The organism is Luteimonas sp. A534, from assembly GCF_054072805.1.
On sequence record NZ_JBSVRR010000004.1, the window covers coordinates 281,143 to 328,000 of the forward strand.

At 67.9% G+C, this 46,858-nt stretch carries 55 protein-coding genes (1 of these 55 cut by a window edge); 8 read left to right on the plus strand and 47 right to left on the minus strand.

Annotated elements, in window-relative coordinates; genetic code table 11:
• The 9 genes from ACW5F0_RS11530 to ACW5F0_RS11570 all read right to left on the minus strand — a co-directional run.
• Positions 1-1,083, minus strand: the 5' portion of a protein-coding gene (locus tag ACW5F0_RS11530; RefSeq protein ID WP_456999780.1) for a M23/M56 family metallopeptidase. The gene continues 462 nt to the left of window position 1, outside the view; 1,083 of the gene's 1,545 nt are visible here — the first part of the coding sequence; it begins with the start codon at positions 1,081-1,083; the stop codon falls past the left edge of the window.
• Positions 1,080-1,457 (minus strand): BlaI/MecI/CopY family transcriptional regulator, encoded by a 378-nt coding sequence (locus ACW5F0_RS11535; protein WP_456999781.1) that lies wholly within the window; start codon positions 1,455-1,457, stop codon positions 1,080-1,082. Before ACW5F0_RS11535 ends, ACW5F0_RS11530 begins: the two co-directional genes overlap by 4 nt.
• A 242-nt stretch (positions 1,458-1,699) precedes the next feature.
• A complete protein-coding gene (locus tag ACW5F0_RS11540) occupies positions 1,700-2,506 on the minus strand; it encodes a ferritin-like domain-containing protein (protein ID WP_456965787.1) in 807 nt (268 codons plus the stop codon).
• A gap of 2 nt (positions 2,507-2,508) precedes the next feature.
• On the minus strand, positions 2,509-3,981 hold the full coding sequence (gene purF / locus ACW5F0_RS11545; RefSeq protein WP_456965786.1) for an amidophosphoribosyltransferase: 1,473 nt from the start codon (positions 3,979-3,981) through the stop codon (positions 2,509-2,511).
• A 33-nt stretch (positions 3,982-4,014) separates the two neighbouring features.
• Complete coding sequence (locus ACW5F0_RS11550) at positions 4,015-5,112, minus strand: SPOR domain-containing protein (protein ID WP_456965785.1); 1,098 nt, start codon at positions 5,110-5,112, stop codon at positions 4,015-4,017.
• 29 nt (positions 5,113-5,141) lie between these two features.
• Entirely contained in the window at positions 5,142-6,455 is a 1,314-nt protein-coding gene (gene folC, locus ACW5F0_RS11555) for a bifunctional tetrahydrofolate synthase/dihydrofolate synthase (protein WP_456999782.1), read from the minus strand.
• Positions 6,456-6,459: 4 nt separating this feature from the next.
• On the minus strand, positions 6,460-7,104 hold the full coding sequence (locus ACW5F0_RS11560; protein WP_456965783.1) for a histidine phosphatase family protein: 645 nt from the start codon (positions 7,102-7,104) through the stop codon (positions 6,460-6,462).
• On the minus strand, positions 7,101-9,272 hold the full coding sequence (locus tag ACW5F0_RS11565) for a S46 family peptidase (protein WP_456999783.1): 2,172 nt from the start codon (positions 9,270-9,272) through the stop codon (positions 7,101-7,103). Before ACW5F0_RS11565 ends, ACW5F0_RS11560 begins: the two co-directional genes overlap by 4 nt.
• 37 nt (positions 9,273-9,309) lie before the next feature.
• The gene (locus ACW5F0_RS11570; protein ID WP_456999784.1) at positions 9,310-11,505 is read right to left on the minus strand and encodes a S46 family peptidase; all 2,196 of its coding nucleotides are present in this window, start codon (positions 11,503-11,505) and stop codon (positions 9,310-9,312) included.
• A gap of 148 nt (positions 11,506-11,653) precedes the next feature.
• Between ACW5F0_RS11570 and tdh the strand changes: the two genes are divergently transcribed.
• The 3 genes from tdh to kbl all read left to right on the plus strand — a co-directional run bounded on the left by tdh (position 11,654) and on the right by kbl (position 14,991).
• The gene (gene tdh, locus ACW5F0_RS11575; protein WP_456966012.1) at positions 11,654-12,688 is read left to right on the plus strand and encodes an L-threonine 3-dehydrogenase; all 1,035 of its coding nucleotides are present in this window, start codon (positions 11,654-11,656) and stop codon (positions 12,686-12,688) included.
• A gap of 68 nt (positions 12,689-12,756) precedes the next feature.
• Positions 12,757-13,749 carry a hypothetical protein gene (locus ACW5F0_RS11580; RefSeq protein WP_456999785.1) on the plus strand — a complete coding sequence of 331 codons (993 nt, stop codon included), beginning with the start codon at positions 12,757-12,759 and terminating at the stop codon, positions 13,747-13,749.
• 48 nt (positions 13,750-13,797) lie between these two features.
• Complete coding sequence (gene kbl / locus ACW5F0_RS11585; RefSeq protein ID WP_456965779.1) at positions 13,798-14,991, plus strand: glycine C-acetyltransferase; 1,194 nt, start codon at positions 13,798-13,800, stop codon at positions 14,989-14,991.
• 17 nt (positions 14,992-15,008) lie between these two features.
• Here kbl and ACW5F0_RS11590 read toward each other — a convergent pair whose 3' ends face one another.
• The 4 genes from ACW5F0_RS11590 to ACW5F0_RS11605 all read right to left on the minus strand — a co-directional run bounded on the left by ACW5F0_RS11590 (position 15,009) and on the right by ACW5F0_RS11605 (position 18,778).
• Positions 15,009-15,764, minus strand: coding sequence for a pseudouridine synthase (locus ACW5F0_RS11590; protein WP_456966011.1), 756 nt, complete (start codon positions 15,762-15,764; stop codon positions 15,009-15,011).
• Positions 15,761-16,294: a hypothetical protein gene (locus tag ACW5F0_RS11595; RefSeq protein ID WP_456966010.1), complete on the minus strand. Its 534-nt coding sequence runs from the start codon at positions 16,292-16,294 to the stop codon at positions 15,761-15,763. The genes ACW5F0_RS11590 and ACW5F0_RS11595 overlap by 4 nt, the downstream gene beginning before the upstream one ends.
• Positions 16,295-16,397: 103 nt before the next feature.
• Positions 16,398-17,495, minus strand: a complete 1,098-nt coding sequence (locus ACW5F0_RS11600; RefSeq protein WP_456999786.1) for an OmpA family protein — start codon at positions 17,493-17,495, stop codon at positions 16,398-16,400.
• Positions 17,496-17,683: 188 nt separating this feature from the next.
• Positions 17,684-18,778: an OmpA family protein gene (locus tag ACW5F0_RS11605; protein ID WP_456999787.1), complete on the minus strand. Its 1,095-nt coding sequence runs from the start codon at positions 18,776-18,778 to the stop codon at positions 17,684-17,686.
• Between the two features lie 226 nt (positions 18,779-19,004).
• Here ACW5F0_RS11605 and ACW5F0_RS11610 point away from each other — a divergent pair, with 226 nt between their 5' ends.
• The 3 genes from ACW5F0_RS11610 (at position 19,005) to ACW5F0_RS11620 (ending at position 22,502) form a co-directional block, all read left to right on the plus strand.
• On the plus strand, positions 19,005-21,035 hold the full coding sequence (locus ACW5F0_RS11610; RefSeq protein WP_456999788.1) for an oxidoreductase: 2,031 nt from the start codon (positions 19,005-19,007) through the stop codon (positions 21,033-21,035).
• A gap of 318 nt (positions 21,036-21,353) precedes the next feature.
• Positions 21,354-21,809 (plus strand): cell wall hydrolase, encoded by a 456-nt coding sequence (locus tag ACW5F0_RS11615; RefSeq protein ID WP_456965777.1) that lies wholly within the window; start codon positions 21,354-21,356, stop codon positions 21,807-21,809.
• A gap of 81 nt (positions 21,810-21,890) precedes the next feature.
• Positions 21,891-22,502 (plus strand): glutathione S-transferase family protein, encoded by a 612-nt coding sequence (locus ACW5F0_RS11620; protein ID WP_456965776.1) that lies wholly within the window; start codon positions 21,891-21,893, stop codon positions 22,500-22,502.
• Positions 22,503-22,689: 187 nt separating this feature from the next.
• On the opposite strand, the gene prpC is transcribed toward ACW5F0_RS11620, so the two are convergent.
• From prpC to ACW5F0_RS11645, 5 genes are all read right to left on the minus strand, one after another.
• Positions 22,690-23,844, minus strand: coding sequence for a bifunctional 2-methylcitrate synthase/citrate synthase (gene prpC / locus ACW5F0_RS11625; protein WP_456965775.1), 1,155 nt, complete (start codon positions 23,842-23,844; stop codon positions 22,690-22,692).
• Positions 23,845-23,888: 44 nt separating this feature from the next.
• Complete coding sequence (prpB, locus tag ACW5F0_RS11630; RefSeq protein WP_456965774.1) at positions 23,889-24,770, minus strand: methylisocitrate lyase; 882 nt, start codon at positions 24,768-24,770, stop codon at positions 23,889-23,891.
• A gap of 99 nt (positions 24,771-24,869) precedes the next feature.
• A complete protein-coding gene (locus ACW5F0_RS11635) occupies positions 24,870-25,856 on the minus strand; it encodes a malate dehydrogenase (protein ID WP_456965773.1) in 987 nt (328 codons plus the stop codon).
• A gap of 101 nt (positions 25,857-25,957) precedes the next feature.
• Positions 25,958-27,157, minus strand: coding sequence for an aminotransferase class I/II-fold pyridoxal phosphate-dependent enzyme (locus ACW5F0_RS11640; protein ID WP_456965772.1), 1,200 nt, complete (start codon positions 27,155-27,157; stop codon positions 25,958-25,960).
• A gap of 105 nt (positions 27,158-27,262) precedes the next feature.
• Positions 27,263-27,757: a peptidylprolyl isomerase gene (locus ACW5F0_RS11645; protein ID WP_456965771.1), complete on the minus strand. Its 495-nt coding sequence runs from the start codon at positions 27,755-27,757 to the stop codon at positions 27,263-27,265.
• Positions 27,758-27,948: 191 nt separating this feature from the next.
• Between ACW5F0_RS11645 and typA the strand changes: the two genes are divergently transcribed.
• Both typA and ACW5F0_RS11655 read left to right on the plus strand, forming a co-directional pair.
• Positions 27,949-29,778: a translational GTPase TypA gene (gene typA, locus ACW5F0_RS11650; RefSeq protein WP_456965770.1), complete on the plus strand. Its 1,830-nt coding sequence runs from the start codon at positions 27,949-27,951 to the stop codon at positions 29,776-29,778.
• Positions 29,775-30,359: a 2'-5' RNA ligase family protein gene (locus ACW5F0_RS11655; protein ID WP_456999789.1), complete on the plus strand. Its 585-nt coding sequence runs from the start codon at positions 29,775-29,777 to the stop codon at positions 30,357-30,359. The genes typA and ACW5F0_RS11655 overlap by 4 nt, the downstream gene beginning before the upstream one ends.
• 43 nt (positions 30,360-30,402) lie before the next feature.
• Here ACW5F0_RS11655 and ACW5F0_RS11660 read toward each other — a convergent pair whose 3' ends face one another.
• From ACW5F0_RS11660 to rpsJ, 29 genes are all read right to left on the minus strand, one after another.
• The gene (locus tag ACW5F0_RS11660) at positions 30,403-31,797 is read right to left on the minus strand and encodes a class II 3-deoxy-7-phosphoheptulonate synthase (RefSeq protein WP_456965768.1); all 1,395 of its coding nucleotides are present in this window, start codon (positions 31,795-31,797) and stop codon (positions 30,403-30,405) included.
• A gap of 67 nt (positions 31,798-31,864) precedes the next feature.
• Positions 31,865-32,383 carry a disulfide bond formation protein B gene (locus ACW5F0_RS11665; protein ID WP_456965767.1) on the minus strand — a complete coding sequence of 173 codons (519 nt, stop codon included), beginning with the start codon at positions 32,381-32,383 and terminating at the stop codon, positions 31,865-31,867.
• A gap of 85 nt (positions 32,384-32,468) precedes the next feature.
• Positions 32,469-32,843 carry a 50S ribosomal protein L17 gene (gene rplQ / locus ACW5F0_RS11670; protein ID WP_456965766.1) on the minus strand — a complete coding sequence of 125 codons (375 nt, stop codon included), beginning with the start codon at positions 32,841-32,843 and terminating at the stop codon, positions 32,469-32,471.
• 25 nt (positions 32,844-32,868) lie between these two features.
• Positions 32,869-33,867 carry a DNA-directed RNA polymerase subunit alpha gene (locus ACW5F0_RS11675; protein ID WP_456965765.1) on the minus strand — a complete coding sequence of 333 codons (999 nt, stop codon included), beginning with the start codon at positions 33,865-33,867 and terminating at the stop codon, positions 32,869-32,871.
• A 49-nt stretch (positions 33,868-33,916) separates the two neighbouring features.
• On the minus strand, positions 33,917-34,552 hold the full coding sequence (gene rpsD, locus ACW5F0_RS11680) for a 30S ribosomal protein S4 (protein ID WP_132985249.1): 636 nt from the start codon (positions 34,550-34,552) through the stop codon (positions 33,917-33,919).
• 14 nt (positions 34,553-34,566) lie between these two features.
• Positions 34,567-34,956: a 30S ribosomal protein S11 gene (gene rpsK / locus ACW5F0_RS11685; protein ID WP_132985250.1), complete on the minus strand. Its 390-nt coding sequence runs from the start codon at positions 34,954-34,956 to the stop codon at positions 34,567-34,569.
• Positions 34,957-34,968: 12 nt separating this feature from the next.
• A complete protein-coding gene (gene rpsM, locus ACW5F0_RS11690; RefSeq protein ID WP_456965763.1) occupies positions 34,969-35,325 on the minus strand; it encodes a 30S ribosomal protein S13 in 357 nt (118 codons plus the stop codon).
• 344 nt (positions 35,326-35,669) lie between these two features.
• Positions 35,670-37,007 (minus strand): preprotein translocase subunit SecY, encoded by a 1,338-nt coding sequence (secY, locus tag ACW5F0_RS11695; protein WP_456965762.1) that lies wholly within the window; start codon positions 37,005-37,007, stop codon positions 35,670-35,672.
• Positions 37,008-37,014: 7 nt separating this feature from the next.
• Positions 37,015-37,449 carry a 50S ribosomal protein L15 gene (gene rplO / locus ACW5F0_RS11700; RefSeq protein WP_456999790.1) on the minus strand — a complete coding sequence of 145 codons (435 nt, stop codon included), beginning with the start codon at positions 37,447-37,449 and terminating at the stop codon, positions 37,015-37,017.
• Between the two features lie 4 nt (positions 37,450-37,453).
• Positions 37,454-37,651 carry a 50S ribosomal protein L30 gene (rpmD, locus tag ACW5F0_RS11705; protein WP_144892887.1) on the minus strand — a complete coding sequence of 66 codons (198 nt, stop codon included), beginning with the start codon at positions 37,649-37,651 and terminating at the stop codon, positions 37,454-37,456.
• Positions 37,644-38,183: a 30S ribosomal protein S5 gene (rpsE, locus tag ACW5F0_RS11710; RefSeq protein WP_456965760.1), complete on the minus strand. Its 540-nt coding sequence runs from the start codon at positions 38,181-38,183 to the stop codon at positions 37,644-37,646. The genes rpmD and rpsE overlap by 8 nt, the downstream gene beginning before the upstream one ends.
• Before the next feature lie 176 nt (positions 38,184-38,359).
• On the minus strand, positions 38,360-38,713 hold the full coding sequence (gene rplR, locus ACW5F0_RS11715) for a 50S ribosomal protein L18 (protein WP_456965759.1): 354 nt from the start codon (positions 38,711-38,713) through the stop codon (positions 38,360-38,362).
• 29 nt (positions 38,714-38,742) lie between these two features.
• Positions 38,743-39,270, minus strand: a complete 528-nt coding sequence (rplF, locus tag ACW5F0_RS11720; RefSeq protein WP_456965758.1) for a 50S ribosomal protein L6 — start codon at positions 39,268-39,270, stop codon at positions 38,743-38,745.
• Between the two features lie 13 nt (positions 39,271-39,283).
• A complete protein-coding gene (rpsH, locus tag ACW5F0_RS11725; RefSeq protein WP_456965757.1) occupies positions 39,284-39,679 on the minus strand; it encodes a 30S ribosomal protein S8 in 396 nt (131 codons plus the stop codon).
• Positions 39,680-39,763: 84 nt separating this feature from the next.
• Positions 39,764-40,069 (minus strand): 30S ribosomal protein S14, encoded by a 306-nt coding sequence (rpsN, locus tag ACW5F0_RS11730; RefSeq protein WP_456965756.1) that lies wholly within the window; start codon positions 40,067-40,069, stop codon positions 39,764-39,766.
• 21 nt (positions 40,070-40,090) lie between these two features.
• Positions 40,091-40,630: a 50S ribosomal protein L5 gene (gene rplE / locus ACW5F0_RS11735; RefSeq protein ID WP_456965755.1), complete on the minus strand. Its 540-nt coding sequence runs from the start codon at positions 40,628-40,630 to the stop codon at positions 40,091-40,093.
• 10 nt (positions 40,631-40,640) lie between these two features.
• Positions 40,641-40,955: a 50S ribosomal protein L24 gene (rplX, locus tag ACW5F0_RS11740; protein ID WP_132985261.1), complete on the minus strand. Its 315-nt coding sequence runs from the start codon at positions 40,953-40,955 to the stop codon at positions 40,641-40,643.
• Between the two features lie 22 nt (positions 40,956-40,977).
• Entirely contained in the window at positions 40,978-41,346 is a 369-nt protein-coding gene (rplN, locus tag ACW5F0_RS11745) for a 50S ribosomal protein L14 (protein ID WP_456965754.1), read from the minus strand.
• Between the two features lie 12 nt (positions 41,347-41,358).
• Positions 41,359-41,625 carry a 30S ribosomal protein S17 gene (rpsQ, locus tag ACW5F0_RS11750; RefSeq protein WP_132985263.1) on the minus strand — a complete coding sequence of 89 codons (267 nt, stop codon included), beginning with the start codon at positions 41,623-41,625 and terminating at the stop codon, positions 41,359-41,361.
• Between the two features lie 13 nt (positions 41,626-41,638).
• The gene (gene rpmC / locus ACW5F0_RS11755; RefSeq protein ID WP_132985264.1) at positions 41,639-41,824 is read right to left on the minus strand and encodes a 50S ribosomal protein L29; all 186 of its coding nucleotides are present in this window, start codon (positions 41,822-41,824) and stop codon (positions 41,639-41,641) included.
• Positions 41,824-42,237, minus strand: coding sequence for a 50S ribosomal protein L16 (gene rplP / locus ACW5F0_RS11760; RefSeq protein WP_456965753.1), 414 nt, complete (start codon positions 42,235-42,237; stop codon positions 41,824-41,826). Before rplP ends, rpmC begins: the two co-directional genes overlap by 1 nt.
• Before the next feature lie 3 nt (positions 42,238-42,240).
• Positions 42,241-42,981, minus strand: a complete 741-nt coding sequence (gene rpsC / locus ACW5F0_RS11765) for a 30S ribosomal protein S3 (RefSeq protein WP_456965752.1) — start codon at positions 42,979-42,981, stop codon at positions 42,241-42,243.
• Between the two features lie 4 nt (positions 42,982-42,985).
• Complete coding sequence (gene rplV / locus ACW5F0_RS11770; protein ID WP_199363299.1) at positions 42,986-43,321, minus strand: 50S ribosomal protein L22; 336 nt, start codon at positions 43,319-43,321, stop codon at positions 42,986-42,988.
• A gap of 10 nt (positions 43,322-43,331) precedes the next feature.
• A complete protein-coding gene (gene rpsS, locus ACW5F0_RS11775; RefSeq protein ID WP_132985268.1) occupies positions 43,332-43,598 on the minus strand; it encodes a 30S ribosomal protein S19 in 267 nt (88 codons plus the stop codon).
• A gap of 6 nt (positions 43,599-43,604) precedes the next feature.
• Positions 43,605-44,432 (minus strand): 50S ribosomal protein L2, encoded by an 828-nt coding sequence (gene rplB / locus ACW5F0_RS11780; protein WP_456965751.1) that lies wholly within the window; start codon positions 44,430-44,432, stop codon positions 43,605-43,607.
• Positions 44,433-44,442: 10 nt separating this feature from the next.
• Positions 44,443-44,742: a 50S ribosomal protein L23 gene (gene rplW, locus ACW5F0_RS11785; protein ID WP_456965750.1), complete on the minus strand. Its 300-nt coding sequence runs from the start codon at positions 44,740-44,742 to the stop codon at positions 44,443-44,445.
• Positions 44,739-45,344 carry a 50S ribosomal protein L4 gene (gene rplD, locus ACW5F0_RS11790; protein ID WP_456966009.1) on the minus strand — a complete coding sequence of 202 codons (606 nt, stop codon included), beginning with the start codon at positions 45,342-45,344 and terminating at the stop codon, positions 44,739-44,741. Before rplD ends, rplW begins: the two co-directional genes overlap by 4 nt.
• A gap of 12 nt (positions 45,345-45,356) precedes the next feature.
• A complete protein-coding gene (gene rplC, locus ACW5F0_RS11795) occupies positions 45,357-46,010 on the minus strand; it encodes a 50S ribosomal protein L3 (protein ID WP_456965749.1) in 654 nt (217 codons plus the stop codon).
• 10 nt (positions 46,011-46,020) lie between these two features.
• A complete protein-coding gene (gene rpsJ / locus ACW5F0_RS11800; RefSeq protein ID WP_024891232.1) occupies positions 46,021-46,332 on the minus strand; it encodes a 30S ribosomal protein S10 in 312 nt (103 codons plus the stop codon).
• Between the last annotated feature and the right edge of the window lie 526 nt (positions 46,333-46,858).

Below are 46,858 nucleotides of genomic sequence, written 5' to 3' on the forward strand. Positions count from 1 at the left end.
CGACGCAACGGGCACCGATGGGCTGGTCGCGACGGCCAGCGGGTCGCTGACCGTCGACGCCGCACCGATCTGCACGGCGGCCAGCGCGCTGCCGGCCGCCAGCGCGAGCGCCGCCAGCACGATACGCAGCGGCAGGGCCAGGGACCGCCGCGGATCTCCCTGCACCATCTGCCGGATTCTCAGCTTGTGGCTTCCGGGATCGTGCCGCGAAAACGCCAGGAGCGGCGACGGCGTCGCTGTCCGGGCCGACAGGCGCAGGGCTTCCAGATACGCCCCCGCATAGGCGCGGCGGGCCGCCTGGTCCTCTCCCGTCGCGGCCGCATCGCAACACAGCTCCGCGGCGACCTGCACGCGCCCGGCGATCAGGCGCAGGAACGGGTTGAACCAGAGCACCACGCCCACCAGACGCATCAAGGCTGCGCGCTGCGGATCGTACTGGGCCAAGTGGCTGGCCTCATGGCGAAGCACCATCGCCAGCTGGCTGTCGCTCAGGCGTTCCAGCAGGGACGTCGGGATGACGATCGCCCGCTGCGGCCAACACACCACAAACGGGCTGACCGGGCTGGTGGTCGTCCTCAGCGCGATGCCCAAGCGATCTAGCCGCTGCCGCTCGGCGGTGCCCAGCGGCCCGGGCAAGGCGGCTGCATTCACCGGGCGCGAAGCCCGCACCAGGTGTCGGACGGCCAGCGCGCCCCTGCACGAGCGCACCGCCGCCACGCCGGCGCCGGTGACGTACAGCAGCAGGAGCAGCGGTTCCAACCGCGCCCAGATGCCTGAAGGCGCTCGCACCTCGTGCAATCGAGCCTCGAGTCCGCCAGACAACACGCCGGGATCGATTACCGACGGCAGTGGAACCGCGGACGACAGCGGCCAGACCACATCGGCCGGCATGAAGCCGTGGAACGCGATCGCCACTCCGGTCGGCAGCACCGCCAGGGCCCAGACGATGAACCAGTAGCCGCGCGCTGCGTGCGAGATGCGCAGGCCGCGATGCACGGCCAACCCGATCGTCCACGCCAGCATGCCCGCGAACAGGCAAGCGCCGGCATGAAGCCACCAGATATCCTGGATGGACGGGCTCATGGCTGCGCATCCCGATCCGGAGCGCGGAGAAGCGCCTCCAGCTCGTCGATCTCGGCTTCACTGAGCAGGCGACTGTCGGCAAATGCCTGGGCGGGCAATGGACCCTCGATCTCCAGCACGCGCCGGGCGAAGTCCATGCTCAACGCCGCCAGCGTCGAGACCTTGCCGATGGCCGCGCGGTAGACGTTCAATCCATGCGAATCGAGCTCCTCCACCAGGCCCTTTTCCACCATGCGCTCCAGCGTCTTGCGCGTGGAAGAGTAGGACCAGCCGAGGACGGGAGACACGTGGTTGTGCAGCTCACGTGCACTGCAGGCCTCGTTCCGCCACAGGCACTTCAGCAGTTCAAGCTCGGTGTTCGAGGGGTGGCTCATCGGCGACGGCCCGCTTCATGATTGTTGTCGCAACCATACGACACATGTCACACGTCGACAAGCAGGCCTTACGGGCCATGTGCTCCCAAGTCGCCACCGCCCGCCTGACACACGGGCGCATGGGGTACGCAGCCGGCATAAAGGGACCCGAAGGGGCACAGCCGGCGGAGTACCCCATGCGTCCGACGCCGCCCAGGCCTCCGCCATGCCGTGCCACGCATGTATCGACGCCACCCGAAACCTCAACCAGCGAGCTGCACCAGCGCCGCCAACTCGTCCTCGCTGAAACCCGCCGCACTGCGCGCATCGACGTTGAACGGCCCGTGCAGCACCGCGCGCGCGTACTCGGCCAGCAGCTCGCGGAAGCGCGGCTCCGGATCGATGCCCCCGCGCTCGCAGCACCAGCGGAACCACCGGCTGCCGGCAGCCACGTGCGCGATCTCCTCGCTCAGGATCACCTCCAGGATGTCGGCGGTCGCGTGGTCACCCAGCGCACGCAGCTTCACGATCATCCCCGGCGTCACGTCCAGCCCTCGCGCCTCCAGCACCCGCGGCACCAGCGCCATGCGTGCCAGGGCGTCATGCGCGGTCTTCTCGGCCATCTCCCACAGGCCGTTGTGGGCGTCGAAGTCGCCGTAATCGAAACCCATCGCCTGCAAACGCGCGCGCAGCATGGTGAAGTGACGGGCCTCGTCATCGGCCACCATCACCCAGTCGGCGTAGTACTGCGCCGGCATGCCGCGGAAGCGGTAGACCGCGTCCCAGCCCAGGTCGATGGCGTTGAACTCGATGTGCGCGATGGCGTGGATGAATGCCGCACGCCCCTCGTCGGTTCCGAAGCCGCGGCGCGGCAGCTCGCGCGGATGCACCAGGCGCGGGCGCGGCGGACGGCCGGGCATGCGGATCGGTTCGGGCGGCAAAGCGTCGCCGTCGACCTGCAGCGCCCCGCTCCGGAACGCCGCCGCAGCCGCGTGCGTCGCAGCCACCTTGTCCTCCGGGGATGCAGCCGCAAGACAGTCGCGCGCCGCGTCAAACAGCGAACCGCCCACGCTTACGCGCCCACGCGGCGCTTCTTCTTCGCCTCGTCGGAGCGCAGCTGTCGCAGTCGCTCGAAATAGCCCGGCTCGATGCCGGTGACGTACTCGCCGCTGAAGCACGAGCTGTCGAACTTCTTGCCCGGGAACTTGTGCCCCGCCACCGCCGCCTCGAGGTCGGTCAGGTCCTGGTAGACCAGCCAGTCGCAGCCCAGCAGCGTCTCGATCTCCTTCTCGCTGCGACCGTTCGCGATCAGTTCCTCGACCGAGGGCATGTCGATGCCGTAGACGTTGGGATGGCGCACCGGGGGCGCGGCCGAAGCCAGGTACACCTTGCGCGCACCGGCGTCACGCGCCATCTGCACGATCTGCTTCGAGGTCGTGCCGCGGACGATCGAATCGTCCACCAGCAGCACCACCCGGTTGCGGAATTCCAGCGGGATCGCATTGAGCTTGCGCCTCACCGACTTCGCCCGTTCGCCCTGCCCCGGCATGATGAAGGTGCGGCCGACGTAGCGGTTCTTGACGAAGCCCTCGCGGTACTTCACCCCGAGCACGTGGGCGAGCTCCATCGCCGAGTCGCGCGAGGTGTCCGGGATCGGGATCACCACGTCGATGTCGTGGTCCGGGCGCTCGCGCAGGATCTTCTCGCCCAGCGTCACGCCCATGCGCATGCGCGCCTTGTGCACCGAGATGTTCTCGATCATCGAGTCCGGGCGCGCGAAATACACGTATTCGAAGATGCACGGCGCATGTTCGCCGGCCTCGACGCACTGGCGCTGGTACAGCTCGCCGCGCGCGGTGATGACGACGCCCTCGCCGGGCTCGACGTCGCGCACGCGCTCGAAGCCGAGGATGTCCAGCGCCACCGACTCCGATGCCACCGCGTACTCGGTGCCACCGTCGGTCTCGCGCTTGCCGAGCACCAGCGGGCGGATGCCATTGCGGTCGCGGAACGCCACCAGGCCCAGGCCCAGCACCAGCGCCACCGCCGCATAGCCGCCGCGCGCGCGCCGGTGCAGGCCCTCGACCGCGTTCAGCGCCGCCTCGGGGGTCAGCGCGCGCTGGCGGTCGAGCTCATGCGCGAAGACGTTGAGCAGCACTTCCGAGTCCGACTCGGTGTTGACGTTGCGGCGATCGGTCTCGAAGACCTCGCGGCGCAGGGCGTCGGTGTTGATCAGGTTGCCGTTGTGCGCGAGCGCGATGCCGTAGGGCGAGTTGACATAGAACGGCTGCGCCTCGTCGTGGCCTTCGCTGCCGGCGGTCGGGTAGCGGCAGTGGCCGATGCCCACGCGCCCCTCCAGCAGCGCCATCGCCGCGTCGTCGAACACGTCGCGCACCAGGCCGTTGCCCTTGTGCACGCGCAGGCGGGTGCCGTGGCCGGTGGCGATGCCCGCGGCATCCTGCCCGCGGTGCTGCAGCACCGTGAGGCCGTCGTACAGCGCGGCCGCGACTTCAGTGGTTCCGACGATGCCGACGATGCCGCACATGGAGGTCCTGCCAGGTCTTGGTTGGAGCGGTGATCAGGGATGCGAACGCACGAGGCCGTCGATGCCGAAGCCCGACTTCACGCGCGCCTTGAGCTGGTCGGCCTCGCCACGCGTGGCGACCGGGCCGGCCTTGACGCGGGTCAGGGTGCCTTGGTCGGTCTGCACGGTGTCGGTGAACGCACCGATGCCGGCAGCGCGCAGCTTGTCGCGCAGCGCGTTGGCATCGGCGACGTTGCCGAAGGCGCCGAGCTGCACCGCGAACCCGGTACCACTCGCGGCGGCAGGCGCCGAAGCCGCCGGAGCTGCGGGGCTCGCCGTCGTTGCCCGCGGGGCTGCGGCGTTGCCGGAAGACGCCGGCGTGGGCGCGTCCAGCGCGACCACCGTCGCCGAGGCGCGCGAGCCGATGCCGGTGGCGCGGACGCGCGCGGACTCGGCGTCGGCACGCCCTGCGTAGGGACCGATGCGCACGCGCCATGCATCGCGGCCGTTGACGCGCGTCTCCTCCACGTAGGCAGGCAGGTTCTCGCGGCGCAGGCGCTCGACCACGGTCCCGGCGTCGGCGCGCGTGGCGTAGGCACCGAAGTTCACCGCGTAGTCGCCTCCGGCCGTGGCGGCGGGAAGCCGCGGGGCAGGCGGCGTCGGGGCAGGCGTCGCAGGGGCAGGCTTGGGCGGCTCGGGCTGCGCGGGCTTCGGCGCAGGAGGTTCAGCCTGTGCAGCGGCGACCGGCTGCGTCGGCGCGGGCGCGACTTCGCGCGGCGACTCCGCCAGGGGTTCGGGAGCCAGCGGTTCGGCGGCCACGTCGCTGCCGGTGACCGGCAGGGCCTGCACGTCGGAGGCCAGGTCGGCGGCATCCTCGTGGCGAGCATCGCCTTCGGGGCGCGCGGTGGCGGTGTCGACGATCGCCAGGCTGCCGTCGTCGGCCAGCAGGCCGGCGCTGGTCGTGGCATTGGGCACCACCAGCGGCAGGTCGCGGGTGACGTAGTCGCCCGACGGGGTGGCAGGGACCTGCAGCGACAGGTCGGACACGCCGCTGTCGGGGGCGGGACCCTGCACCAGCATCGGCAGGAAGATCACGGCCAGCGCAATCAGTACCGCGGCGCCGACAAGGCGCTGTTTCAGTCCGGAGTCCATGGGCGCTCGCGCAGCAGGGGGCTGCGGAATTATACGGCCCCGCCCGCTCCAGCTTCTGAACCACCGGCAGCGAGCCACGCCAGCGCCGCGCCCGCGACGTGGAACGAGCCGAACGCGAGCACGCGATCGCCCTTGCGGGCCTGCGCCAGGGCCGCCTCCAGCGCGCCGGTCACGTCGGCATGGCGGGAACCATCGGCCGCCGGGGTGTTTGCAAGCGCCGCAGCGAGGGCGCGGGCGTCGCGACCCCGGCCGCCGGCACCGGCAATGCCCGCCAGGTGCCAGGAATCCACGCAGGGGGCGATGGCGTCGACCACGCCGGCGGCGTCCTTGTCGGCCAGCGCGCCGTACACCGCGATCGTGCGCGCCACGGGGGCTGCGCGCAGCCATTCCGCCAGGGCGCGCGCTGCCTGCGGGTTGTGGCCGACATCGACCAGCACCTCCACGCCCTCGCGCTCGAAGCGCTGCAGGCGACCGGGCACCTGCGCCGCGGCGATGCCGAGCGCCCAGGCGCCGTCATCGATGTCGAGGTCCAGCGCGCGCAGCGCGGCGACCGCGGCCGCGGCATTGCGCAGCTGCGCCGGTGCGGCCATGCGCGGCAGCGGCAGGGTCAGCTCGAAGCCCGGCTCGGACCACCACCAGGTGGCAACGGCCTTTGGACCGGCGTCGTTACGGCCGAAGCGGTAGTCGCTGCCGGCACGGATCGCGGACGCGCCGATGGCGTAGGCGTGGCCCAGGACGCTCGAGGGCGGATCGTCCTCGCCCAGTACCAGCGGCTTCCACGGCCGCGCGATGCCGGCCTTCTCGGTGCCGATGGACTCGCGATCGGGACCGAGCCAGTCCTGGTGGTCGAGGTCGACCGTGGTGATCACCGCCACGTCCGGATCCACCAGGTTGACCGCGTCCAGGCGCCCGCCCAGCCCGACTTCGAGCACCACGAGATCGAGGTCCGCGCGTTCGAACAGCCACAGCGCGGCGAGCGTGCCGTATTCGAAGTAGGTCAGCGTGGTCGCTTCGCGCGCCGCCTCGACCGCCCTGAAGGCCTGCATCAGGTCAGCGTCGGAGGCGTCGGCGCCGTCGATGCGCACGCGCTCGTTGTAGGTCAGCAGGTGCGGCGACGAGTACGCGCCCACGCGCTGGCCCGAGGCGGCGGCGATGGCCTCGATGAAGGCCACCGTCGACCCCTTGCCGTTGCTGCCGGCGACGGTCACCACGCGCCGTGCCGGACGTTCCAGGCCCATGCGCTCGGCGACCTCGCGCACGCGCTCGAGGCCGAGATCGACCTCGCGCGGGTGCCGCCCCTCGATCTCGCGGAGCCAGTCCGCAAGGCTGTGCAATGTGGCCATGGCCTCAGAGCGCCCGGTGCACCGCTTCCCCGAACAGAAGCGTGTGGTGGGCACAATCGTTCAGGCGCACCACCTCGAGATGGCCGGGATCCGGCCCCTCGAGCAGGTTCAGCGTGGCCGGCGCCTGGCGGAAGGTCCACAGCCGGAACAGCGGAAGGCCCAGCACCCGGCACAGCAGGACGCGGTTGACGGCGTCATGCGACACCACCAGCAGCGTGTCTTCCGGGCCGAGCCCTTCGCAGGCGTTCGCGAACGCCGGCCAGGCCCGTTCAAGCACTTTCTTCAGCGATTCGCCGCCGGGCATGTGGACCTTGTCGGGCGTGTCGCGCCAGGCCGCCAGGCGCTCGGGATCGGACTCGCGGATCTCGCTGGCGAGCTTGCCTTCCCAGGCGCCGTGGGCGATCTCCATCAGGCCCTGGTCGACCTCGAGCATGTCTGCACGCGCGTCGCCCAGCGCCAGCCGCGCGGTGTCGTAGGCGCGCCCCAGCGGCGAGGCCACGGCGCGGTCGATGCGCACGTCGTGCAGGCGCTCGGCGAGTCGCAGCGCCTGCTTGACGCCCGTCTCCGACAGCGGGATGTCCTCCTGTCCCTGGTAGCGGCCCTCGCGGTTCCAGTCCGTCTCGCCGTGCCGGGCCAGGAGGATCCTCACTTCCTGGGCTCCAGCCCGAGTTCGGCCAGCACGCGCGGCGCCGGGAAGACCTCCTGCATGATCCAGCGCATGTAGCGCTGGTCGACCGAGATCATCCGCGTCATCACCGGGTCGAACACCCAGTTCGAGGCCACCGACTCCCAGTTGCCGTCGAAGGCCAGGCCAACCAGCTTGCCGTGCGCGTCGAGCACCGGCGAGCCGGAGTTGCCACCAGTGATGTCGAGGTCGGCGAGGAAGTTCACCGGCACCGACTTCAGGCGACGGTCCTGCAGGCCGCCGTAACGCTTGTCCGCGATGGCCTCCAGCAGCTCCTTTGGCGCATCGAAGGGCTCCTCGCCGGTGTCCTTGGCGGGGATCTCCTCGAGCACGGTGAACGGCTGCTGCGGCGTGCCGTCGAGCTTGGTGTACGGCTTGACGTTGCCGAAGGTGATGCGCAGCGAGGAGTTGGCGTCGGGATAGACGAACTCGCCCTTGCTGGCCTTGTAGTCGGCGACCGCCTGCAGGTACACCGGGCGCGCCCGCAGGGCGTCGCCGGCGCGGGCCTTGCGCTCTTCCTCGAGCGCCAGCAGGGTCGGCATCACCGCCACCGCGTAGCTGATCGCCGGATCCTTGCTGGACTCGAAGGCCTCGCGGTCGGCCTGCAGCCACTTCAGGCGCATGTCGGTGCCGTCGGCCAGCTCGCTGCGCGCCAGGCGGTCGAGCGCGCGGTCGATGGCCTTGTCGTCGCCGCCACCCAGCCAGGTATCCACGGCTTCGACGCGCTGGCCTTCGGGCAGCTTCACGTATTCGTCCAGCCAGTAGCGCTGCAGGCCGCGGTCCATCCCGGCCACGTAGCGGCGCTCCATCTGGCGCACGGCGCCTTCCAGCGTCGGCAGGTCGCGCTCCTGGTAGCCCTGTTCGCGCTCGGCGTCGGGCTTCTCGCGCTCGATCGCCAGGCGGTAGGCGCGGATCGCGGTCGACAGCACGCCGGTGCCGTTGAACTGGCCGAACACCAGGTCACGTTCGCGCGTGGCGCGACCGGCGGCGTTGAGTTCCAGCAGCTGCGCGTAGGCATCGAGCACGGCCTGGCCGTCCTCGCCCTGCTCCTTTGCCCAGGCAAGCACTTCCGCTTCCTGCCGTTCCTTGGTGGCCATCGCGCCGGTGCGCTCGAAGCCGGCGAGCTGGCTGTCGTAGTTCTTGTAGACGTTCTCCCAGCCGCGCATGGTGCTGGCGTACTTGACCTCGATGTCGGCATTGTCCTTGCCGGCGTCGGCGACCATCTTCTGCAGCGCCTTGTAGTGGCGGACGATGGTCGGGTACTGCCAGTCCTGCGTGTCCTGGAACTCGCTGGCCAGCGCGTAGCGCGCGGTGCGGCCCGGGTAGCCGGCCACCATCACGAAGTCGCCCGCGCCCAGCGGCTTGTCCGCGAACTCGAGCCAGCGCTTGGGCGCGTAGGGAACGTTGTCTTCGGCGAACGCGGCCGGCTTGCCGTCCTTGCCGACGTAGGCGCGGTAGAAGGCGAAGTCGCCGGTGTGGCGCGGCCACATCCAGTTGTCGACTTCGCCGCCGTAGGCGCCGACGCTGCCCTGCGGCGCGTACACCAGGCGCACGTCGCGGATCTCGAGGTTCTTGAACAAACGGTAGGTATTGCCGCCGGCGAAGCTGTACAGGCGGCAGCGGTAGCCTTCATCCGCTTCGCAGGAAGCCACCAGCGACTTCTCGATCGCGTCGAGCGCATTGGTGCGGCCGATGGCGTCGGCGGCGCCATCGACGGCGGCCTGCACCTGCGTGGTGACGTCCTCGATCGACTCCAGCGCGAAGATGCGCGAGTTCGGCCCAGCGCTGATCTCGTCGGCCGCGGCGGCGGCGTAGAAACCGTCGCGCATCAGGTTCTTCTCGGGCGTGGAGTTGAGCTGGATGGCGCCGTAGGCACAGTGGTGGTTGGTCGCGACCAGGCCCTGCGGCGAGACGAAGCTCGCGGTGCAGCCGCCCAGCGAGACCACGGCGCCCAGGGGATCCCCGGTGAGGTCGGCCAGCTGCTCGGGCTTGAGCTTGAGCCCGGCCTTCTTCAGCGGCTGCGCGATCTCGGGGAGCTGCTGCGGCACCCACATTCCTTCGCCTGCGTAAGCGGGACTGGCGGCTGCGGCCGTGACGGCCGCGGCGGCGGCGGCGATGAGGGTCTTGCGCATGCGTGCGTATCCTGGATTCTGATGGATGGGTCGGAGTCTAGCGGCCGGCGGCGGCGGCCGGGAGTGCGCGGTCGGCCTGGTCGAGCGGCAGGCCCATCTCGCGCAGCAGCTGCGGAGCGGGATAGACGCGGGCCATGATCCAGCGCATGTAGCGGGCGTCGACGTGGATCGCGCGCTTGTAGCGCGGGTCGAATTTCCAGCTGGCGCTGACCGCCTCCCAGTTGCTGTCGAAGTTCAGGCCGACCAGGCGCCCGCGGGCGTCCATCACCGGCGAACCCGAGTTGCCGCCGGTGGTGTCGAGGTTGGTGAGGAAGTTGACCGTCTGGGTGCCCAGGCCTGGATCCATGGTGGCGCCGAAGTCGCGGCGTGCAATGGCGTCCAGCAGCGGGTCGGGGGCATCGAACGGGGCCACGCCGGTGTGCTTCTCGACGATGCCCTCGACGGTCGTCAGCGGCGACCAGCGGACCGCATCGCGCGGCTGCAGGCTTTCGATGCGGCCGTAGCTCACGCGCAAGGTGGAATTGGCGTCGGGGTAGACCGCCCTGCCCTCGCTGCGCGCGTGGCCGATCATGCCACGCATATAGGCCGGGCGCAGGCGCAGGAGTTCGCCGGCGCGCGCCTTGTCCTCGCCTTCGAAGCGCAGCACCGCGCGCTGCAGGGTGGCGGCGGCGCGCATCAGCGGATCATCGGAGCCTTGCACCTCCGCGGGATCGGCGGCCATCAAGCGCAGCCGCTCGTCCTCGGCCGCCAGCGCGGTGCCTGCGTACAGCGACTCCAGCGCGGCTGCGGTGGCCGAGGCATCGGCGCCGAACACGGCCTCGATCTCCGGCACGCGCTGGTCCGCGGGCAGCGCGCGGTGGCGGACCAGCAGCTCGGACAGGATCGCGCGCTCCACCGCGGGCGCGTAGCGACGCTGTGCCTGGCGCAGGACGGCCTCGATCCGGGCCTCGTCGCGCAGCTGGTAGCCACTCTCGCGCTCGGCGTCGGGCTTGCCGCGCTCCAGCGCCAGGCGCTGCAGCTGCATGGCGCCGCGCAGCAGCTGGGTCTGGGCCTGCATCAGGCCGAACAGCTGGTCACGCTCGCGGGTCGCGCGCGCGGACGCGATCACCGTCGCGGCGGCGTCGATGTCGGCGCGCACGGCGGCGGCATCGGGCTGGCCTGCGAGCCACGTGGACATCGCCGACTCCTGCCGGCGGCGTTCGGCCACGGCGTCGCTGCGGCGCAGGCCGTCGAGCTCGCCCTGGGCGCGCTTGAGGGTGTTCTTCAGGCCCGCCACCTGCGCGGCATAGCGCACCTCCGCGTCGGCATCACCGGCGGTGCCAGCGTCGACCGCCGCCAGCAGCGCGGTCATCAGCTCCACACGCGACGGCAGCTGCCACTCCACCTGGTCCGCGAACTCGGCGGCGGTGCGGTGGCGGAAGGTGCGGCCGGGATAGCCGGCCAGCATGGCGAAGTCGCCTTCGGCCAGCGGCTCCGTCGACACGGTGAGCCACGCCGAAGGCTCGTATGGCACGTTGTCCGGCGAATACGCCGCCGGCTTGCCGTCCGGCCCGACGTAGGCGCGGTAGAAGGTGAAGTCGCCGCTGTGGCGCGGCCACATGAAGTTGTCGATCTCGTCGCCGTAGCTGCCGATCGCATCCGGCGGCGCGTAGGCCAGGCGGACATCGCGGATCTCGAGCTGGCGCACGAGGTGGAAGTCGGTGCCGTAATACATGTCGGCGACGCTGCAGCGGTAGCCGGGCTCGGCCTCGCACTCGGCCACGGCGGCCTTGGACGCGGCTTCGACGGCGTCGTGGTAGGCGCGTCCGGTCTTGCCGCGGGCGTCGGCGAGGATGCGGTCGGTGATGCGCTCGAAGCGGTCGGTCACCAGCACCCGCGCACCCGGGCCGGCGGAGAGCTCCTCGGCGGGCGTGGCGGCGTTGAAGCCGTTCACGATCAGGTTGTTTTCCGGCGTCGAATTCAGCTGGATCGCGCCGTGCGCGCAGTGGTGGTTGGTGACGACCAGGCCCTGCGGCGACACGAAGCTCGCGGTGCAGCCACCCAGCGACACCACCGCACTCATCGGCGGCCGCGAGAGATCGGACAGGTTCGCCGGATCGCCTTGGAACCCCGCCCCGCGCATGGCGGTCTCGATCTCCGGCAGCTGGGACGGCAGCCACATGCCCTCGTCGGCGTGGGCGGCGGCGGGAAGCAGGAGTGCGGCAATGGCCGCAGTGGTGAAGCGCAGGCGCATGGGATCCCCGGTGGTCTGGACAGCCCGCGACCTTAGGCCGTCCCGGCCGCCGCAGGCAAATGCCGACGGTCACCGCCGGGGGCAGCGGTACAATGCGCATCCCAGCCCATCGATCGGCCCTACCATGTCGCAGCCGCAACACGCCGCCATCCCCACCACCATGAAGGCGCTGGTCAAGCGCGAGCTCGCCAAGGGCATCTGGATGGAGGAAGTCCCGGTGCCCGAGCCGGGCCCCAACGAGGTCCTGATCCGCCTCGAGAAGACCGCGATCTGCGGCACCGACCTGCACATCTACCTCTGGGACGAGTGGGCGCAGCGCACCATTCCGCAGGGCCTGGTGATCGGACACGAGTTCGTCGGCCGCGTGGTCGCGATGGGTCCCGGCGTGACCGGCTATGCCATCGGCCAGCGGGTCTCGGCCGAAGGCCACATCGTCTGCGGCCACTGCCGAAACTGCCGCGCCGGGCGCCAGCACCTGTGTCCGAACACGGTCGGCATCGGCGTCAACCGCAACGGCGCCTTCGCCGAATACATCGCGATGCCCGCCTCCAACCTGTGGCCGATTCCAGACCAGATCCCGAGCGAGCTGGCCGCGTTCTTCGACCCCTACGGCAACGCCGCGCACTGCGCGCTGGAGTTCGACGTGGTCGGCGAGGACGTGCTGATCACCGGCGCCGGCCCGATCGGCGTCATGGCCGCGGGCATCTGCAAGCACATCGGCGCGCGCAACGTGGTGGTCACCGACGTCAACGACTTCCGCCTGAAGCTGGCCGCCGACATGGGCGCCACCCGCGTGGTCAACGTCAGCAAGACCTCGGTCAAGGACGTGATGGCGGAGCTCCACATGGACGGCTTCGACGTCGGCCTGGAGATGAGCGGCAACCCGGCGGCCTTCAACGACATGCTCGACTGCATGTACCACGGCGGCAAGGTCGCCCTGCTGGGCATCCTGCCGCGCGGCGCCGGCATCGACTGGGACCGGATCATCTTCAAGGGGCTCACCGTGCAGGGCATCTACGGCCGCCGCATGTACGAGACCTGGTACAAGATGACCCAGCTGGTGCTGTCGGGCTTCCCGCTGCACAAGGTGCTCAGCCACCAGCTGCCGGCCGACGAATTCCAGAAAGGCTTCGACCTGATGGAGTCGGGCAAGTCGGGCAAGGTGGTGCTCGACTGGCGTTGAGCCGTCCGTTTCACGCCGCGGACAGCTGATCGCCGCGGTCGAGACTCCAACCAGGGAAGGTGGTGCACGTGTTCAAGCTGTTCTCGATGGTGGCACTGCTGGCCACGTCCGGTGTCGCGACGGCGGGCGACCTGCGATGCCCGGAGGTCGAAGCACCGCCTGCACCGGTGTGCGTGTCGACCCCCTACGGGCTGGCATACGCCGACACCGAAGAAGAGGCCAAGCGGGCGGCGGGTGCGCTCGGCGACGCGGCGCAGCAATACGCGATCCACTTCGGCCGCGTGCCGTCGGGCGCATTGATCCTGAGTACGCACCTGGACCCGCTCGTCGCCCGGGACTATGCCCGGGCCCACGGGCTCGACTACGCCCAGGTCTGGCTGCCCGCCAGTGCGAAGCGGACCATGACCGAGCGCGCCGTGCGCCAGGCAGGGCTCAATCGCGAACGGATCATCCGGGCCCTGGCTGGCGCTGCGGAACAGGAGGCGACCACGCTGCGTCATGAGGTCGGCCATGCGATGTATGCCGCCATGTACTGGCCGGACGCTGTGCAATCGCTGCAGGAGCGTTACGGCACGCCAGCCCCGGACTGGCTGGACGAAGCGACTGCCATCCTCATGGAGCCGCCCGAAGCCCAGGCGCGCCACGTGGGATCGTTCATCGACGCGGCGGAGCACCGGCCGCGGACCATCCCCGATCTGGGCGATTTCCTCCAGGCCGAGCATCCGGTCCGGTCGGCCGCGCTCGGTCGCGCGCTGTCCCGCGGCCCGCGGTCCGGATCAGGCGTGCAGATGACGGTCGCGACCGATGGCGGATTCCCCGGCCTTGACAGCTTCTACGGACAATCGCTGCTGCTGGCCCTGTTCCTGGCCGAGACCAGTGGCGACCCGCGCATCCTCGTCCCGATCAGCGCTGCAATCGCCGGCGGCGCCACGTTCGACCAGTGGCTGGCTTCGGACGGTGCGACGCACGGGCTGCCAAACGATGTGCCCGCATTACAGGCCCTGTGGGATGGTTGGCTGAAAAGCCAGGTGTTGCAGCAGGGTCGCGGCGGCAAAGGCTGAAGGCGACACGTAGAATCCGGGATCCGTTTTCGCGAAGGCGTCCCGACCATGTCCATCACCCAGCGCTACGCCGACACCCTCGACGAGATCCGCGAGGCCGGCCTGTTCAAGGCCGAGCGCATCATCACCAGTCCGCAGTCCGCCGAGATCACGCTGGAGGACGGGCGCAGCGTGCTGAACTTCTGCGCCAACAACTATCTCGGCCTGGCCGATCATCCGGACGTCATCGCCGCCGCGCGCGACGCCCTTGATACGCACGGCTTCGGCATGGCCTCGGTACGCTTCATCTGCGGCACCCAGGACCTGCACAAGGAGTTGGAGAAGACGATCGCGGAGTTCTTCGGCAAGGAGGACACCATCCTCTACGCCGCCTGCTTCGACGCCAACGGCGGCCTGTTCGAGCCACTGCTGGGCGAAGAGGACGCGATCATCAGCGATTCGCTCAACCACGCCTCGATCATCGACGGCGTGCGCCTGTGCAAGGCGAAGCGCTACCGCTACGCCAACTGCGACATGGTGGACCTCGAGAAGCAGCTGCAGCAGGCCCGCGCCGATGGCGCGCGCACGATCATGATCACCACCGACGGCGTGTTCTCGATGGACGGCTTCATCGCCCCGCTGGACGAAATTACGGCGCTGGCAGCGAAGTACGAAGCCCTGGTCCATATCGATGAGTGCCATGCCACCGGCTTCCTCGGCGCCACCGGCCGCGGCTCGGCCGAGGTGAAGGGCGTGCTCGACCGCATCGACATCATCACTGGCACGCTGGGCAAGGCCATGGGCGGCGCGCTGGGCGGCTTCACCACCGGCAAGGCGGAGGTCGTCGAGCTGCTGCGGCAGCGCTCGCGCCCCTACCTGTTCTCGAACTCCTTGCCGCCGCACGTCGTGGCCGCGGGCACGAAGGCGTTCCAGATGCTGGATGCGGCCGGCGACCTGCGCGAACGGCTGGCCGAAAACACCAGGTATTTCCGCGAGCGCATGACCGCCGCAGGCTTCGACATCAAACCCGGCACCCATCCGATCAGCCCCGTAATGCTCTACGACGCACCACTGGCGCAGCGTTTCGCGGAACGCCTGCTCGAAGAGGGCATCTACGCGATCGGCTTCTTCTTCCCGGTCGTGCCCAAGGGCCAGGCGCGCATCCGCACCCAGCTCTCGGCCGCGCACACGCGCGAGCACCTCGACCGGGCCATCGACGCGTTCACCCGCATCGGCCATGAGCTCGGGGTGCTGAAGGCCTGAGACGGTCCGGCCAGTCCTCAGGCCGCGGCAGGCGTGGCTGGCGGCGTCAGCCCCGCCAGCTCGGCCTCGTCCAGGGCGCGCCACGCGCCCTTGGCCAGATCGCCCAGCACGACGGGGCCGATCGCCACCCGCACCAGCCGGAGCACCTCCAACCCGCAGGCTGCCAGCAGGCGGCGGATCTGGCGGTTGCGGCCCTCGTGCAGCACCACTTCAAGCCAGGCGTTGCGGCCGCCCTCGCGCAGCACGCGCACCGACGCGACCGACAGGCGCTCACCATCGCAGCGGAGGCCGCGCACCATCGCCTCGAGCAGGGGTGTTCCGGGACAGGTGTCGACCTGCACGTGGTAGGTCTTGTCGGGACCGAACGCGGGGTCGGTGATGGCCGCGGCCCATGCCGGATCGTTGGTGAACAGGAGCAGGCCTTCGCTGGCCTGGTCCAGGCGCCCCACGGGCGCGATCCAGCCCAGGCCGGCACCGTCGAAGCAGCGGTAGACGGTATCGCGGCCACGTTCGTCGCTCGTCGTGGTCACCAGGCCACGCGGCTTGTTCAGCACGAGGAAGCGTGGCGACAGCGCCTCCGCATCCACGCCGTCAACGCGTATGCGCGCGGAACCGACTGCAACCGGATGCTCCGGATCGCGCACCAGGCGCCCGTCGACCGTGACCCTTCCGTCGCGGATCCTCCGCTCGGCCTCGCTGCGCGAACAGATGCCGCGCTTGGACAGCACGCGCGCCAGCCCATGACGGGCACCCGGGCGCGCGCCCGACCTCAGCGGGGTTCGCCGTCGGTGGTGGTGGGGGCCGGCTGGCCGTCGGCCGCCGCGTCGGGCGCTGCGTCGGCCGGGGGCGCGACAGCCGGCGCGGCTCCTCGCGCAATGCGCACACCGCGGGACTTCATCCAGGCATCGAATTCGTCGGCGGTCATCTGCCGGCCGTTCTGGTTCATGTCGAAGCGCCAGGGTCCGTTGTCGAATTCGGTCCGGGGCTTGTACGCGGCCGGGTCGTTCGGATCGGCCACGCTGGCAGGCGTGGCGATGGCGACGTTGCGGCATCCCTCGATGCGCCGGCGCAGCAACACCTCATCGACGGTCTGCGATTCGTCATAGGCGTGCCCGAGCACACCGCTGTTGGCGCCAAGCATGTACGACGGCGCCGTCAACTCGAGCGCCAGCGGCGCGAGCACGGTCACGCGCTGCACGCTCGCGCCCGCGTTGGGCAGGCCAGCGCAATCCACCGCCGCCGTTGCCAGGCCGGGGGCCGCCAGGCCCGCTGTCGCCACCACAAGCCACGTCAGACGCTTCATCACCTGTATCCACTGCTGGTATCCGGCCGGAAGTGTAGCAGCCGCCAGATACACGAAGCCCGGCACAAGGCCGGGCTCCGTGGTGTCACCTGTGCCGACGCCCTCAGTTCTGGACGTTCAGCTCCGTGCGGCGGTTGATCGCACGGCCTTCCGGGTTGTCCGAACCGTCGTCATTGGTGTTCGGCGCGATCGGGCGGCTCTCGCCGTAACCGGTCGGACCCACCATGCGCGCGCTGTCGATGCCGTTCGAGGCCAGGTAGTCGTACACCGCCTTCGCGCGGCGCTCCGACAGGGCCTGGTTGTACGCATCGGTGCCCTTCGAGTCGGTGTGGCCAGCCACTTCGACCTTCAGCTCCGGGTAACGCTTCAGGATCTCGATCGCCTCGTTCAGGATCGACACCGCATCCGGACGCAGGGTCGACTTGTCGAAGTCGAAGTTCACGCCCTTCAGGTCGATCGACACCGGCACCGGGCAGCCGTCCGGACCGATCGTCTGGCCAGGCTGCGAATCCGGGCAACGGTCGTCGCAATCGTTCACGCCGTCACCGTCGCTGTCCATGTCGGCGCAGCTCGGGGCGGCCGGCGCGGGCGCCGGGGCGACCGGGGCGGTCGGCTCCGGACCCAGCGGGATCACGATGCCCACCGAGGCCAGCACGTCGCCGAACCAGTCTTCGCCCGGGGCGTTGACGCTGCTGTCGTCGAAGTCGGCGCGGTAGGCCAGCTCGGTGCGGATCGCGGCGCGGCCGATGTCGCCCTGCGCACCGATGCCGACCTTCGCGGCGAAGTTGCCGTCCTCACGCTCGCCCGGCGACACCGTGCTCGGGAACGCGTCGTATTCTTCTTCCGAACGCTGGTAGCCAACGCCCATCAGCACGTACGGGTTCCAGCCACGGCCTTCCGACAGGAAGTGGTGACGCAGGTCCAGCGAAATGCCGTACTGGCTCCAGTTCAGGTCCTGGTTGGCTTCCTTGTTGGGGTTCTGGTAGTTCAGCTCGGCATCGAGCGACCACGCCGGCGAGATGAACTTGCCAACGCCCAGCGTTCCGAACGGCGCATTGCGGGTGTCGCGGTCGCTGTCCTGGATGTTCATGCCGACGCCGCCGGTCAGGTACCAGCGATCATCGAACTCCTGGGCGGAGGCCGCATGGGTGACGCCCAGGCCGGCCAGCAGCAGGGCGGTGCTCAGCACGCGAATCTTCATTACGCAACTCCTAGTGTCACAGTCAGGATGAATCAGGGGATGGCGGTGACCACGGGAGGTCGGCCACACAGCCGCCCGGCCCTGCCAGTCGCGGCGCAATCATACACAATTCAGGCTGATGTTAACCATCCATTAAAACGAAGCCCGGCACAAGGCCGGGCTCCGTGGTGTCACCTGTGCCGACGTCCTCAGTTCTGGACGTTCAGCTCCGTGCGGCGGTTGATCGCACGGCCTTCCGGGTTGTCCGAACCGTCGTCATTGGTGTTCGGCGCGATCGGGCGGCTCTCGCCGTAACCGGTCGGACCCACCATGCGCGCGCTGTCGATGCCGTTCGAGGCCAGGTAGTCGTACACCGCCTTCGCGCGGCGCTCCGACAGGGCCTGGTTGTACGCATCGGTGCCCTTCGAGTCGGTGTGGCCAGCCACTTCGACCTTCAGCTCCGGGTAACGCTTCAAGATCTCGATCGCCTCGTTCAGGATCGACACCGCATCCGGACGCAGGGTCGACTTGTCGAAGTCGAAGTTCACGCCCTTCAGGTCGATCGACACCGGCACCGGGCAGCCGTCCGGACCGATCGTCTGGCCAGGCTGCGAATCCGGGCAACGGTCGTCGCAATCGTTCACGCCGTCACCGTCGCTGTCCATGTCGGCGCAGCTCGGGGCGGCCGGTGCGGGCGCCGGGGCGACCGGGACGGTCGGCTCCGGACCCAGCGGGATCACGATGCCCACCGAGGCCAGCACGTCGCCGAACCAGTCTTCGCCCGGGGCGTTGACGCTGCTGTCGTCGAAGTCGGCGCGGTAGGCCAGCTCGGTGCGGATCGCGGCGCGGCCGATGTCGCCCTGCGCACCGATGCCGACCTTCGCGGCGAAGTTGCCGTCCTCACGCTCGCCCGGCGACACCGTGCTCGGGAACGCGTCATATTCTTCTTCTGAACGCTGGTAGCCAACGCCCATCAGCACGTACGGGTTCCAGCCACGGCCTTCCGACAGGAAGTGGTGACGCAGGTCCAGCGAAATGCCGTACTGGCTCCAGTTCAGGTCCTGGTTGGCTTCCTTGTTGGGGTTCTGGTAGTTCAGCTCGGCATCGAGCGACCACGCCGGCGAGATGAACTTGCCAACGCCCAGCGTTCCGAACGGCGCATTGCGGGTGTCGCGGTCGCTGTCCTGGATGTTCATGCCGACGCCGCCGGTCAGGTACCAGCGATCATCGAACTCCTGGGCGGAGGCCGCATGGGTGACGCCGAAACCGGCCAGCAGGGCCGCACACAGCAACTTCTTGTTCATCATGATTGTCGCTCCTTCGAATATGGACCGGACCGGCACCAGCCGAACCGCATCACGATTGTGAGGGGGACGGCCGCCACCGGGGCCGCCATCGGTCTGCAGGTTAGGTTCGGGGATGTGAAGGCGGCGTTAACGTTGGTCTAACAAATCCTTTTTCCCCCGGAGACCGGACCACTTGCCGGCGGGTACCGCTCCCTGCATGGTAGGGGATTCCATACGCCCGCGAATGCAAATGGCCGACGCCACGCCCTACCCCCACCTTCTGGCTCCACTGGACCTCGGCTTCACCGTCTTGCGCAACCGGGTACTGATGGGTTCGATGCACACCGGCCTGGAGGACCGGCGCGGCGACTTCCCGAAGCTGGCGGCCTATTTCGCCGAACGCGCCGCCGGCGGCGTGGGGCTGATGGTCACCGGAGGCTTCGCTCCGAGCCTCGACGGCTGGCTCAAACCCTTCGCCGGGAAGCTCACGCGCCGATGGGAGGTGGCCCGCCACCGTCAGGTCACCGCGGCCGTGCACGAACACGACACCCGCATCTGCATGCAGCTGCTGCACGCGGGACGCTACGCCTACCACCCGCTGTCGGTGTCGGCGTCCGCGCTGAAGGCGCCCATCAATCCATTCCGGCCGCGCGCCCTGTCCGCGCGTGGCGTGGAGCGCCGGATCGACGCCTTCGCCCATGCCGCGCGCCTGGCACGCGATGCCGGGTACGACGGCGTCGAGGTCATGGGTTCGGAGGGCTACCTCCTGAACCAGTTCACGGTCGCGCGCACCAATCGCCGCGACGACCGCTGGGGCGGCAGTGTCGAAAACCGGATGCGTTTCGCAGTGGAGACGGTGCGCCGTGTGCGCGAGGCCTGCGGCCCGGACTTCATCATCATCTACAGGCTGTCGATGCTCGACCTGGTCGAGGATGGCAACGACTGGCCGGCGATCGTGGCCCAGGCGCGCGCCGTCGAGGCCGCGGGCGCAACGATCATCAACACCGGTATCGGCTGGCACGAGGCGCGCGTGCCGACGATCGCCACATCCGTGCCGCGCGCCGCCTTCGCCGGCGTCACCGCGCGCCTCCACCCCGAGGTTTCCGTGCCCCTGGTGGCGACCAACCGCATCAACATGCCCGACGTCGCGGAAGCGGTCCTCGCCGCCGGGCAGGCCGACATGGTCTCGATGGCGCGCCCCCTCCTGGCCGATCCGGAATGGGTGGCCAAGGCCGCCGCCGGCCGCGCGGACAGCATCAATACGTGCATCGCCTGCAACCAGGCCTGCCTGGACCACGTGTTCCAGAACCGGCGCGCGAGCTGCCTGGTCAATCCGCGCGCCTGCCACGAGACCGAACTGAGCTACCTGCCCACGACTGCGCCGAGGCGGATCGCCGTGGTGGGTGCCGGACCCGCCGGGCTGGCCTGCGCCACGGTCGCGGCCGCGCGCGGCCACGCGGTGACCCTGTTCGAGGCCGGCGACGCCATCGGCGGCCAGTTCAACCTCGCGCGGCGCATCCCCGGCAAGGAAGAGTTCGATGAAACGCTGCGCTACTTCCGCCACCGCGTGGAGGCAACCGGCGTCACGCTGCGCCTGGGCACGCAGGCGACGCCCGCGCTGCTGGCCGGCTTCGACGACGTGGTCCTGGCCACGGGCGTGGTTCCGCGAGCGGTTGATTTCGAGGGCCATGACCATGCCACGGTGGTCGGCTATGTCGACGTGCTGCTTGGCCGGGTCGTTCCCGGCAAACGGGTGGCAATCATCGGGGCGGGCGGGATCGGCTTCGACGTCGCGGAGTTCGTGGTCCACGAAGGTCCATCGCCCAGCCTCGACACGGCGCGCTGGATGGAGGAATGGGGCGTCGACCTTGCCTCAGGCACGCCCGGCGGCCTGAAGCCCGCGCGACCCGAACCTCCTGCGCGCGATGTCTGGCTGCTGCAGCGCAGCGCCGGGCGCCCGGGCGCGCGGCTGGGCAAGACCACGGGCTGGATCCACCGGGCCACCCTCAAGGCCAAGGGCGTGCGCATGCTTGGCGGCGTGGAGTACCGGCGCGTGGACGACGCCGGCCTGCACGTCTCCATCGACGGCGTTGATCAGGTGCTGGAAGTCGACCATGTGGTGGTCTGCGCCGGGCAGGAACCGCGCCGCGAACTGCTCGCGGCACTCACGGGCGTGCAGGCCGAGGTGCACGTGATCGGAGGCGCCGACGTTGCCGCGGAGCTCGATGCCAAGCGCGCCATCGACCAGGGAAGCCGGCTCGCGGCGAGGCTTTAGGGCCCGAAGCCGAAGCGAGTTTCCGCAGCCCGGGTTGAATATCCCATTCAGCTTCCGGACGAAAGCGCAAATGTCCGACCAACCCCTGTTCAGCCGGGATTGCGAAAACCGGCAGTAAGGTGCGCCCACTTTCTCCGCCGCGTCTTCGGCGGAACCGGTTCGACCCGCAGTCCCGCGGGCTTCGCGCCCGGGCAGCAAAGCGCCAGAGAGTGCCGCCGCCCTCCCCAACACGCCAGGCCGTTCCGCACTGCGGTGGCCCGGGCCCTCAACGGGTCCGGCCATGGCTGCGCGTTCGGCGCAACGGAGCAAGGAGCCGTCATGAAACTCGCCTGGATCCTGTGGCTGGCATCGGTACTGCCTCCACCGGCCGCAGATTCACTGTGCCTCAGCACAACGCTGTACCTCGAAGCACGCGACCAGTCCGTCCTGGGCCAGCGCGCCGTGGCCGAAGTGGCCCTGCGACGCGCCGACAGCGGCCTGTGGGGCGACTCGGTGTGCGACGTGGTGACCGCGCGCAAGCAGTTCGCGCCGACCATCGTCTCGCCGCGCACGCGCCTGACCAATACCGAGGCCTGGTCGCAGTCCGTGACCATCGCGCTGGAGTCGCAGCGCAACTGGGCGCTGCCGGCCGACGAGCGCAAGGAAGTGGTGCCCGGCGCCAGTCACTTCCTGGCCCACGCGATCGCGAGCCCGAGCTGGCGCAACGCCTATCAGGTTGCGACCATCGGCGACCATACGTTCCTGCGGGTGCAGAACCTGAAGCCGAAGTCCTGACGACGCTGCGGCGCCCGGGCATGCCTTGAGCCTGTCGCGGGCAGGGTCGATGATGGCGGCTTCCTACACGCGGAGCCGCACATGAAGCTGTATTCCAAGCCGGGCGCCTGCTCGACGGCCGTCCATATCGTCCTTCAGTGGGCCGGTGGTCCGTTCGAGGTCGAGATCCTCGATGGTCCCGCAATGAAGGCGCCCGCCTTCCTCGCCATCAACCCTGCGGGCGCGGTGCCGGCGCTGATCGACGGCGACTTCGTGCTCACCCAGAACGCCGCGATCATGGGCTACATCGCCGACACGCATCCGCAGGCGGCTTTGGGCGGTGATGGATCCCCGCGCCAGCGCGCCGAAGCCACGCGCTGGCTGTCGTTCGTCAACTCCGACCTGCATCCGGCGTTCAAGCCGATCTTCTCGCCCGTGCGCTACATCGACAACGAGTCCCAGCACGACGCCGTCAAGACGGCCGCGAGGACGATGGTCCGCGGACTCATGGAAACCGCCGACAAGCGCCTGGCCGGCAACGACTGGCTGGCCGGCTTCCGCAGCTTCGCCGATCCGTACTTCTACATGACCCTGCGCTGGGCGCAGGGCACCGGCGTGGACATGTCCGGACTCGAGCACATCGCCGCGTTCAAGGCACGCATGGAGGCCGACGCGGGCGTGCACGCCGCGCTGAAGGCCGAAGGCCTGGACTGATCCCCGCACCTTCTTGTGGGAGCAGCTACAGCTGCGATCCGGGCCTTGGTTGTGGGAGCAGCTACAGCTGCGATCCGGGCCTGCGGGAAGGTCGCAGCCATAGCTGCTCCTACAGGCCGGGGGCGAACCACGGGATACAAAAACGGCGCCCACGTGGCGCCGTTTTTGCAGGTCCGGTCCGAGGCGATCAGTCGCGTTCGGCCATCGGCACCCAGTCGCGGTTTTCCGGCCCGGTGTAGTTCGCGCTCGGCCGGATGATCTTGCCGTCGATGCGCTGCTCGACCACGTGCGCGCTCCAGCCGCTGGTCCGCGCGATCACGAACAGTGGCGTGAACATGGCCGTCGGCACGCCCATCATGTGGTAGCTCACCGCGCTGAACCAGTCGAGGTTGGGAAACATCTTCTTGATGTCCCACATCACCGATTCCAGGCGCTCGGCGATGGCATACATGCGGGTGTCGCCCTGCGCTTCCGACAGATCCTTCGCGACCTGCTTGATGATGCCGTTGCGCGGATCGCCGACGGTGTACACGGGATGGCCGAAGCCGATCACGACTTCCCTGCGGCCGACGCGCTCGCGGATGTCGGCCTCGGCTTCGTCGGGGGTGTCGTAGCGCTTCTGCACCTCGAACGCGACCTCGTTGGCGCCACCATGCTTGGGCCCGCGCAGCGCACCGATGGCACCGGTGATGCACGAATGCATGTCGCTGCCAGTGCCCGCGATCACGCGCGACGCGAACGTCGATGCGTTGAACTCGTGCTCGGCATAGAGGATCAGCGAGGTGTGCATCGCGCGCACCCAGCTCTCCGGCGGCGGCTCGCCATGCAGCAGGTGCAGGAAATGGCCGCCGATGGAGTCGTCATCGGTCTCGACGTCGATGACCCGGCCGTTGTGGCTGTAGTGGTACCAGTACAGCAGCATCGAACCCAGCGACGCCATCAGCTTGTCGGCGATGTCGCGCGCACCGGGGTGGTTGTGGTCGTCCTTCTCCGGCGCCACGCAGCCGAGCACCGAAACGCCGGTGCGCATCACGTCCATCGGGTGCGCCGACGGTGGCAGCTCTTCGAGCGCGGCCTTCACCGCTGCCGGGATGCCGCGCAGCGACTTCAGCTTCGCCTTGTAGCCGGCGAGCTCGGGCTTCGACGGCAGCTTGCCGTGCACCAGCAGGTAGGCCACTTCCTCGAACTCGGCGGCGGTCGCGAACTGCGTGATGTCGTAGCCGCGGTAATGCAGGTCGTTGCCGCTGCGCCCCACGCTGCAAAGCGCGGTGTTGCCGGCGGCCGTGCCCGACAGGGCCACCGACTTCTTCGGCTTGGGCAGGTTGCTCGGGGTTTCGCTCATCAGGGTCTTGCTCCGTATAGGCAGTGGGATCGGCGCGGGCGCGCTCAGTCCTTCGAGAACAGCGCGTCGAGCTTTTCCTCGTAGGCGTGGTAGCCCAGGAAGTCGTACAGCTCGGCGCGCGTCTGCAGGGTGTCGATGATGTTCTTCTGCGTGCCCTCGCGGCGCACGGTCTCGTAGAAGTTCAGCGCCGCCTTGTTCATGGCGCGGTAGGCGCCGCAGCAGTACAGGGCGATGTCGACGCCCGCGTCGCCCAGCTCATCGGTGGTGAAGAACGGGGTCGAGCCGAACTCCGTGAGATTGGCGAGGATCGGCACCTTCACCGCGCTCTTGAACTTGCGGTAATCCTCGAGCGACTTCATCGCCTCGGGGAAGATCATGTCGGCACCGGCCTCGACGTAGGCGACCGCGCGCTCGATGGCCGAATCGATGCCCTCGACCGCGGCGGCGTCGGTACGCGCCATGACCACGAAACCGGCATCGGTGCGGCCGTCGACGGCGGCCTTCACCCGGTCGACCATCTCCTGCTTCGGCACCACTTCCTTGTTCGGGCGGTGGCCGCAGCGCTTCTGGCCGACCTGGTCTTCCATGTGCACGGCGGCGACGCCGGCGCGCTCGAAGCTGCGGACGGTGCGGGCGATGTTGAATGCCCCGCCCCAGCCGGTGTCGATGTCCACGAGCAGCGGCAGGCCGGTGGCCTCGACGATGCGGCGGGCGTCGATCAGCACGTCTTCCATGGTGCTGATGCCGAGGTCGGGCATCCCGAGCGAGTTCGCGGCCACGCCGCCACCGGAGAGGTACAGCGCCTTGTAGCCCGTGCGCTTGGCCATCAGGCCGGCATAAGCGGTGATGGCGCCCATCACCTGCAGGGGGGATTCGTCGGCAACGGCGGCGCGGAAACGCGCGCCTGCGGAGGTCGGCTCGGACATGGTGATCCTGGTTCGTACTGGGCCCGATATTCTAACCGGGCCCTGGAAACGAAGAAGCCGGGCATCGGCCCGGCTTCCTCGAACACCCCTACGCCAGGCTCAGCCCAGCAGGTGCGCCACGCCCTCGCGCTCTTCCTCGAGTTCGGCCAGGGTCTTGTCCATGGCGGCGCGGCTGAAGTCGTCGATCCCCAGGCCTTCCACACGCGTGTACTCGCCGTTCTCCGTGGTCACCGCCACGCCGTAGATCACACCCTCGGGAATGCCATAGCTGCCGTCGGACGGCACGCCCATCGTCACCCACTTGCCATTCGAGCCCAGCACCCAGTCGCGGATGTGGTCGATGGCCGCATTCGCCGCCGATGCCGCCGACGACAGCCCGCGCGCCTCGATGATGGCCGCGCCGCGCTTGCCGACCTGCGGGATGAACGCATTGGCGTTCCAGTCCGCGTCGTTGATCTTGTCCTTCAGCGATTCACCCTTGACGGTCGCGAAGCGGTAGTCGGGATACATGGTCGGGCTGTGGTTGCCCCAGACCACCAGCTTCTCGATGTCGCCCACGGCCACGCCGGCCTTGTTGGCCAGCTGGCTCAGCGCACGGTTGTGGTCGAGGCGCAGCATCGCGGTGAAGTTCTTCGCCTTCAGGTCCGGGGCCGACTTCATGGCGATGTAGGCATTGGTATTGGCCGGGTTGCCGACCACCAGCACCTTGACGTCGCGGCTGGCGACCTTGTTCAGCGCCGCGCCCTGGGCGGTGAAGATCTTCGCGTTCTCCAGTAGCAGGTCCTTGCGCTCCATGCCCGGACCGCGCGGGCGCGCGCCGACCAGCAGGGCGATGTCGGCGTCCTTGAACGCGACTTCGGGATCATCGGTGCCGACCATGCCCGCCAGCAGCGGGAACGCGCAGTCTTCCAGCTCCATCATCACGCCCTTGAGCGCGGCCTGGGCCTTCTCCATCGGCAGCTCGAGCAGTTGCAGGATCACGGGCTGGTCGCGGCCGAGCATTTCGCCGGAGGCGATGCGGAACAGCAGGGCGTAACCGATCTGGCCGGCGGCGCCGGTGACGGCAACTCGGACGGGGGTTTTCATGGGGTGGCTCCGATGGTGCGTGGGATTGGAGGAACGCGTGTGCGGCGCAGGAAACGCCGACGTACCGAACCCCGCGGATCGGGGCCCGGAACGGGCCAGGCTCATGCGAGCTCGGCGAAAAACTCCTGGATGCGCGCAAGGCCCGGCGCCAGCTGCGGCGTCGGGCAGGTGTAGCTGATGCGCAGGCCGCGCGGCTCGCCGAAGGCCGAGCCCGGAACGCAGGCAACGCCCTTGGCCTCGAGCAGGGCGGCGCAGAACTCGACATCATTGTTGATGACCCTGCCCGAGTGCGACTTGCCGAAAGCGCAGCTGATGTCCGGGAAGGCGTAGAACGCGCCCTGCGGCACCGGGCAGACCACGCCGGGAATGGCATTGAGCGCGGCCACGACCTGGTCGCGCTTGCCTTGGAACTCGGCGCAACGCGCGGCGGGCACGTCCTGCGGGCCCGACAGCGCCGCAGCGGCGGCGGCGGCCACGACTTCCGGCAGGCTGGTGATGTGGTTCGAGTTCATCGTGGTCACGGCCTGGGCCACGACCTCGGGGCCGGCCATCAGGCCGACGCGCCAGCCGGGCATGCCATAGGTCTTGGACAGCGAGTCGACGAAGATCACGCGCTCGCGCAGCTCGGGGCGGGCGTGCACGAAGTTGTGGTAGCCGACGCCGTCGAACACCATCGTGTTGTAGATGTCGTCGGTGATGATCCAGGTATCGGGGTGGCGGGCGACGACGTCGGCCAGGGCCGCGATCTCGTCCCTCGTGTACACCATGCCCGTAGGATTGGACGGGTTGTTGAACAGGAACACTTTCGGCTTCTTCGCAAGCGCGGCGTCGAGCTGTTCCGGCGTGAGCTTGTAATCCTGTTCCGCCGGGCACGGGAGCAGCTGGATGTCGGCGCCGACGATCTCGGCGATGTCCATGTAGCTGGTCCAGTACGGCGTGGCAAAGGCAAATCCGTCGCCCTCGTCCAACAGCGCTTCCGCCAGGTTGTAGAGGATGTGCTTCGCACCGACGCCCGTCGCGCAGTTGGCGCGGGTGTAGCCGGTGAGGCCCAGGCCGTCGAGGTGGCCGACGAAGGCGTCAAGCAGGCCGGCGGCGCCGCGGTTGCTGCCGTACTGGCCCGAATCGACGTCCAGTGCCTTGCGGGCGGCGGCATAGACATGCTCGCCGGGGAGAAAGTTGGGGACGCCGATCGAGAAGCTGATGATGTCGCGGCCTTCGGCCTTCAGGCGCTGGGCCGTCTCGGCCACGACCATGATCGCGCTGGGCTTGGCGCGACCCATGCGCTGGGCAAGCTGGGGCATTGCGAAAACCTCGGGAAGTGGAGTGGCGGGGCGCGCCGGGAAGGCCCGGAAAGCGCTGGTTGCAGCCGCTTATTCTAGCATCGCGCCCTGCCGGGGACCGCTGGCTCAGGCCGCCAGGATCCGGTTCCACTCGGCGACGCGGTCCGCCTTCGCGGCCAACACGGCGTCGGCATCGCCTTCGATCTTCACCGACTTGATGGCGTCGCCCTGCTTGACGGCATCGACCACGTCCAGGCCCTCGGTGACCTTGCCGAAGACGGTGTGCTTGCCGTCCAGCCAGTCGGTCTTGATGTGGGTGATGAAGAACTGGCTGCCGTTGGTGTTGGGGCCGGCGTTGGCCATGGACAGCACGCCGCGGTCGTGCTTCACGCCGTTGTTGGCCTCGTCCTCGAACTTGTAGCCCGGGCCGCCGGTGCCGGTGCCCTTGGGGCAGCCGCCCTGGACCATGAAGTCCGGGATGACCCGGTGGAAGCCGAGCCCATCGTAGAAGCCGCGCTTGGCGAGATTGACGAAATTGGCCACGGTCAGGGGGGCCTGGTCGGGGTAGAGCTCGACCTTGATCTGGCCACGGTCGGTGTCGAAAACGGCGTTCAGGGACATGTCGGGGATTCCTGGGGAGGTGTCTGGAAGGGGCTGGGCCCGGGCAGCGCCGGGCCACGGATCTGAAGTGGAGCCGCCCGGCCGCATTGCAACACTATGTAGCGGGGCGCCCGGCACAGTATAATGTCCGGCTTCCCCGCCACAGGCCCAATGCGCCCTGCCCCAAGAAGGCACGAGGTGCGGTTTCCCCGATGTCCATCGAACGCCTTCGCAATATCGCCATCGTCGCCCACGTCGACCACGGCAAGACCACCCTCGTCGATTGCCTGCTCAAGCAGTCGGGCACGTTCAGCGAACGCACGGTGACCGCCGAGCGGATGATGGACAGCAACGACCAGGAAAAGGAACGTGGCATCACGATCCTTTCAAAGAACACCGCCATCAACTGGAATGGCAACCGCATCAACATCGTCGACACCCCCGGACACGCCGACTTCGGCGGCGAGGTCGAACGCGTGCTGTCGATGGTCGACTCGGTGCTGATCCTGGTCGACGCGATGGACGGCCCGATGCCGCAGACGCGCTTCGTGACCCAGAAGGCGTTCGCGATGGGCTTCAACCCGATCGTGGTGGTCAACAAGATCGACCGCCCGGGCGCGCGCCCGGACTGGGTGATCGACCAGGTCTTCGACCTGTTCGACAAGCTCGGCGCCACCAACGAGCAGCTCGACTTCCCGATCGTCTACGCCTCGGCGCTGCACGGCTACGCCAGCATGGAAGACACCGTCCGCGACGGCGACATGACACCGCTGTACGAAGCGATCATGAAGCACGTACCTGCGCCGACGGTGGACCCGGACGGCCCGTTCCAGATGCGCATCAGCCAGCTGGACTACAACAACTTCGTCGGCCTGATCGGTATCGGCCGCATCCAGCGCGGCGTGGTGCGGACCAACATGGCGGTGAGCGTGGTCGACCGCCACGGCAAGAAGCGCCAGGCCAAGGTACTGCAGGTGCTGGGCTTCCTGGGCCTGGAGCGCGTCGAGGTCGATGAAGGCAAGGCCGGCGACATCCTCGCCCTCAGCGGCGTCGCCGACCTGTCGATCTCCGATACGGTCTGCGCACTCGATACGCCCGAAGCGCTGCCCGCGCTGACCGTCGACGAGCCGACCATCAGCATGACCTTCCAGGTCAACAACTCGCCGTTCGCCGGCAACAAGGACCGCAGCGGCGGCAAGTTCATCACCAGCCGCCAGATCCGCGAGCGCCTGGAGCGCGAGACGCTGCACAACGTCGCGCTCAAGATCGAGGAAGGCTCGGACCCCGACAAGTTCCTGGTCTCCGGCCGCGGCGAGCTGCACCTGTCGGTGCTGATCGAGACCATGCGCCGCGAGGGCTTCGAACTCGCGGTGTCGCGTCCGGAAGTCATCATCAAGACCATCGACGGCCAGCAGATGGAGCCGGTCGAGCAGCTGGTGGTCGACATCGAGGAAGTGCACCAGGGCGGCGTGATGGAGAAGCTGGGCATCCGCAAGGGCCAGCTGAAGAACATGGAGTCCGACGGCAAGGGGCGCGTGCGGCTGGACTACATGATCCCGGCGCGCGGCCTGATCGGCTTCCAGAACGAGTTCAAGACGCTCACCCAGGGCACCGGCCTGCTGTTCCATGTCTTCGACCATTACGGCCCGAAGGAACAGGGTGCGATTGCCAAGCGCACCAACGGCGTGATGATCGCCAATGCCGCGGGCGCCACCCCGGCCTACTCGCTGGGACCGCTGGAAGAGCGCGGCAAGCTGTTCGCGGCCGAGGGCGACCAGGTCTACGAGGGCCAGCTGATCGGCATCCACTCGAAGGACAACGACCTCACCGTCAATGCCATCAAGACCAAGCCGCTGACCAACATGCGCGCGTCCGGCAAGGACGACGCGATCAAGCTGACGCCGGCGATCAAGTACACGCTCGAGCAGGCGCTGGACTTCATCGAGGATGACGAGCTGGTCGAGGTCACGCCGAAGGAAATCCGCCTGCGCAAGAAGCACCTCAGCGAAACCGACCGCAAGCGGGCCAGCCGCGCGGCGTGAGCCAGGCGCTGTTTCCCGGCTGGCGGCCGGATGCCGAAGGCCGCGAACACCTGGCTGCGCTTGCGGCCAGGCTCCACGCCGGGCAGCCGGCTGACGGGCGGCGCTTGCAGCCGCGCCGTCCGGACCAGTGGCACGCCACCCTTTGCTTCATCGGTTACGACGCCAGGGAGCTGGTGACGCCCGCGCTGCTTGACGCCTTCGCCGTGACTGCGGCGCGCATTCCGGCGCATGGGTTCCAGATCGAACGGGTGGCGTACTGGTCGCAATCGGGGGCGGTCGTCGCGTTGCCGCACGCCAACCCCGCGCTGCAGGCGCTGTGCGACGCGACCCGCGACGCCATCCGGCAATGCGGCATTCGCCCGCTGCAGGTGACGACGCAGCCACACGTGACCCTGGCTTACCTGGAGCGTGGCCTGCCCGCACAGGCCTGGCTTGAAGACATCGCCTGCGGCGACGACGTGGTGCGCGTGGATCGCTTCGAGCTGCTGTTCAATCCCGGCGGCCGCTACGAGGCGTTGGCCGCGTGGCCGTTGACCGGCGCACCGCTTCCCGCCGCACCCGTGCAGGCGCGGCTGCTCTAGGGCGGCACGGCACCGGGTGCATGCCGCGCGGCGTGGACGCCGTTCAGGCCTTGATCGGCAGCTTCAGCTGCGCGTGCTTGCGCACGATCGCCATCGCGATCTCGAGCGACTGCTCGTAGTTGAGCCGTGGGTCCACCGCGGAGCGGTACGCCCGTTCGAGATCCACCTCGCCCAGGTCGCGTGCGCCACCCGTGCACTCGGTGACGTCCTCGCCGGTGAGCTCCAGGTGCACGCCGCCCAAGCGCGTGCCCGCCGCGGCGTGCAGGTCGAAGCTCTGTTCGATCTCGGTGCGGATGTTGTCGAAGCGGCGCGTCTTGTAGCCGTTGCTGGTCGACTCGGTGTTGCCGTGCATCGGATCGCAGATCCAGAGCACGCGGCGCCCATCGCGCTTCATCGCGTCCAGCAGGGGCGGCAGGCGGTCCGCGATCTGCGCCGCGCCCATGCGACAGATGAAGCTCAGTCGCCCCGGTTCGTCGTCGGGGTTGAGCAGGTCGACAAGCCGCAACAGCTCGTCCGGCGCCACCGTCGGCCCGATCTTCACCGCGATGGGATTGCGGATGCCGCGGAAGTACTCCGCGTGGGCACCGTCGTTGGCCGCGGTCCGCATGCCGATCCACGGGAAGTGGGTGCTGAGGTTGAACCAGCCCCACTGCCGCGGCACCTGGCGCGTGAACGCCTCCTCGTAGGGCAGCAGCAGGGCCTCGTGCGAGGTGAAGAAATCAACGCGGTTGAGGTTGTGCACCTCGGTGCCCGACAACGTCTCCATGAAGCGCACGGCCTCGCCGATGTTGCCGACCATGCGCTGGTATTCCTCGGCCAGCGGCGAATGCCCGACCCAGCCCAGGTCCCAGTACTCGGGATGGTGGAGGTCGGCGAAACCGCCGTCGATCAGGGAGCGCACGAAGTTCATGGTCATCGCGGAACGCGCGTGCGCCTTGACCATGCGTCGGGGATCGGGCGTCCGGGCCGCGGCCGTGAACTCGGGCGCATTGACCATGTCGCCGCGATAGGTCGGCAGCGTCGTCCCGTCGCGGGTTTCCGTGTCGGCGGAACGCGGCTTGGCGTACTGGCCGGCGAAACGGCCGACACGCACCACCGGCAGGCGCAGGCCGTGCACGAGCACCAGGCTCATCTGCAGCAGCACTTTCAGGCGGTTCGAGATCACCGCCGAATTGCAATCGCTGAAGTTCTCCGCGCAGTCACCGCCCTGGAGCAGGAAGCGTCGCCCCTCCTGCGCCTCGGCCAGCTGCTGCCGCAGCGCCATGATCTCCCACGACGTCACCAGCGGCGGCAGCGCACCCAGCTCGCCCTGGACGCGCGCGAGTTCCGCGGCATCGGGATACGTGGGCATCTGCAGCGCCGTGCGCGTGCGCCAGCTGTCCGGACTCCAGCCGGGGGCCAGGTTCACGGGACGGAGGTTGCGTTCGTTTGCGGGCATGGGATCGTCGTTGTTGCACTGCAGCGACAGCCATCATCCGCTCCAGCGCCGTGTATCGCAATGCCGGTCAGCGCCAGCTCCGTCGGCGACGCTGGAAGGCCGCGGCCACGAACAGCACCGCCAGCAGCACGAACCAGACCAGGCTCCAGGCCGGCATCGACAGGCCGAGGAAGGTCCAGTCGATGGTGCCGCAGTCACCGCTGCCGGTCAGCACCTTGCGGATCACGTTGCCCGTGGACATCGTTTCGCGCAGGAATGACAGCGGCGGCCCACAGCCCGGGATCTCGGGCGGGTTGTACTGGATCCAGACGTGGCGCCCGGCGATGGCCATGCCCACGGCGGCGGCCAGGAAGCCAAGCACGCCATAGATCGCCCTTCCCCCGCCCGACCGCGGCGCATGGAGCCCGGCCACGAGGAACACCAGGCCCAGGGCCGCGAACGCGATCCGCTGGAAGATGCACAGCGGGCACGGCTCCAGGCCCCAGGCGAACTGGGAGAAGATCGCAAAGCCGATCAGCGCCGCGCAGATCGCGAAGCCAGCCAGGCACTGCGAGCGGAAGGTCCAGCGGAACGGGTTCGGGGTCATCGATCGGCTCGCGCAAAACGGAGGCCAAGATAGCAAAAACCCCGGCACATGGCCGGGGTTGGTGCACGCGAAAACGTCGCCGTGCTTACTCGGCGGACGCCTGCGGCCGGTCGACGAGCTCGACGTAGGCCATCGGCGCGTTGTCGCCGTCGCGGAAACCGCACTTGATGATCCGCAGGTAGCCGCCCGGACGCTCGCGGTAACGCGGGCCCAGGTCGACGAACAGCTTGCCTACGGCTTCCTTGTCGCGCAGGCGCGAGAAGGCCAGGCGGCGGTTTGCGACGCCGTCGGTCTTGCCCATGGTGATGAGCGGCTCGGCGACGCGGCGGAGCTCCTTGGCCTTCGGAAGCGTGGTCTTGATCAGCTCGTGCTTGAGCAGCGACGCCGCCATGTTGGTGAACATGGCATCGCGGTGTGCGCTGGTGCGGCTGAACTTGCGGCCGGATTTCTGGTGGCGCATGGTCTTGGTTCCTGTCTGTCTGGTCTTAGCCGAGCATGCCGTGCGCCGAGACACCGGCCGGCGGCCAGTTCTCGAGCTTCATGCCGAGCGAGAGGCCACGCTGGGCCAGCACTTCCTTGATCTCGGTAAGCGACTTCTTGCCGAGGTTGGGGGTCTTGAGCAGTTCGACTTCCGTCTTCTGGATCAGGTCGCCGATGTAATAGATGCTTTCGGCCTTGAGGCAGTTGGCCGAACGCACCGTCAGCTCGAGATCGTCGATCGGGCGCAGCAGCACCGGATCGACGCCCGGGGCCTGGGCCTTCTGGTCGTTGCCTTCGCGGCGGGTGAAGTCACCGAAGACGCTCAGCTGGTCGGTGAGGATGTCGGCGGCGGTGCGCACGGCTTCCTCGGCATCGATCGTGCCGTTGGTCTCGATGTCGATTACCAGCTTGTCGAGGTCGGTGCGCTGCTCGACGCGGGCGGCTTCGACCTCGTAGGCGACGCGGCGGACCGGCGAGAACGACGCGTCCAGCATCAGGCGACCGATGACGCGGGTCTCTTCGTCCGGACGGCGACGCGCGGACGCCGGCTGGTAGCCGAAGCCACGCTCGATCTTCAGGCGCATGTTGATCGACGCGTCCTTGGTCAGATGGCAGATCACGTGCTCGCCGTTGAGCACTTCGACGTTGTGGTCGGTCTTGATGTCGGCGGCGGTCACGACGCCCGGGCCGGACTTGGCCAGGGTGAGCGTGGCGCTTTCGCCGGTGCCCATGCGGATGGCAACGTCCTTGAGGTTCAACAGCACCTCGAGCACGTCTTCCTGCAGGCCTTCGATGGTGCTGTATTCGTGCAGCACGCCGTCGATCTCGACCTCGGTGATGGCGAAGCCGGGAATCGACGACAGCAGGACGCGGCGCAGGGCGTTGCCGAGCGTATGGCCGTAGCCGCGCTCGAGCGGCTCGATCACGACCTTCGCGCGGTTTCCGGCGAGGCGCTCGATCTGGGGGCCACGCGGGCGCAGGACCTGGTTGGCGGTAACCGTCATGTTTCGTGTCTCCTGGGGCCCGCCGGCATCCGCCGGCTGGCCGGGTGAATTACTTCGAGTACAGCTCGACGATCAGCGCTTCGTTGATGTCGGCGGGCAGGTCGCCACGGTCGGGGACCGCCTTGAACACGCCGCTGAACTTCTTCGAGTCGACCTCGACCCAGGACGGCGACAGGTCCATCGTCGAGGACACCGTCAGCGCCTCCTGGACGCGCATCTGCTTCTGGGCCTTCTCCGACAGCGCGATCGCGTCACCGGCCTTGACCTGGTAGGACGGCAGGTTCACGGGCTTGCCGTTGACCGTGACGCCACGGTGCGACACCAGCTGGCGCGCGGCCGGGCGGGTGATCGCGAAGCCCATGCGGTAGACGACGTTGTCGAGACGGGTTTCCAGCAGCTGAAGCAGGTTCTCGCCGGTGTTGCCCTTCTTGGTCGAGGCCTTCTTGTAGTAGTTGCGGAACTGGCGCTCCAGCAGGCCGTAGATACGCTTGACCTTCTGCTTCTCGCGAAGCTGGAGGGCGTAGTCGGAGAGCTTGCTGCGACGCGCGCCGGTGCCGGCACCGTGCTGGCCGGGCTTCTGCTCGAGCTTGCACTTGGAGTCAAGGGCGCGCGCGGGCGACTTCAGACCGAGGTCGGCGCCTTCGCGACGGGCGAGCTTACAGGTGGGACCGATATAACGAGCCATTTCTTATCGCCCCCTTAGACGCGACGCTTCTTCGGCGGACGGCACCCGTTGTGCGGGATTGGCGTCACGTCGATGATGTTGGTGATCTTGTAGCCCACGTTGTTGAGCGACCGGACGGCCGACTCGCGACCCGGACCCGGGCCCTTGATGCGGACTTCAAGAGACTTCACGCCGTAGTCGAGGGCGGCCTTGCCGGCCTTCTCTGCGGCGACCTGGGCTGCGAACGGGGTCGACTTGCGCGAACCGCGGAAACCCGCGCCGCCCGAAGTCGCCCACGAGAGCGCGTTGCCCTGACGGTCGGTGATCGTGATGATGGTGTTGTTGAACGAAGCGTGGACGTGGGCAACGCCGTCTGTGACGACGCGCTTGATCTTCTTCTTCGGCTTGGCTGCCGGCTTGGCCATGGTCGTGGTTCCTTATTTCCTGATGGCCTTGCGCGGACCCTTGCGGGTGCGTGCATTGGTCCGGGTGCGCTGGCCGCGCAGGGGGAGGCCACGGCGATGACGCAGGCCGCGGTAGCAGGCCAGGTCCATCAGACGCTTGATGGCCATGCCGATCTCGCGGCGCAGGTCGCCCTCGACCACGTACTTGCCGACTTCGGCGCGCAGGCGCTCGACGTCAGGCTCCGACAGGTCGCGGATCTTGGTGCTCGACGACACGCCTGCGGCTTCGCAGACCTGCTTCGAACGGGTACGGCCAATGCCGTAGATGCTTTGCAGCCCGACCCAGACGTGCTTCTGGGCAGGCAGGTTGACACCTGCAATACGCGCCATGCGCGGATCTCCAACTGATTGGGGCGGCCGGACGGGTAATCCGGCGCAGTGAACAAGAAATTGTATCAGGATCCCGGGGTGCAAGGAAGCCCGCGGCCGCCAACGGCGTCCGACAAGCCCGGCATGGGGAGTGTGCCCATGCTCCGGCGAAGGTTCCCGACTGGACTGGACCCCTTTCGGAGCCCTGCCCGCCCGTCGCTACTCTGGCGCCGGGACTGGCCTGGAACCACCTGCGCGCGGGACCGCCACGCAAGTCGCCCATCAAGGCCCCGCCGTGACACGGCCGGGCCTGGATCCCTGGAGACACCGGCCATGCCGGGCACCACGGGATCCGTTTTGAATCTTCAGCCGCGCGGCAAGCCGCGCGCGCCACCCTTCAGGTTCGCCTTCTTCAACAGGCTCTCGTACTGGTGCGACATCAGGTGGGCCTGGATCTGGGAGATGAAGTCCATCACCACCACCACCACGATCAGCAGCGACGTGCCGCCGAAGTAGAACGACGCATTCAGCTCGGTGCGCATGAACTCCGGCAGCAGGCAGACCAGCACCAGGTAGGTCGCGCCGGCGGCGGTGAGCCGCGTCAGCACGCCATCGATGTAGTCGGCCGTGGCCTTGCCCGGACGGATGCCCGGGATCAGCGCGCCGGACTTCTTCAGGTTGTCCGCGGTTTCCTGCGAGTTGAAGACCAGCGCAGTATAGAAGAACGTGAAACCGGCGATCAGGCCCGCGTACAGCAGGATGTAGAGCGGCTCGCCGGGCGACAGCGCCTGGCTTACCCGCTGCAGCCAGGTCGCCGAACCCGCCTGGCTGAACCAGGTCGAGGCCGTGGCCGGGAACATGATGATCGACGACGCGAAGATCGCCGGGATCACGCCGGCCATGTTGAGCTTCAGCGGCAGGAAGGAGCTCTGGTTCATGTACGCGTTGCGACCGCCCTGGCGGCGCGCGTAGTTCACCGTGATCCGGCGCTGGCCACGCTCGACGAACACCACGAAGTAGGTGAAGGCGGCCACGATCAGCGCGATCAGGATCACCGCGATCGGACTCATGTCGCCGTTGCGGGCGGCCTCGAACGTGGTGATGACGGCGCTCGGGAGCCCCGCCACGATGCCGGCGAAGATGATCAGCGACACGCCGTTGCCGACGCCGCGCTCGGTCACCTGCTCGCCCAGCCAGACCAGGAACATGGTGCCGGCGGTCAGCGCGATGATGGCGGTGAGGATGAAGCCGAGGCCGGGCGCATAGGCCACGCCCTGGCTCTGCAGCATCGTCGCGATGCCCGCCGCCTGGAAGATCGCCAGCGGGATGGCGCCGATGCGCGACCACTGGGTGATGCGACGGCGGCCGGACTCGCCTTCCTTCTGGATCGCCTTCAGGCTCGGGACGATCTGCACGAGCATCTGGATGATGATCGACGCCGAGATGTAGGGGATCACGTTGAGCGCGAACAGGCTGAAGCGCTCGAGCGCACCACCGGAGAACATGTTGAACATGTCCACGATGGTGCCTTCGGTCTGCTCCATCAGGCGCAGCATGGCATCGGGATTGACGCCCGGCACCGGGATGTAGCACCCGACGCGGTAGACGATCAACGCCCCGAGGACGAACAGCAGGCGCTGGCGCAGCTCGGTGAACTTGCCGAGCCCGCCCATGCCCCCCATTGCGCTGCCGCTGCGTGCCATGCGCTGCTTACTCCTCGACCTTGCCGCCGGCGGCTTCGATCGCCGCGCGGGCACCGGCCGTGGCCAGCACGCCCTTCAGCACGAGGGCCTTGGTGGCCTCGCCCTTCAGGACGATCTTGGCGCGCTTGGACGTGGCCGGCACCAGCTTCGCGGCGCGCAGCGCCTTGAAGTCGATGACGCCTTCCAGGCGCTCGAGCTGGTACAGCATGACCTCGGCGGTGTCGCCGGCGATGCGCGAGCGGAAGCCGACCTTGGGCAGGCGCTTGCGCAGCGGCATCTGGCCGCCTTCGAAGCCGGCCTTGATCTTGCCCTTGCCCGAGCGGGCGAAGGAACCCTTGTGGCCGCGGCCGGCGGTCTTGCCGAGGCCGGAGCCGATGCCGCGGCCGACGCGCTTGCGATCGGTGCGGGCGCCCTCTGCGGGCTGCATGGTGTTGAGCTTCATGTGCTTATTCCTCGACCCGGACCAGGTAGTGGACCTTGTTGATGAGGCCACGGACCTGGGGGCTGTCCTTCAGTTCGCGGACGCTGTTGAGCTTGCCCAGGCCCAGGGCCTTGACGGACAGGCGGTGCTTGGCCTGCGAGCCGCGCAGACCCTTGACCAGGCGCACCTTGACGGTGCCGGTGCCGGCTTCGTTCTTAGCCATGGACGATGTCCTCCACCTTCTTGCCGCGCTTGGCCGCGATGTCGCCAGGCGAGTGCATGCCGGCCAGGCCCTTGACGGTGGCCCGGACGAGGTTGATCGGGTTGCGCGAGCCGACGGCCTTCGCCAGCACGTCCTTCACGCCGACCGCTTCGAGCACGGCGCGCATGGCACCACCGGCGATCACGCCGGTACCTTCGGACGCGGGCTGCATGAACACGCGGGCGGCGCCGTGGCCGGCCTTCACCGTGTGGTACAGCGTGGCGCCGTTGAGGTGCACGGAGGTCATGTTCCGGCGGGCCTGCTCCATCGACTTCTGGATGGCAACCGGGACCTCGCGGGCCTTGCCGTAGCCGAAGCCGACCTTGCCGGCGCCGTCGCCGACGACCGTCAGCGCGGTGAAGGTGAACTGGCGGCCACCCTTGACGGTCTTGCTGACACGGTTGACCGTGATCAGCTTCTCGATCATGCCGTCGTCGATTTCTTCGCGGTTGCGGTCGCGGTCACGACCGCGCGGTGCGCGTTCTTCTGCCATTTCGATGCTGCCTGTATGTATTGAGGGATGTACGGCTCGTGGCCGCTTATGGTTGTGGTGTGGATCGGTGGACCGCGGCCCCGGGCAGAAGCCGGGAGGCGTCCGATGCAGCCCGCATCGGCAGGAGGCAAAGGGTGGGGACGGCGCCCCACCCTTTCAACACATTGTCTTGACGCTTAGAACTGCAGGCCACCTTCGCGCGCGGCGTCGGCCAGGGCCTTGATCCGCCCATGATACCTGTAACCGGAGCGATCGAAGGCAACTGATTCGATGCCGGCGGCCTTGGCCTTCTCGGCGATCGCGTGGCCGACCTTGGTCGCGGCTTCGGTGTTGCGGCCGTTCTTCAGGCCGTCGCGCACGTCGGCCTGGGTGGTGCTGGCCGAAGCCAGGACCTTCGAGCCGTCGGCGCTGAACAGCTGCGCGTACAGGTGCTGGCCGGTGCGCAGCACCGACAGGCGCGGGACGCCCAGTTCGCGGATGTGCGCGCGCGTCGACTTGGCGCGGCGCAGGCGGGCAATTTTCTTCTGCATGGTCTCGTTCTCCGAAAGCTGAAGGCCGATCAGGCCTTCTTGGCTTCCTTGCGGATGATGTTCTCGCCGGCGTACTTGACGCCCTTGCCCTTGTACGGCTCCGGCGGACGGTAGCCGCGGATCTTGGCTGCCACTTCGCCGACCTGCTGCTTGTCGGCGCCGTTGACCACAATCTCGGTCTGGGTCGGCGTGCTGATGGTGATACCCGCCGGCGGCTTGAACAGCACCGGATGGGAGAAGCCCAGCGACAGGTTCAGGTCCTGGCCCTGCATGGCGGCGCGGTAACCGACGCCCACCAGCTCGAGCTTGCGCTCGAAGCCTTCGGAAACGCCCTGCACCATGTTGGCGATGACCGAGCGCATGGTGCCGGTGATGGCCATGTCGGCCGGGGTCGCCGGCGACAGAACGGCCTGGCCGTCCTCCATGGTGAACTCGACGCCGGCCGGCATCGCCATCGACAGCGAGCCCTTCGGGCCCTTGGTCGCGACGGTACCGTCCTGGATCTTCAGCTCGACGCCCTTCGGAAGGGTGATCGGCTTCTTGGCAATTCGGGACATTGCGGTTACTCCCTTAGGCCACGAAGCACAGGACCTCGCCGCCGACGCCCTGCTGGCGTGCCTGCGTATCGGTCATGATGCCCTTCGAGGTGGAGATGATGGCGATGCCGAGGCCGTTGAGGACCTTCGGCAGCTCGGACTTGCCGCGGTAATGGCGCAGGCCCGAGCGCGAAATGCGCTGCATGCGCTCGATGACCGGACGGCCCTCGTAGTACTTCAGCACGATCTCGAGTTCGGCCTTGGCGCCGTTCTCGGTCACGTGCGCACCGGCGATGTAGCCTTCGTCCTGCAGCACCTTGGCGATGGCCACCTTGGTCTTGGAGGACGGCATCTTCACCGTCGGCTTGCCGACAGCCGCCGCATTGCGCATGCGGGTCAGCATATCGGCGATGGGATCAGTCATGCTCATTGATAGTTGCCTTATGAGTGCACCGATATCCGCAGGATTGCGAATTCGTGTTGGACCGGCCCATCGGGCCGGCTTGACGCAGTGTTACCAGCTGGCCTTGCGCAGGCCGGGGACGTCGCCACGCATGGTGGCTTCGCGCAGCTTGTTGCGGCCCAGGCCGAACTTGCTGTAAACGGCGCGCGGACGGCCGGTCAGCGCGCAGCGGGTGGTCTGGCGCGAGGGCGAGGAGTCGCGGGGCAGCTTCTGCAGCTTGACCGCGGCCTCCATCTTGTCCTCGAAGCTCGCCGACTCGCTGCTGACGATCTTCTTCAGCTCGTCGCGCTTGGCGGCGAACTTCTTCGCCAGCTTCGCGCGCTTCACTTCGCGGTTGACCATCGAGGTCTTTGCCATGGTGTGTTGTCCTGAAGTCTGTTAGCGGAACGGGAAGCGGAAGGCCTCGAGCAGCGCCTTGGCTTCTTCGTTGGTCTTCGCCGTCGTGGTGATGGCGATGTCCATGCCACGCAGGGCGTCGACCTGGTCGAAGTCGATCTCCGGGAAGATGATCTGCTCCTTCACGCCCATGTTGTAGTTGCCACGGCCGTCGAACGAGCGGGCCGAGACGCCACGGAAGTCGCGGACGCGCGGCAGCGCGACGTTGACCAGGCGGTCGAAGAACTCGTACATCCGGGCGCGACGCAGCGTGACCTTGCAGCCGATCGGCCAGCCGTCACGGATCTTGAACGACGCCACCGAAACGCGCGACTTCGTCACCAGCGCCTTCTGGCCGGAGATCTTGGCCATGTCGGCGGTCGCGTGCTCGAGCACCTTCTTGTTTGCGGCAGCCTCGCCCACGCCCATGTTGAGCGTGATCTTGCTCAGGCGCGGAACCTGCATCGGATTCGTGTAGCCGAACTGCTCGGTGAGCTTCGGCACCACTTCTTCCTTGTAGAACTTTTCCAGGCGGGTCGTCATTTCACATTCCTCAGGCGTCAATCGCCTCACCGCTCGAGCGGAACACGCGTACGCGGCGTCCATCCTCGAGGATCTTGGTACCAATGCGCTCGCCCTTGCCGCTGGCAGGGTTGAAGTGCATCACGTTCGACGCGTCGACCGGCGCTTCGCGCTCGATCACGCCACCGGGCTGGTTGGCCTGGGGGTTGGGCTTGGTGTGGCGCTTGATGATGTTCACGTTGGAGACGACGACCTTGTCGCCGAGCACGCGAACCACCTCGCCCTGCTTGCCCTTGTCCTTGCCGGCGGTGACGATCACGCGGTCACCCTTCTTGATACGGTTCATGTTGGCTTCCTCTTCGACCGGCTCAGAGCACTTCGGGTGCGAGCGAGACGATCTTCATGAACTTCTCGGAGCGCAGCTCGCGGGTCACAGGCCCGAAGATGCGGGTGCCGATCGGCTCCTGCTTGTTGTTGAGCAGCACGGCGGCGTTGCCGTCGAAGCGGATCAGCGAGCCGTCGGCACGGCGGACACCCTTGCGGGTGCGCACCACGACGGCGTCGTAGACTTCGCCCTTCTTGACCTTGCCGCGCGGAATGGCGTCCTTGATGGACACCTTGATGATGTCGCCGATGCCGGCGTAACGGCGCTTCGAGCCGCCCAGCACCTTGATGCACATCACTTCCTTGGCGCCGGAATTGTCGGCCACGGTGAGGTGGCTCTGCATCTGGATCATTTCGGAGCCTCCTTATTCAGCCGCGCGCGCGACGATTTCCACGACGCGCCAGTTCTTGGTCTTGGACATCGGCGCGATTTCCACCACGCGGACGGTATCGCCCTCGCTGCAGGAGTTCTCGGCGTCGTGGGCGTGCAGCTTGGTCGAGCGACGGATGTACTTGCCGTACAGCGCGTGCTTGACCTGACGCTCAACGAGCACCGTCACGGTCTTGTCCATCTTGTTGCTGACAACGCGGCCTTCGACCGTGCGCAGCTTCTTTTCGGTGTTTTCGGTCATGTCTGCCCGGTCCTTACTGCTTCGCGCCGAGCAGGGTGTTGACGCGAGCAATCTCGCGGCGTACCCGACGGGCGTCGTGGGTCTTGGCGAGCTGGCCGGTCGCCTTCTGCATGCGCAGCGAGAACTGCTCTTTCTGCAGCTCGAGAAGGTGCGCCTTCAGATCGTCCGAAGACTTCTGGCGGAGTTCCTTGATGTCCATCAGCGCACCGTCCGGGTCACGAAAGTGGTGGTGACCGAGAGCTTGGCGGCAGCCAGGCGGAACGCCTCGCGTGCGGTCGCCTCGTCGACGCCCTCGATCTCGTAGATCATGCGGCCGGGCTGGATCTGGGCGACCCAGAACTCCACGTTGCCCTTGCCCGAGCCCATGCGGACTTCGATGGGCTTCTTGCTGATCGGCTTGTCGGGAAACACGCGGATCCACATCTTGCCGCCGCGCTTCACGTGGCGACTGATGGCGCGGCGCGCGGATTCGATCTGGCGTGCGGTCAGCTGGCCGGTCTGGGTGGCCTTGAGGCCGTACTCGCCGAAGCTGACGGCGTTGCCGCTCCACGCCAGGCCGTCGTTGCGGCCCTTGTGCATCTTGCGGTATTTGGTTCGCTTGGGTTGCAGCATGACTTAGTCCCTCGCCTCGCGATCACGACGCGGGCCACGCGGACGATCGCGGTCACCGCGGTCGCCACGTTCGCCACGCGGCGAATCGTCCTGCTTTTCCTGGCCGACCTGGGCGAAGTCGAAGATCTCGCCCTTGTAGATCCAGGTCTTGATTCCAATGATGCCGTACTGGGTCTTCGCCTCGGCGAAGCCGTAGTCGACGTCGGCGCGGAGCGTATGCAGCGGCACGCGACCTTCGCGGTACCACTCCGAACGCGCGATCTCGGCGCCGTTGAGGCGGCCGGCGACGTTGACCTTGATGCCCAGCGCGCCCAGGCGCATCGCGTTGCCGACGGCGCGCTTCATCGCGCGGCGGAACATGATGCGGCGCTCGAGCTGCTGTGCGATCGACTCGGCGACCAGCTGCGCGTCAAGCTCCGGCTTGCGGACCTCGGTGACGTTGATGTGCGCCGGGACGCCCATCATCGCGCTGACTTCCTTGCGCAGCTTCTCGATGTCCTCACCGCGCTTGCCGATCACCACGCCCGGACGGGCGGTGTGGATCGTGACGCGCGCCGACTTCGAGGGCCGCTCGATCATGATGCGGCTGATGCCGGCCGCGGCCAGCTTCTTGCGAAGCATCTCGCGGACCTTCAGGTCCGAGACCAGATAGTCGGCGTAATCCTTCTTGCCGGCGTACCACTTGGAATTCCAGTCCTTGGAAATGCCCAGGCGGAAGCCGATGGGATGAACTTTGTGACCCATATGCTTACTTCCCCTCGCCGACAACGACGGTAATGTGGCTGGTGCGCTTGAGGATCCGCGTACCGCGACCCTTCGCCCGCGCCATGAAGCGCTTCAGCGTCGGGCCTTCGTCGACCATGATCGCCTTGACCTTGAGCTCGTCGACGTCCGCGCCGAGGTTGTTCTCGGCATTGGAGGTGGCCGAATACACGACCTTGTAGATCAGGTGGGCGGCCTTCTTGTCGCTGAACTTCAGCAGGTCGAGGGCGCGCGAGGCCGAGAGGCCACGGACCTGGTCAGCGACCAGTCGTGCCTTCTGCGGGGAGATGCGCACGGTGCGCAGGATTGCTTTCGCTTCCATCGTCATCTCCTTAACGCGACTTCTTGTCGCCGCCATGACCCTTGAAGGTCCTGGTCAGGGCGAACTCGCCGAGCTTGTGGCCAACCATGTTCTCGTTGACGAGCACCGGGACGTGGTTGCGGCCGTTGTGGACGGCGATGGTGAAGCCCACCATCTCCGGGAGCACCATCGAACGGCGCGACCAGGTCTTGATCGGACGCTTGGTGTTGCCCGCGGCCTCCACCTTCTTGACGAGGTGGTGGTCGACGAACGGGCCCTTCTTGAGTGAACGTGCCATTGTCGATTAGCTCCTACGGTCGCGCACGATGAACTGCTGCGTCCGCTTGTTGTGTCGGGTCTTGTAACCCTTGGTCGGCACGCCCCACGGGGTGACCGGATGCGGGTTGCCCTGGCCGGCCTTCGCCTCGCCACCGCCGTGCGGATGGTCGACCGGGTTCATGGCGGCACCACGCACGGTGGGCTTGATGCCGCGCCAGCGCTTCGCGCCCGCCTTGCCCAGCTTCTGCAGGTTGTGCTCGACATTGCCGACTTCACCGATCGTGGCGCGGCATTCGCTCGGGACGCGACGCATCTCGCCCGAACGCAGGCGCAGGGTGGCGTAGACGCCTTCGCGGGCGACCAGCTGCACGCCGGCTCCGGCGGCACGGGCGATCTGCGCGCCCTTGCCCGGCTTCATCTCGATGCAGTGCACGGTGGAACCAACCGGGATGTTGCGCAGCGGCAGGCTGTTGCCGGCGCGGATCGGGGCATCGTTGCCCGCGATCACCTGGTCGCCGGCCTTCAGGCCCTTGGGCGCGATGATGTAGCGGCGCTCACCGTCCACGTACAGCAGCAGCGCGATGTGCGCGGTGCGGTTGGGGTCGTACTCGAGCCGCTCGACGCGCGCGGGGATGCCTTCCTTGTCGCGCTTGAAGTCGATGATGCGGTAATGCTGCTTGTGGCCACCACCCATGTGGCGGGTGGTGATGCGACCGTGGTGGTTGCGGCCACCGGTCTTGCTCTGCGGCTCGAGCAGCGGCGCGTACGGCGCGCCCTTGTGCAGCTCGGGCGCGACCACGCGTACCGCGGAGCGGCGACCGGCAGAGGTGGGCTTGAATTTCATCAATGGCATGGGAGCTTCCTCAGGCCTTGGTGTTCATGACGTCGATCGACTGGCCATCGGCGAGCGTCACGTACGCCTTGCGCCAGTCGCCGCGACGGCCGTTGCGGTTGCGGAAGGCCTTTTGCTTGCCCTTCACGTTCAACACGTTGACCGCCTCGACCTTGACGTCGAACAGCTTTTCAACCGCGATCTTGATGTCGGCCTTCGTTGCATCGGTCGCCACTTCGAACGCGTACTGGTTGGACACTTCCTGCAGGCGCGCGGTCTTTTCGGACACGCGCGGCGCACGGATCAGTGCATAGAGCTTGGCGTCGTTCATGCCAGCCACTCCTCGATCTTCTTGATGGCGTCCGCGGTGACCAGCACGCTGTCGGCGCCGACCAGCGAAACCGGATCCAGGCCCTGGACGTCACGGATCTGCACATACGGCAGGTTGCGCGCCGACAGGTACAGGTGTTCCGAGCCGTCCTCGGTGACGATCAGCGGACGCCGGCCCAGCTCGAAGCCCTTCAGCTTCTCGACCAGCCCGCTGGTCTTCGTCTCATCGACCTCGAAGGTCTCGACGACCTGCAGGCGACCCTGGCGGTTGAGCTCGGAGAGGATGGCCATCATCGCCGCGCGGTACATCTTGCGGTTGACCTTCTGCTCGAAGCTGCGCGGCTTGGCCGCGAACGTCACGCCGCCGCCGACGAAGATCGGGGCCGTCAACGCGCCATGACGCGCGCCGCCGCCCTTCTGCTTCTTCGACTTCTTGGTCGTGCCACTGACTTCCGAGCGCGTCTTCTGCGCCTTGGTCCCGGCGCGGCCGGCGTTGCGATAGGCAACCACGACCTGGTGGACCAGGTCCCGGTTGAACTCGCGGCCGAACACCACCTCGGAGACCGACATCTTGCTGTTGCTACCCGTAATAGAGAGTTCCATGGTCATCTCTCCTTATCCTTTGCTCGCGGGACGCACGATCACGTCTCCGCCCGGCGCGCCCGGAACCGCACCCTTCACGGCGATCAGGCCGCGCTCGGCGTCGACCCGGACCACTTCGAGGTTCTGCGTGCTCTGGCGCACGGCACCCATGTGACCGGACATCTTCTTGCCCGGGAACACGCGGCCCGGCGTCTGGCGCTGGCCGATCGAGCCCGGCGAGCGATGCGACAGCGAGTTGCCGTGCGTCGCGTCACCCATGCTGAAGTTCCAGCGCTTGATCGTGCCCTGGAAGCCCTTGCCCTTGGTCACGCCCTGGACGTCGACCATCTGGCCCACTTCGAAAATGTCGGCCTTCACTTCGCCGCCAACCTCGAAGCCGCCGACCTGGTCGTCGGCAACGCGGAACTCCCAAAGGCCACGACCCGCTTCGACCTTGGCCTTGGCCAGGTGACCGGCTTCGGGCTTGTTCACCAGCACCGCACGCTTGCTGCCGACGGTGACCTGCACGGCGCTGTAGCCGTCGGTCGCGCTCGTCTTCACCTGGGTGATGCGGTTGGGGGTGGCTTCGATCAGGGTCACCGGGATGGACTGGCCGTCCTCGGTGAACACCCGGCTCATGCCGGCCTTGCGGCCGACGATGCCCAACGAATGAATCTTCGCGGTCATGGTTCAGTCCTCAGGTCAGCTTGATCTGGACGTCGACGCCAGCCGCGAGCTCGAGCTTCATCAGCGCGTCCACGGTCTTGTCGTTGGGATCGACGATGTCGAGCACGCGCTTGTGCGTGCGGGTTTCGTACTGGTCACGCGCATCCTTGTCGACGTGCGGGGACGTCAGGATCGTGTAACGCTCGATTTTGGTCGGCAGGGGGATCGGGCCGCGCACTTGCGCGCCTGTCCGCTTGGCCGTTTCTACGATCTCGCTGGCAGAACGATCGATCAGTCGATGATCGAAAGCCTTCAGCCGGATCCGGATTTTCTGGTCCGCCATGACGGAATTCCTTCGTTGAAAGAGCGACGGGCCCGCGGCTGGGTGCGCGGAACCCCGGTGGATTCGATGGCCCAGGGAGGCAATGAACGCCCTCCGCAAACCGTTGCTGCAAAAAACAAGGCAGGCCGATCTACTCGGCCCGCCCAGACGGAGGAAGCGAACGTGACAATTCCCCTGGTCCGCTGGGTCCCGAAGAGCTTCGGGAGGGACCGGGGTACTGCCGCGCGACGTGTTCCATGTCTGGCGAAGACGAGGCGCATCCTGCACCTCATTTCGCAGTTCCGGCGAACTCCCGAAGGGATCCGCCGAAGTGGTCAGCGATTATAGCGGGCCCGCCAGGCAAAGCGCAACACCCGGAGAGCGGAAAAAGCCGTCGGCGTGAGCCGATGGCCGCTGGCGCTATCCGGCCCGAGGGCCGGCTCAACGGCAGCACGTATCGCAGCGGCCAACGGCCGCCGGGATACGCTGACTTACTTGATGACCTTGGCAACCACGCCCGCGCCGACCGTACGGCCACCTTCGCGGA

Coding starts and splice junctions, on each gene's coding strand:
- ACW5F0_RS11645 (WP_456965771.1), bottom strand. CDS start 27,757: ATGTCCCTGAACGCCGTTTTCGACACCGACCGTGGCCAGATCAAGGTC.
- rplC (WP_456965749.1), bottom strand. CDS start 46,010: ATGACCGCGAAGATTCATTCGTTGGGCATCGTCGGCCGCAAGGCCGGC.
- ACW5F0_RS11640 (WP_456965772.1), bottom strand. CDS start 27,157: ATGCCCCAGCTTGCCCAGCGCATGGGTCGCGCCAAGCCCAGCGCGATC.
- rpsE (WP_456965760.1), bottom strand. CDS start 38,183: ATGGCAGAAGAACGCGCACCGCGCGGTCGTGACCGCGACCGCAACCGC.
- rplP (WP_456965753.1), bottom strand. CDS start 42,237: ATGCTGCAACCCAAGCGAACCAAATACCGCAAGATGCACAAGGGCCGC.
- rplN (WP_456965754.1), bottom strand. CDS start 41,346: ATGATCCAGATGCAGAGCCACCTCACCGTGGCCGACAATTCCGGCGCC.
- ACW5F0_RS11565 (WP_456999783.1), bottom strand. CDS start 9,272: ATGCGCAAGACCCTCATCGCCGCCGCCGCCGCGGCCGTCACGGCCGCA.
- rplD (WP_456966009.1), bottom strand. CDS start 45,344: ATGGAACTCTCTATTACGGGTAGCAACAGCAAGATGTCGGTCTCCGAG.
- ACW5F0_RS11595 (WP_456966010.1), bottom strand. CDS start 16,294: ATGAAGCGTCTGACGTGGCTTGTGGTGGCGACAGCGGGCCTGGCGGCC.
- rpsS (WP_132985268.1), bottom strand. CDS start 43,598: ATGGCACGTTCACTCAAGAAGGGCCCGTTCGTCGACCACCACCTCGTC.
- rplQ (WP_456965766.1), bottom strand. CDS start 32,843: ATGCGCCACCAGAAATCCGGCCGCAAGTTCAGCCGCACCAGCGCACAC.
- rplR (WP_456965759.1), bottom strand. CDS start 38,713: ATGCAGAAGAAAATTGCCCGCCTGCGCCGCGCCAAGTCGACGCGCGCG.
- purF (WP_456965786.1), bottom strand. CDS start 3,981: ATGTGCGGCATCGTCGGCATCGTCGGAACCACTGAAGTCGCGGCCGCG.
- ACW5F0_RS11660 (WP_456965768.1), bottom strand. CDS start 31,797: ATGCCCGCAAACGAACGCAACCTCCGTCCCGTGAACCTGGCCCCCGGC.
- rpmC (WP_132985264.1), bottom strand. CDS start 41,824: ATGGACATCAAGGAACTCCGCCAGAAGTCTTCGGACGATCTGAAGGCG.
- typA (WP_456965770.1), top strand. CDS start 27,949: ATGTCCATCGAACGCCTTCGCAATATCGCCATCGTCGCCCACGTCGAC.
- rplB (WP_456965751.1), bottom strand. CDS start 44,432: ATGCCATTGATGAAATTCAAGCCCACCTCTGCCGGTCGCCGCTCCGCG.
- rpsJ (WP_024891232.1), bottom strand. CDS start 46,332: ATGGCGGACCAGAAAATCCGGATCCGGCTGAAGGCTTTCGATCATCGA.
- rplF (WP_456965758.1), bottom strand. CDS start 39,270: ATGTCCCGAATTGCCAAGAAGCCGATCACCCTTCCGAAGGGCGTCGAG.
- ACW5F0_RS11635 (WP_456965773.1), bottom strand. CDS start 25,856: ATGAAAACCCCCGTCCGAGTTGCCGTCACCGGCGCCGCCGGCCAGATC.
- rplV (WP_199363299.1), bottom strand. CDS start 43,321: ATGGAAGCGAAAGCAATCCTGCGCACCGTGCGCATCTCCCCGCAGAAG.
- ACW5F0_RS11570 (WP_456999784.1), bottom strand. CDS start 11,505: ATGCGCCTGCGCTTCACCACTGCGGCCATTGCCGCACTCCTGCTTCCC.
- rpsC (WP_456965752.1), bottom strand. CDS start 42,981: ATGGGTCACAAAGTTCATCCCATCGGCTTCCGCCTGGGCATTTCCAAG.
- ACW5F0_RS11535 (WP_456999781.1), bottom strand. CDS start 1,457: ATGAGCCACCCCTCGAACACCGAGCTTGAACTGCTGAAGTGCCTGTGG.
- rplX (WP_132985261.1), bottom strand. CDS start 40,955: ATGAACCGTATCAAGAAGGGTGACCGCGTGATCGTCACCGCCGGCAAG.
- ACW5F0_RS11615 (WP_456965777.1), top strand. CDS start 21,354: ATGAAACTCGCCTGGATCCTGTGGCTGGCATCGGTACTGCCTCCACCG.
- rplW (WP_456965750.1), bottom strand. CDS start 44,742: ATGAACGACGCCAAGCTCTATGCACTGATCCGTGCGCCGCGCGTGTCC.
- kbl (WP_456965779.1), top strand. CDS start 13,798: ATGTCCATCACCCAGCGCTACGCCGACACCCTCGACGAGATCCGCGAG.
- ACW5F0_RS11550 (WP_456965785.1), bottom strand. CDS start 5,112: ATGGACTCCGGACTGAAACAGCGCCTTGTCGGCGCCGCGGTACTGATT.
- rpsQ (WP_132985263.1), bottom strand. CDS start 41,625: ATGACCGAAAACACCGAAAAGAAGCTGCGCACGGTCGAAGGCCGCGTT.
- rpsK (WP_132985250.1), bottom strand. CDS start 34,956: ATGGCCAAGCCGGCAGCCAAGCCGAAGAAGAAGATCAAGCGCGTCGTC.
- ACW5F0_RS11665 (WP_456965767.1), bottom strand. CDS start 32,383: ATGACCCCGAACCCGTTCCGCTGGACCTTCCGCTCGCAGTGCCTGGCT.
- rplE (WP_456965755.1), bottom strand. CDS start 40,630: ATGACGACCCGCCTGGAAAAGTTCTACAAGGAAGAAGTGGTGCCGAAG.
- rpsN (WP_456965756.1), bottom strand. CDS start 40,069: ATGGCAAAGACCTCGATGGTCAACCGCGAAGTGAAGCGCGCGAAGCTG.
- ACW5F0_RS11605 (WP_456999787.1), bottom strand. CDS start 18,778: ATGAACAAGAAGTTGCTGTGTGCGGCCCTGCTGGCCGGTTTCGGCGTC.
- prpC (WP_456965775.1), bottom strand. CDS start 23,844: ATGAGCGAAACCCCGAGCAACCTGCCCAAGCCGAAGAAGTCGGTGGCC.
- prpB (WP_456965774.1), bottom strand. CDS start 24,770: ATGTCCGAGCCGACCTCCGCAGGCGCGCGTTTCCGCGCCGCCGTTGCC.
- ACW5F0_RS11620 (WP_456965776.1), top strand. CDS start 21,891: ATGAAGCTGTATTCCAAGCCGGGCGCCTGCTCGACGGCCGTCCATATC.
- rpmD (WP_144892887.1), bottom strand. CDS start 37,651: ATGGCTAAGAACGAAGCCGGCACCGGCACCGTCAAGGTGCGCCTGGTC.
- rplO (WP_456999790.1), bottom strand. CDS start 37,449: ATGAAGCTCAACACCATGCAGCCCGCAGAGGGCGCCCGCACCGATCGC.
- ACW5F0_RS11600 (WP_456999786.1), bottom strand. CDS start 17,495: ATGAAGATTCGCGTGCTGAGCACCGCCCTGCTGCTGGCCGGCCTGGGC.
- secY (WP_456965762.1), bottom strand. CDS start 37,007: ATGGCACGCAGCGGCAGCGCAATGGGGGGCATGGGCGGGCTCGGCAAG.
- rpsM (WP_456965763.1), bottom strand. CDS start 35,325: ATGGCGCGTATTGCAGGTGTCAACCTGCCTGCCCAGAAGCACGTCTGG.
- rpsD (WP_132985249.1), bottom strand. CDS start 34,552: ATGGCTCGTTATATCGGTCCCACCTGTAAGCTCGCCCGTCGCGAAGGC.
- folC (WP_456999782.1), bottom strand. CDS start 6,455: ATGGCCACATTGCACAGCCTTGCGGACTGGCTCCGCGAGATCGAGGGG.
- rpsH (WP_456965757.1), bottom strand. CDS start 39,679: ATGAGCATGACTGATCCCATCGCCGATATGCTGACCCGCATGCGCAAT.
- ACW5F0_RS11675 (WP_456965765.1), bottom strand. CDS start 33,867: ATGACGGTTACCGCCAACCAGGTCCTGCGCCCGCGTGGCCCCCAGATC.
- ACW5F0_RS11610 (WP_456999788.1), top strand. CDS start 19,005: ATGCAAATGGCCGACGCCACGCCCTACCCCCACCTTCTGGCTCCACTG.